Here is a 57,671-nt window from a genome sequence, read left to right as displayed (position 1 = left end):
GGGTACGGGCGCACAGCAAGGCAACTTTCGTTATTGCCTTCGAACGGTGCAATATCCACCGTGACATCCAGCGCGGTAAATTCACTGCCGGAAGCCAGTAAAGGGTGAATATCCAGCCGCTGAATTTCTGGGCAATCGACAATCAGGTTGGAAACCTGCACCAGTAACTGGCTTAAGCCCGCGATGTCGAGTGGACGCAGTGCGCTGCGTGCACGAATTTTTTTACTTTTGATTCCCTGAATGACCAGATAGCGAGCCAGATTCATGTTCAGCGGTGGCAGCGCCACGACAGCTTGATCTTCAGGACGCCACTCCACACCGCCTTCACCAAGCATGATCAACGGCCCAAAAACCGGATCGTGTTCCACGACTACACGCAGCTCCTGAGCGCCAGCACGATTAGCCATACTTTGCACCAACAGGCCGTGGATCCGTGCCTGCGGCCAGGCCATTTTTACCCGATCGAAAATAGCGTTCGCGGCTTGCTGGACTTCATTAGCCGTACGTAAATAGAGCATCACGCCCTGAACTTCCGATTTATGCGGAATATCCGGCGAGCGCAATTTCAGCGCCACCGGATAACCAATCTGTTCTGCAATATGCACAGCTTCGGTGCTGTCAGTGGCAATCCAGGTGGGAAGCGTGTTCATGCCATATGCTTGCAGGATTGGCTGAACCTCATGGGTATCGAGCGATGTCGCTCCTTCGGCAATGGCCTGCTGTAGCAGAATATGCGCTTCTGCGGTATTGGAGGTCAGATTGCTGGGTAACGCCGGTGTTTCGCGTAACTGCTTCTGGTTTCGACGGTACTCAACCATATGCATAAAAGCGGTGATAGTTCCTTCCGGTGTGCGATAGGTCGGAAGCCCGGCTTCACTGAATAAACGTCGCGCCTCTTGCGAGGAGTGTTCGCCGCACCAGTTAGTCAGCAGAGAGACATACTTGCTGCGAGGATGATGTTTTACTGCTTCAATTAATGCCTGTGCGCTTTCTGTGGCAGGCGCAGCGGCGCTGGGGGAATGGATAACCATCAGCGCATCAAAATCCTGGCTGTGGAGCAGAATATCCAGCGTTTTGACATAGTGCTCGCTGCTGGCGTCATCGCGTAGATCAAGCGGGTTAGAGATTGCTACATGTTTTGGCAGGGCATCGCGTAGTTTCTGGCAGGCCTCTTCACTTAACGTTGCCAGTTTACCATTGCGCGACCATAAGGCATCCAGCGCCAGTGCGGCAGGAGCAGCACCGTTGCTGATAATCATCAGCCGGTCGCCACGCAACGGACGCATGTGGCTAAGGGTTTCCACCGCCGAAAACAGTTCGTGGGTGTCCTGCACTCGCAACAAACCGGCACGCTGAATAGCTGCATCCCACGCCGGATCCATACCCGCTGTGGTGTTCAGCAATCTTTGCGCCGCCGGACTACGTCCGCTTTTAATCACCAGAATCGGCTTATTTCGCGAGGCACTACGGGCAGCCGACACAAAGCGTCGTGCGTCGCTTAATTGTTCGAGATAGAGCAAGATGGCGCTGGTTTTGCTGTCGCGTGCCAGGTAGTCGAGCAATTCATCAACGTCGATATCCAGGCTGTCACCGAGCGCAATAAAGTATGAAAACCCCATTTCACGCTGTTGCGCCCAGTCGAGGATGGTGTTGGAGACAGCAGCCGATTGTGAAATAAACGCCAGCTTGCCGCGCTTAATTGGCACTGGCGAAAAGCTGGCATTCAGCCCTTGCCAGGGAGCGAGTAATCCCAGACTGTTTGGTCCAAGCAGGCGCATGTTATGGCGCAGAGCGCAGGCGCGTAGGTCTTCGTGTTGTGATGTCGGTGAAGAAAGAATAATGCAGGTTTTACAGCCTTTCTCTCCAAGCTCTTCCAGAAGAGCAAGATTGCGGCTGGCATTAGTACATAGCACTGCGAGGTCAGGAGTAAAAGGCAAACTGGCGATGTCTGGCCATGCCAGCACGCCCTGTACCGCCTTCCAGGCTGGCGTCACCGGCAGCACCGGTCCGTTAAAGCCTCCAGCCAGCAGGTTACGCATCATCAGGTAACCTGCGCGATTGGGTTTCATCGACGCGCCAATTACCGCAATCGATTTTGGTCGCAGTAGTGCTTCCAGTCCTCGCTGACTCATACCGGTCTCCCGCAGAAGTGACCGAATGATTTTAAACGATTTCTAACTGTTCTGCTGTGATACTACCCAGATGTTGCGTTTTTCCTGCCAGATAGCGCGTTTTAAAGCGAGTGAAATGCTCGCCTAAGCCCGTTGCGGCTTTGGTGTCACCCGCCATATCTAAAAGTGCGATGGCTACCTCAGCGGTGCAATATTGGCCTTCACTCTGAGCTTCACGCAGGCGATAGGCAGACAAACGCGAAAGATCGACGGAAATGACGGGAAGATTATCCAGATACGGACTTTTACGAAACATCTTCCGCGCTTCCGGCCAGGTGCCATCGAGCATGATAAATAGTGGTGGCTTACCAGGAGGAGGCGTAAAGATCACTTCTCGTTGCTCATCCGCATATGAGGCAGGAAAAACCACCATTGGCTGATAATACGGGTTTTGCACCAGATCCAGCAGTTCTTGCGATGGTTCGGTACGTGACCATTGAAACGCGACGGTATCTGGCAAGATATCGGCAATCAAACGTCCAGTATTGCTGGGTTTCATTGGCTCGGTGTCAAACATCAGCAAACAAAAGCGGCTTTTTGCTTCCGTTGGGGTGATGGTTGAACAGAGGCATAATTTCTCTGGCAAAAGGCAGCGTTGGCAACGACGAACGCGATTACCACGGGCAAGAAAAGGACGTGTTGCGCGCGCAATACGCTCGGCGCGTAACTGGAGAACAGCGTTTTCGGTCATAAGAGAGCGTCGAAAAAATGCCATTGTCGCAGAGGAGAAAACGGGGCACAAGATGCGCCCCGATAAGATTAAAGAGATTCGTTCAGCCAGCTATCAAACGGTGCTTTCGGCACTGCGCCGTTAAGCATGTCGACAACCTGACCATTTTTGAAAATCATGATCGTCGGAATACTGCGAATACCAAAGCGACTGCTTAATTCACGTTCAGCTTCGGTATTCACTTTTACAAAACGCACTTTACCGCTACGCTCTTGTGCAACATCTTCAAAAATCGGTGCGAAGTTACGGCAAGGGCCGCACCACGGTGCCCAGAAGTCGATCACCACAGGCAGATCGTCTTTCAGCAATTTGTCGAGTGTTTCACCGGTCGCATTAATCACCTCTCCGTCAAACAGGTCGTGACCGCAGCGTCCGCATTTTGCCGCATCGTCAATCCGTTCGTCGGGAATGCGGTTGATGGCCTGACAATGGGTACAAACGGTATTCATAACTAACCTCGGGATGAGTAAGGAGACTTATCGGCAACGACGCCGGTATGTTTCTAATATGTTACATATTATCGAGGGCATTGTTCCAGACAACAATCTGTTTTATTCAATGGGTATGATAGTCGCAGGCTTTGGAACGAAATCATGGCGAACCGCGCGCACTTCGGGTAATCTGCGCGCTTCGCGCAGCGCTGGTGGAGAAAAGCATGAACGATGAAATGAAAAGCAAAAGCGGCAAGGTCAAAGTGATGTATGTCCGCAGTGATGATGATTCTGATAAACGAACCCACAACCCGCGAACCGGGAAAGGGGGCGGGCGTCCAGGAAAATCTCGTGCCGACGGTGGCCGTCGCCCCGCCCGCGATGACAAACAGAGTCAGCCCCGTGACCGCAAGTGGGAAGAGTCGCCGTGGCGAACTGTTTCCCGCGCGCCGGGTGATGAGGCACCGGAAAAGGCCGATCACGGTGGCATCAGTGGTAAAAGTTTTATTGATCCGGAAGTGTTGCGTCGTCAGCGTGCGGAAGAAACCCGCGTCTACGGCGAAAACGCATGTCAGGCACTGTTCCAGAGCCGTCCGGAAGCGATTGTTCGCGCCTGGTTTATCCAGAGTGTAACGCCGCGTTTTAAAGAAGCATTGCGCTGGATGGCGGCAAACCGCAAAGCGTACCACGTGGTAGATGAAGCCGAGCTGGCAAAAGCGTCAGGCACGGAACATCACGGCGGCGTTTGCTTCCTGATCAAAAAGCGCAACGGCACAACCGTGCAGCAGTGGGTAAGCCAGGCAGGTGCACAGGATTGCGTACTGGCGTTGGAAAATGAATCTAACCCACATAATCTGGGCGGGATGATGCGTAGCTGTGCGCACTTCGGCGTGAAAGGTGTTGTTGTGCAGGATGCGGCGTTGCTGGAATCGGGTGCGGCTATCCGTACCGCAGAAGGTGGCGCAGAGCATGTGCAACCGATTACTGGCGACAACATTGTCAATGTGCTGGATGATTTCCGTCAGGCGGGTTACACCGTGGTGACCACTTCCAGCGAACAGGGCCAACCACTGTTCAAAACCAGTTTGCCAGCGAAAATGGTGTTGGTTTTGGGGCAGGAATATGAAGGGTTACCAGATGCTGCGCGTGATCCAAACGATCTGCGAGTGAAGATTGACGGTACTGGCAATGTTGCTGGTCTGAATATCTCTGTCGCAACGGGTGTTCTGCTTGGTGAATGGTGGCGTCAGAATAAAGCCTGATAAATCAGCCGGATGGCAGTTCTGCCATCCGGCATTTTCCCGCAAATTTACTCGCTCTCTGCCGGTAATACAGGTATCCAGTTAATCGGCTTCTCGCCACGTTGTTCCAGCCACTGATTTGCCAGTACAAAATGGTTACAGCCAAAGAATCCACGATGGGCCGATAACGGCGACGGATGCGGTGCTTTCAGTACGTGATGGCGTTGCTTATCTATAATTGCCCCTTTCTTTTGCGCATGCGACCCCCACAGTAAAAACACCACGCCTTCGCGATGCTGATTAATCAGGCTGATGACTTTATCGGTGAACGTCTCCCAGCCGAGGCTGGCGTGGGAATGCGCCTGACCTGCACGTACAGTCAATACGGTATTGAGCAGCAGCACGCCCTGGCGCGCCCAGCTTTCCAGGTAACCATGCGTCGGGCGGGTAAAGCCTGGGATGGTATTTTCCAGCTCTTTATACATATTCAGCAGTGACGGCGGTGTCGCAATACCGGGACGAACAGAAAATGCCAGACCATGTGCCTGTCCAGGTCCGTGGTAAGGATCCTGGCCGAGAATCACAACTTTGACATCGCCCAACTCAGTAAAACGGAAGGCATTAAAGACATCTTTTTGTGGCGGATAGATAGTGATGCCAGACTGCCGCTCACTGGCGACGGTCTGAAGGGTATTAAGAAAATAGGGTTGCTGCTTCTCTTCAGCCAGCACGTCATGCCAGGTTAATTCGTTAGCCATCTCGCTCTCCTGCGGATCTTCAATCCACCTAGCTTAACTGCTTCTTTCTACAGAACAAAATCAAGCTCATTTTTTAGACATAATCGAGTGCAAAAAAATGTAAATTGGTAAAATTTCGCACCCGCATAAGTTGATGTAAAACAATAAAATCTATTTGCGACCACGCTTAGTGTGTGGTTTTTATTGATTTAAATCAAAGAATCAAGGGTGTTTGAGGAGTATATATACACTCAAGCAACAATGGTTTTACCAATTGGCCGCGACAGGCTGACAAATCAAATAATTTTGCCGGGGAGGCATCACATGATTACAGGTATCCAGATTACTAAAGCCGCTAATGACGATCTGCTGAACTCTTTCTGGCTGCTGGACAGCGAAAAAGGCGAAGCGCGTTGCATCGTTGCGAAAGCAGGATTTGCAGAAGACGAAGTGGTTGCAGTAAGCAAACTGGGTGATATTGAATACCGTGAAGTTCCAGTAGAAGTTAAACCAGAAGTTCGCGTGGAAGGTGGTCAGCACCTGAACGTAAACGTTCTGCGTCGCGAAACTCTGGAAGATGCTGTTAAGCATCCGGAAAAATATCCGCAGTTGACTATCCGTGTATCCGGTTATGCAGTTCGCTTCAACTCTCTGACTCCGGAACAGCAGCGCGACGTTATCGCTCGTACCTTTACTGAAAGCCTGTAAGGCTTAAGTAGCAAGATATTACAGAAGCGGAAGAGGGTGACCTCTTCCGCTTTTTGTCTATATAGATAACCATCAGTCAGGCTGGTGGTTATCTATAGACAAAAATAATGCCGGGATAAAACCCGGCATTATTTTTACTCTTCTGTCGTTTGCGGCGGCACGCCTGTTCCGCTTGGTTTGCGGCGCTTACCAATATTTTTGGTATCGCGGTGGCGTTTTTTCACCCGTGGCTTCTCTTTCTCTTTAGCCTTTTTCTTCTCGGCGCGTTTTGCCAGGACTTTCTTCGATGGTTTACCCGTCTGTTTCTCGCTTGGCGCACGCGTTTTCGGGCGTAACTCATCAATGACGCGAGCTTTAATCGGCTCTTCAATATAACGACTAACTTTGCCCAGCAGCAGATGGTCATGGGCTTCAACCAGTGAAATCGCGATCCCTTTACGACCGGCGCGAGCGGTACGCCCGATTCGGTGCAAATAGGTATCGCCACTGCGCGGCATATCGAAGTTAAAGACGTGGCTGACATCCGGAATGTCGATACCACGTGCGGCAACGTCGGTGGCAACCAGCACGTTTACGCGACCTTCAGTCAGACGCTTAATCGCTTCATTACGCTTGCCTTGTACCATCTCACCTTCGAGATAGCAGTTGTTGATGCCTGCTTCGCGCAACCAGTTTGCCAGTTCATGCACACGCTCACGCTTGCGCACAAATACGATTGAGCGAGTCGCTTCCGGCTGTTTTAACAGATGTACCAGCAACGCAGTTTTATGCTCAAGGTCATCGGCACGGTAATACCACTGATGAATCTTTTTGCGCTCACGGGTGGATGGATTAGCAGAAACTTCCACCGGATCCTCCAGCAGACGTTCGGCAAAATCCTGAATGGCATCGCCTTCCAGCGTAGCTGAGAAGAGCAGGGTTTGCTTACGCCAGCGAGTTTCGCCAGCAATATGTTCGATATCCTGGGCGAAGCCCATATCCAGCATACGGTCTGCTTCGTCAAGGATCAGTGTTTCAACCGCGCGGCAATCGAAGTTCTCTTCTTTTATGTATTGCAGCAGACGTCCGGTCGTGGCGACCACGATGTCCTGGTTTTCGCTGAACACTTCCGCGTGGTTCATATAGGCCACGCCGCCGGTGATGGTGGCAATATCCAGATGTGTATGTTTCGCCAGTTCACGGGCATGATCGGCCACCTGCATCGCCAGTTCGCGAGTTGGGGTGAGGATCAAAATACGCGGTGGACCGGATTTCTTACGCGGGAAATCGAGCAGGTGCTGCAACGCTGGCAGCAGATACGCCGCCGTTTTACCGGTGCCTGTCGGCGCAGAACCGAGAACATCACGGCCATCGAGCGCAGGCGGAATGGCGGCAGCCTGAATGGCGGTCGGGCGAGTGAAACCTTTATCCTGGAGGGCTTCCAGCAGGCTTTCGTCGAGTTCAAGTTCGGAAAAAGTCGTTACAGTCATGTTCTACCTCTGTGTGGGGCGCTGATTATAGACGTTACGGCTGCAATCTTCATCTGTTTGTATGGATATCGCTTCTCAGGTATTGTTCTTACCCGGTGCTATCGCCGTTTTTACAGCAAGGTTTTATTTTCATGTCACAGTCTACATCCGTGCTTCGTCGTAATGGATTTACTTTTAAACAGTTTTTTGTCGCGCACGATCGCTGTGCGATGAAAGTGGGAACGGATGGAATTTTACTGGGCGCATGGGCTCCTGTGGCAGGGGTAAAACGCTGCCTTGATATCGGCAGTGGTAGCGGGTTACTGGCGCTAATGCTGGCGCAACGAACTGATGACAGCGTGATGATTGATGCAGTTGAACTGGAAAGTGAGGCAGCGGCTCAGGCGCAGGAAAATATCGCGCAGTCCCCGTGGGCAGAGCGGATTAATATCCATACGGCGGATATTCAGCAGTGGATAACCCAGCAGGCCGCGCGTTTTGACTTAATTATCAGTAACCCGCCGTATTATCAGCAGGGGGTTGAGTGCGCGACGCCGCAACGGGAACAGGCGCGCTATACCACTACGTTGGATCACCAGACGTTGCTTACTTGTGCGGCAGAATGCATTACCGAAGAGGGATTTTTCTGCGTGGTGCTGCCGGAGCAGATTGGTAATGGTTTTACTGAACTGGCATTAAGCATGGGATGGCATTTACGTTTACGGACGGACGTGGCGGAAAACGAGGCTCGATTACCGCATCGGGTGCTACTGGCATTCTCCCCACTGGCGGGGGAATACTTTAGCGATCGGTTAGTGATTCGTGGGCCAGACCAGAACTATTCTGAAGCGTATACGGCGCTGACCCAGGCTTTTTATTTGTTTATGTAATGATGGCCAGGCGAGAGAATCGACGGACCGGAATGCGTGAGCAACTCCGGGTAGTCCAGCGTGTAATGCAAGCCCCGACTCTCCTTGCGCATCATCGCGCAGCGAACAATTAACTCGGCAACCTGCACCAGATTACGCAGTTCCAGTAAATTATTCGACACCCGAAAGTGGGCATAATATTCGTCTATTTCCTGCTGCAACATATTGATCCGTCGCAGGGCACGCTCCAGGCGCTTTGTTGTGCGCACAATACCGACGTAATCCCACATAAACAGACGCAGCTCATGCCAGTTATGTTGGAGCACCACCAGCTCGTCAGGATCCTCAACGCGGCTTTCATCCCATGACGGCAAGCGGTTGACGCCACGTGCATAAGGCATCCGTCTTTCAATGTCTTCCGCCGCCGACCAGCCGTAGACCAGACATTCCAGCAATGAGTTAGAGGCCATTCGGTTAGCGCCATGTAATCCTGTGTAGCTCACTTCGCCAATCGCATACAGCCCATCAACATCAGTACGCCCATAGCCATCCACCATTACACCGCCGCAAGTATAGTGCGCAGCAGGTACTATCGGCACAGGCTCTTTAGTGAGATCAATACCCAGACCCAGCAACTTTTCATAAATCATCGGGAAATGCTGACAAATAAAATCCGCAGGCTTATGACTAATATCCAGGAACATACAATCCGCGCCGAGGCGTTTCATTTCATAGTCAATAGCGCGGGCAACAATATCGCGCGGAGCCAGTTCACCACGCTCATCAAAATCGGGCATAAAGCGTGTGCCGTCCGGGCGCTTCAAATAAGCGCCTTCGCCACGTAAAGCTTCCGTTAACAGGAAGTTCCGCGCCTGTGGATGATACAGCGCCGTTGGGTGGAACTGATTAAATTCGAGATTAGCAACCCGGCAACCGGCGCGCCAGGCCATGGCAATACCATCACCAGAGGAAATATCCGGATTGGTGGTGTACTGATAAACCTTCGATGCGCCGCCAGTTGCCAGCACCACAGCTTTCGCATGACAGGTTTCTACCGCTTCTTTATTGCGATTCCACACCCATGCTCCGACCACTCGTCGCGTCCCCGGCAGACCAATTTTGTCGGAAATAATCAGATCGACTGCGTTGCTGCGTTCCAGTACACGAATATTCGGATGACTCTGCGCCTTGCTCACCAGCGTAGTTTCTACTTCTTTACCAGTGGCGTCGGCGGCATGAAGAATACGGCGGTGGCTATGACCGCCTTCACGGGTCAGATGGTAACTTTCTTCCCCATTTGGTTGCACCTGGGTATCAAACAATACCCCTTGATCGATCAACCATTGCACACAGGAACGCGCATTGCTGGCAACAAACTTAACCGCATGGCTATCGCAAATTCCGGCACCGGCAACCAACGTATCTTCCACATGTGAATCGATACTGTCAGTTTCATCAAACACGGCAGCAATTCCGCCCTGGGCGTAAAACGTCGAGCCTTCAGTAACAGAGCCTTTGCTAAGAACGATGACATGATGCTTATCTGCCAGACGTAGTGCCAGTGAAAGCCCGGCAGCGCCACTACCGATAATCAACACATCACAAGAATATTCAGGGAAAGTATTCATTTTTGTTGTTTAATTTACTAAACACAGTCCGGTCAGCATAGCATCATGTTGTACAATTAAACACCTGCTATTTTAATGTTTGTTACAATGGCTAAACATATTGTTTCTGGGAGGCGGAAAAAAGGGAAGTTGCTCGTCGACGGAGGATTAGGTGGTGAAATAAAAAGGCCGTTGGGTTACTCTTCAGGCAGTTAAATGGGCATTTCTGCACAGATAATGCGTTATTCAGATTCTGTAGACTTATAATGATAGATAATGATCCGTCTACAGCATGACAAACAAAAACAGATGCGTTACGGAACTTTACAAAAACGAGACACTCTAATCTTTTGCTTGCTCAAATTGCAGCTAATGGAGTGGCGTTTCGACAGCGCGTGGAAATTTGGTTTGGGGAGACTTTACCTCGGATGAGCGAGCAGTTAACGGACCAGGTCCTGGTTGAACGGGTCCAGAAGGGAGATCAGAAAGCTTTTAACTTACTGGTAGTGCGCTATCAGCATAAAGTGGCGAGTCTGGTTTCCCGCTATGTGCCGTCGGGTGATGTTCCCGATGTGGTACAAGAAGCTTTTATTAAAGCCTATCGTGCGCTGGATTCGTTCCGGGGAGATAGTGCTTTTTATACATGGCTGTATCGGATTGCTGTAAATACGGCAAAAAATTACCTGGTTGCTCAGGGGCGTCGTCCACCTTCCAGCGATGTGGATGCCATTGAAGCAGAAAACTTCGAAAGTGGCGGCGCGCTGAAAGAAATTTCGAACCCTGAGAACTTAATGTTGTCAGAAGAACTGAGACAGATAGTTTTCCGAACTATTGAGTCCCTCCCGGAAGATTTACGCATGGCAATAACCTTGCGGGAGCTGGATGGTCTGAGCTATGAAGAGATAGCCGCTATCATGGATTGTCCGGTGGGTACGGTGCGTTCACGTATCTTCCGAGCGAGGGAAGCTATTGATAATAAAGTTCAACCGCTTATCAGGCGTTGACGATAGCGGGATACTGGATAAGGGTATTAGGCATGCAGAAAGAACAACTTTCCGCTTTAATGGATGGCGAAACGCTGGATAGTGAGCTGCTTAACGAACTGGCTCACAACCCGGAGATGCAGAAAACCTGGGAAAATTATCACTTAATCCGTGACTCTATGCGGGGTGATACTCCCGAGGTACTCCATTTCGATATCTCTTCACGCGTGATGGCCGCCATTGAAGAAGAGCCCGTTCGCCAACCGACGATATTGATCCCAGAGGCTCAGCCTGCGCCGCATCAATGGCAGAAAATGCCATTCTGGCAGAAAGTTCGTCCGTGGGCGGCACAGCTCACCCAAATGGGTGTAGCGGCATGCGTATCGCTTGCAGTTATCGTTGGCGTCCAGCACTATAATGGACAATCTGAAACGTCCCAGCAGCCCGAAACACCGGTATTTAATACTCTGCCGATGATGGGTAAAGCCAGTCCGGTAAGCCTGGGAGTACCTTCTGAAGCGACCGCGAACAATGGTCAACAGCAGCAGGTACAGGAGCAGCGTCGTCGCATTAATGCCATGTTGCAGGATTACGAATTGCAACGTCGACTCCACTCCGAACAGCTTCAGTTTGAGCAGGCACAGACACAGCAAGCCGCTGTACAGGTGCCAGGAATTCAAACTTTAGGAACGCAATCGCAGTAATGAAGCAACTTTGGTTTGCCATGTCATTAGTGACAGGTAGCCTGTTATTCTCTGCTAACGCCTCGGCCACTCCCGCGTCCGGGGCGTTATTACAGCAGATGAACCTGGCTAGCCAGTCACTGAATTACGAGCTGTCATTCATCAGCATCAATAAACAAGGTGTTGAGTCTCTGCGTTATCGACATGCACGCCTCGATAACCGTCCTCTTGCACAGTTGTTGCAAATGGATGGCCCGCGCCGGGAAGTGGTACAGCGCGGCAATGAAATCAGCTACTTTGAACCGGGTCTTGAACCGTTCACTCTTAATGGCGATTACATTGTTGATTCTCTGCCATCGCTCATCTATACCGATTTCAAACGCCTTTCTCCTTACTACGACTTTATCTCTGTGGGGCGCACCCGTATTGCTGACCGCTTATGTGAGGTAATCCGCGTGGTAGCCCGTGATGGCACACGCTACAGCTACATCGTGTGGATGGACACCGAATCGAAATTACCGATGCGGGTTGATCTCCTTGATCGCGATGGTGAGACACTGGAGCAATTCCGCGTGATCGCTTTCAACGTTAATCAGGATATCAGCAACAGTATGCAGACACTGGCGAAGGCAAACTTGCCGCCTCTGCTTTCTGTACCTGTTGGTGAGAAAGCCAAATTTAACTGGACTCCAACCTGGTTGCCACAGGGCTTTAGCGAAGTTTCCAGCAGTCGACGTCCGTTACCGACGATGGATAACATGCCCATCGAATCGCGTCTCTATTCCGACGGGTTGTTCAGCTTCTCGGTAAACGTTAACCGCGCTACGCCATCCAGTACCGATCAGATGTTGCGAACCGGACGCCGAACAGTCAGCACCAGCATACGCGACAACGCGGAAATCACCATTGTTGGTGAACTGCCACCGCAAACGGCGAAACGAATTGCCGAGAATATTAAGTTTGGGGCAGCGGAATGATCAAAGAGTGGGCTACAGTCGTCTCCTGGCAAAACGGGCAGGCGCTGGTCAGTTGCGATGTTAAAGCTTCATGCAGCAGTTGCGCTTCCCGCGCAGGTTGCGGCAGTCGCGTGTTGAATAAACTAGGCCCGCAAACCACACATACCATCGTCGTATCCTGTGATGAACCGTTAGTGCCGGGGCAGAAAGTTGAATTGGGAATCGCTGAAAGCAGCCTGCTTAGCTCCGCATTATTGGTTTATATGTCGCCGCTGGTGGGATTATTCCTTGTCGCTTCGTTATTTCAGCTACTCTTTGCTTCAGATATTGCAGCATTATGCGGAGCAATCCTCGGCGGCGTTGGTGGATTCCTGATTGCGCGAGGATACTCACGTAAGTTTGCCGCCCGAACAGAATGGCAACCGATCATCTTAAGTGTGGCATTGCCGCCTGGCCTTGTGCGATATGAAGCATCTTCGGAAGACGCGAGCCAGTGATTTCACTGGCTTTATTGTATTTTGCATAACAAATGCGAGGACGTTTCCAGATACCACAATCCATACGGTATGAACATTTCCTCGCCTCAATGTTGTAGTGTAGAATGCGGCGTTTCTATTAATACAGACGTTAAGCTCAGAACAGCGACTTCTAAAAGCCTGGTTAACCGGGCATTAAGGCACAATAATCATACTTTATGAAGAATATACGTAACTTTTCGATCATAGCTCACATTGACCACGGTAAATCGACGCTGTCTGACCGTATTATCCAGATCTGCGGTGGCCTGTCTGACCGTGAAATGGAGGCACAGGTTCTCGATTCCATGGATCTTGAGCGTGAGCGTGGTATTACTATCAAAGCGCAGAGCGTGACGCTGGACTATAAAGCGTCCGATGGCGAAACCTATCAACTTAACTTTATCGACACCCCGGGTCACGTGGACTTCTCCTATGAAGTATCCCGTTCGCTGGCTGCTTGTGAAGGTGCATTGTTAGTGGTCGATGCAGGGCAGGGCGTAGAAGCGCAAACCCTGGCAAACTGCTACACCGCGATGGAAATGGACCTCGAGGTGGTGCCGGTACTTAACAAAATTGACTTACCAGCAGCCGATCCTGAACGCGTTGCGGAAGAAATCGAAGATATCGTCGGCATCGACGCTACCGACGCAGTGCGTTGCTCGGCAAAAACAGGTGTTGGTGTGCAGGATGTACTGGAACGTCTGGTGCGTGACATTCCGCCGCCGGAGGGAGATCCAGAAGGCCCATTGCAGGCACTGATTATCGACTCCTGGTTCGACAACTACCTGGGCGTTGTTTCACTTATCCGTATTAAAAACGGCACCCTGCGTAAGGGTGATAAAGTGAAAGTCATGAGTACCGGGCAGACTTATAACGCCGACCGCTTGGGTATTTTCACGCCGAAGCAAGTTGATCGTACTGAACTGAAATGTGGTGAAGTAGGTTGGTTGGTTTGTGCGATTAAAGATATTCACGGCGCACCAGTAGGCGATACCTTAACGCTGGCGCGTAATCCGGCAGAAAAAGCGCTGCCAGGCTTTAAGAAAGTTAAACCTCAGGTTTATGCCGGTCTGTTCCCGGTAAGTTCCGACGACTATGAAGCCTTCCGCGACGCGCTGGGCAAATTGAGTCTGAACGATGCCTCTCTGTTCTACGAGCCGGAAAGTTCTACAGCGCTGGGCTTTGGCTTCCGCTGCGGCTTCCTCGGCCTGCTGCATATGGAGATCATTCAGGAACGTCTGGAACGTGAATACGATCTTGACCTGATTACCACGGCACCGACAGTAGTGTATGAAGTAGAAACTACGGGGAAAGAAGTTATCTACGTCGACAGCCCGTCTAAGCTGCCAGCAGTGAATAACATCTACGAACTGCGTGAGCCGATCGCGGAATGTCACATGCTGCTGCCGCAGGCATATCTCGGTAACGTTATTACGCTGTGCGTAGAAAAACGTGGTGTACAGACCAATATGGTTTACCACGGTAATCAGGTGGCGCTGACGTACGAGATCCCGATGGCGGAAGTGGTGCTCGACTTCTTCGATCGCCTGAAATCTACCTCGCGTGGTTATGCGTCTCTGGATTACAACTTCAAACGCTTCCAGGCTTCCGACATGGTGCGTGTTGACGTTTTAATCAACGGTGAACGTGTCGATGCGCTGGCGTTGATCACCCACCGTGATAATTCGCAAAACCGTGGTCGCGAGCTGGTGGAGAAGATGAAAGATCTAATCCCACGCCAGCAGTTTGATATTGCCATTCAGGCAGCGATTGGTACGCACATTATCGCGCGTTCCACCGTGAAGCAGCTTCGTAAAAACGTACTGGCCAAATGTTATGGCGGCGATATCAGCCGTAAGAAAAAGCTGCTGCAGAAGCAGAAAGAAGGTAAGAAACGCATGAAGCAGATCGGTAACGTCGAGCTGCCGCAGGAAGCGTTCCTCGCCATTCTGCATGTCGGCAAAGACAACAAATAATCTTTAGGAGTTGGCATGGCGAATATGTTTGCCCTGATTCTGGTGATTGCCACACTGGTGACGGGCATTTTATGGTGCGTGGATAAATTCTTTTTCGCACCTAAACGGCGGGAACGTCAGGCAGCAGCGCAGGCGGCTGCTGGAGACTCACTGGATAAAGCTACGCTGAAAAAAGTTGCGCCAAAACCAGGTTGGCTGGAAACCGGTGCTTCTGTATTTCCGGTGCTGGCACTTGTGTTAATTGTGCGTTCATTTATTTATGAACCGTTCCAGATCCCGTCAGGTTCGATGATGCCGACTCTGTTAATCGGTGACTTCATTCTGGTGGAGAAATTTGCCTACGGTATTAAAGATCCTATCTACCAGAAAACGCTGATCGAAACCGGCCATCCGAAACGTGGTGATATTGTGGTCTTTAAATACCCGGAAGATCCAAAGCTTGATTACATCAAGCGTGCGGTTGGCTTACCGGGCGATAAAGTCACTTACGATCCGGTTGCGAAAGAGCTGACTATTCAACCTGGATGCAGTTCCGGTCAGGCGTGTGAAAACGCGCTACCGGTAACGTATTCCAACGTGGAGCCGAGCGATTTTGTTCAAACCTTCTCTCGTCGTAATGGTGGGGAAGCGACCAGCGGATTCTTTGAAGTGCCGAAAAACGAAACTAAAGAAAACGGTATTCGTCTTTCTGAACGTAAAGAGACACTGGGTGATGTTACACACCGCATCCTGACAGTACCTATCGCTCAGGACCAGGTAGGGATGTATTACCAGCAGCCAGGGCAACAACTGGCAACCTGGATTGTCCCGCCGGGCCAATACTTCATGATGGGTGACAACCGCGATAACAGCGCGGACAGTCGTTACTGGGGTTTTGTGCCAGAAGCTAACCTGGTGGGTCGGGCGACGGCTATCTGGATGAGTTTCGATAAACAGGAAGGCGAATGGCCAACTGGCGTTCGTTTAAGTCGCATCGGCGGCATTCACTAATTGTCGTTATCCGTTCACGTTGTCACTGTTATGGTGGCAACGTGAATTATTTATGAGATAAATCTCCCGTGGCTAACGACATCCCTTGTCGTTGTGTATAGAATATTCCCCCGAAGTTTCAGGTTGGCGCCTTCTGGTCGCCACGGCACACGAAACAGCGTTGGTCCCCATATACAGGTCAACTGAAACTGCTGAAAAGCTGTTAGCAGAACCCTGCATATCAGGTCTGTTTCGTGTGCTGAATTGTTGACGCATTTATTTATTGGTATCGCATGAACCCCATCGTAATTAATCGGCTTCAACGGAAGCTGGGCTACACTTTTAATCATCAGGAACTGCTGCAGCAGGCATTAACTCACCGCAGTGCCAGCAGTAAACATAACGAGCGTCTGGAATTTTTAGGCGACTCTATTCTAAGCTACGTTATCGCTAATGCGTTGTATCACCGTTTCCCGCGAGTGGATGAAGGGGATATGAGCCGGATGCGCGCCACGCTGGTACGCGGTAATACGTTGGCAGAACTGGCTCGTGAATTTGAGTTAGGCGAGTGCTTGCGTTTAGGGCCGGGTGAACTTAAAAGCGGTGGATTTCGTCGCGAGTCAATTCTTGCTGACACCGTTGAAGCATTAATTGGCGGCGTATTCCTCGACAGCGATATTCAGACTGTCGAGAAATTAATCCTTAACTGGTATCAAACTCGTCTGGACGAAATTAGTCCGGGCGATAAACAAAAAGATCCGAAAACGCGCTTGCAGGAATATTTGCAGGGGCGCCATCTGCCTCTGCCAACTTATCTGGTGGTCCAGGTACGTGGCGAAGCGCACGATCAGGAATTTACGATCCACTGCCAGGTTAGCGGCCTGAGCGAACCGGTGGTTGGCACAGGTTCAAGCCGTCGTAAGGCTGAACAGGCTGCCGCCGAACAGGCGTTGAAAAAACTGGAGCTGGAATGAGCATCGATAAAAGTTACTGCGGATTTATTGCCATCGTCGGACGTCCGAATGTTGGCAAATCCACATTGTTGAATAAACTGTTAGGGCAGAAAATCTCCATCACCTCCCGCAAGGCGCAGACTACACGTCACCGTATTGTGGGTATCCATACTGAAGGTGCGTATCAGGCGATCTACGTTGATACCCCGGGCCTGCATATGGAAGAGAAGCGTGCCATTAACCGCTTGATGAACAAAGCGGCAAGCAGCTCCATTGGCGACGTTGAGCTGGTTATTTTTGTCGTTGAAGGCACCCGTTGGACGCCGGACGATGAAATGGTGCTCAACAAGCTGCGTGACGGTAAAGCGCCGGTGATTCTCGCGGTGAACAAAGTAGACAACGTGCAGGAGAAAGCCGATCTACTGCCGCACTTACAGTTTCTGGCAAGCCAAATGAATTTCCTCGATATCGTGCCAATCTCAGCCGAAACTGGGCTAAACGTCGACACTATCGCGGCAATTGTACGCAAACACCTTCCAGAAGCGACGCATCACTTCCCGGAAGATTACATTACCGATCGTTCGCAGCGGTTTATGGCCTCTGAAATCATTCGTGAAAAGCTGATGCGTTTCCTCGGTGCAGAACTGCCGTACTCTGTAACCGTGGAGATCGAACGTTTTGTCACCAATGAGCGCGGTGGTTATGACATCAACGGTTTGATTCTCGTTGAGCGTGAAGGGCAGAAGAAGATGGTAATTGGCAACAAAGGGGCCAAGATCAAAACCATCGGTATTGAAGCGCGTAAAGACATGCAAGAAATGTTCGAAGCGCCTGTCCACCTTGAGCTATGGGTGAAAGTGAAATCTGGTTGGGCCGACGATGAACGCGCACTGCGTAGTCTCGGTTACGTTGACGATCTCTAAGAGTTACACCGATGGAAGGCTGGCAGCGCGCATTCGTACTGCATAGTCGTCCCTGGAGCGAAACCAGCCTGATGCTGGACGTCTTCACGGAGGAATCGGGACGCGTGCGTCTGGTTGCTAAAGGCGCACGTTCAAAACGTTCTACCCTGAAAGGCGCATTGCAGCCTTTCACCCCCCTCTTGCTTCGTTTTGGCGGGCGCGGTGAAGTCAAAACGCTGCGCAGTGCTGAAGCCGTCTCGCTGGCACTGCCGCTAAGCGGTATCACGCTTTACAGCGGGCTTTACATCAACGAACTCCTCTCCCGCGTACTGGAATACGAAACACGCTTTTCGGAACTTTTTTTCGATTATTTGCATTGTATCCAGGCACTGGCAGGGATCACAGGTACGCCAGAACCGGCGTTGCGTCGTTTTGAACTGGCGCTCCTTGGGCATCTGGGTTATGGCGTCAATTTTACCCATTGCGCAGGTAGCGGTGAGCCGGTGGATGACAACATGACGTATCGTTACCGCGAAGAAAAAGGATTTATCGCCAGTGTGGTTATCGACAATAAAACCTTTACCGGACGGCAGTTGAAAGCGTTACATGCGCGGGAATTTCCTGACGCAGACACATTGCGCGCCGCGAAACGCTTTACCCGTATGGCCCTTAAGCCTTATCTTGGCGGTAAACCTTTAAAAAGCAGGGAACTGTTCCGGCAGTTTATACCTAAGCGGACAGTGAAAACATTTAATGACTGATGAGGATTGTCATGGCTGAATTACTGTTGGGCGTCAACATTGACCATATCGCAACGCTGCGCAATGCACGCGGTACTGCTTATCCGGACCCGGTTCAGGCCGCATTTATTGCCGAACAGGCGGGGGCGGACGGCATTACCGTGCATTTACGTGAAGATCGCCGCCACATTACAGACCGTGACGTGCGCATCCTCCGTCAGACGCTAGATACCCGCATGAATCTGGAGATGGCGGTAACTGAAGAGATGCTGGCGATTGCCGTTGAGACGAAGCCGCATTTCTGCTGTCTGGTGCCGGAAAAGCGTCAGGAAGTGACAACCGAAGGCGGCCTGGACGTCGCGGGTCAGCGTGACAAAATGCGCGATGCCTGCAGACGTCTGGCAGATGCCGGGATTCAGGTTTCTCTGTTTATCGACGCTGACGAAGAGCAGATCAAAGCTGCAGCAGAGGTGGGGGCACCATTTATCGAAATCCACACCGGTTGTTACGCTGATGCCAAAACGGACGCTGAACAGGCGCAAGAGCTGGCGCGAATCGAGAAAGCCGCGACCTTTGCCGCAAGCCTCGGTTTGAAAGTTAATGCTGGTCACGGTCTGACCTATCACAACGTGAAAGCCATTGCCGCTATCCCAGAGATGCACGAACTGAATATAGGTCATGCCATTATTGGTCGCGCAGTAATGACCGGACTGAAAGATGCCGTGGCAGAAATGAAACGCCTGATGCTGGAAGCGCGTGGCTAATGGCAATATTAGGTTTAGGCACGGATATCGTGGAGATCGCTCGCATAGAAGCGGTAATCGCGCGATCCGGTGATCGCCTGGCACGACGTGTATTAAGCGATAATGAATGGGAGATCTGGAAAACGCATCATCAGCCGGTGCGTTTTCTGGCAAAACGTTTTGCTGTGAAAGAGGCGGCGGCAAAAGCGTTTGGTACTGGGATCCGTAATGGCCTGGCATTTAATCAATTTGAAGTGTTTAACGATGAGCTCGGCAAGCCAAGACTACGGTTGTGGGGCGAGGCGTTAAAACTGGCAGAAAAGTTGGGCGTCGCACATATGCATGTAACGCTGGCAGATGAACGCCACTACGCTTGTGCCACGGTAATCATTGAAAGTTAAAAGCCCTTCCTGAATATCAAAAAAGTACCGTTCTTTTTAAAAAGTAAAACCCCCGAACAGGTAAGGAGCAGGGGGTTACTTTACTATTTTAATATTGTGCAGCACACGATTCCAACAGAAATGATTATGGAGCAGTTTAGTTGGTCTGTATAAGCAACTTGCAATTTCTGGCATAAAAATGCGAGCCGGGACGAAGAATTTAATATTGATGAGAAGATTAACGTGACCACTTTTTCATAAGTACATTAGAATTGGCGTCGTTATTGGAGATTTTGCTGTGTTCTACACTATATTACTGAATTCCCCCATTGAAACGAGTGGTGTCATCAAAGCTTGCGGCACTCGATTCCAGTAACTCGCACGTTCAGTTTTGGGGAGATGTAAGGGCTAATCTGAATGGCTGTATTCCTTGTTTAAGGAAAAACAAATGACGGATTGTCGATATACCTTATTAAACAGGGCATTAAAGTCGTCATTGCTATTTTACAGTTGATCCCTCTGTTCTTGTAACACCAGAAAACGTAATTAAGGCGCGTCGGGTGAACCCGCCGGGCGCGCCTTTAATAATGATAATTAAGTGTCTGCGCAGATATTATGGGGTTTTATTTAATGAATGTGTTTATTAATGGCAACATAAAAATAAATATAATAATTTCGTTTTACAAGAGTAAATAATCAATATTCTGCTCCAGAAGCAAAATACTAAATTTTATCCGCGTGATGCATCAGCACAAACTTATCCCACAACTGTTCTTCCGTCTCGACATGCTCCGGATCTTTCACAATGGTATTGGGGATCGGACATACTTTCTGGCAGGTTGGCGTCTCGTAGTGACCTACGCATTCCGTACACTTATCGCTGTTAATCTCGTAGATGTGATCGCCCATTGAAATCGCCTCATTCGGGCATTCAGGTTCACACATATCACAATTGATGCATTTTTTAGTGATTAACAGCGCCATAAGGAAACTCTCAAAACAACACAAACCGGGCGGGCATTATACGCGCATTCTTTACTCAAACCAGTTTTTTCACCAGAGCCTCGCTGTGGCGAATGCGTTCTGGGGCTAACTCGAGATCTTGTTGTATCAGTGCAATAAACAGCAAATCCGTTAGCATTCCCTGAGCATGACATGCAGAGATCGAAGCACTGTTCGTCGCTTGTTCTTCGGCTATGGTATACAGGCAATGAGAAGCGCGCTGTTGCAGGGCATTGGGGGTGAAACCGGTGATGGCCAGCACTTTACCGCCCACTCGTAACATCTCATCTGCTGCCAGGTTTAACTCGCGCCGCACGCCCGTGTATGAGATGGCTAATAACAAATCGTCCGGCGATGAAGCCTGTACTGTAGCGAGTAACGCGTGCATATCACGCTCAGCGGCAGCATTAAAACCAATCTTCATCAGCTTCCAGGCAAAATTCTGCGCCACCAGGCCGGAAGCGCCAATGCCGGTCAGAATAATCCGCCGTGCAGAACGAAGCATCGCTACGCATTCATGTAGCTTCTCCTCACTATTGACGTTCAGTGTTGCGTACATGGCAGCAGTATTTTCTTTAATCAGTTTTTCGCCCACCAGCCGTAACGGATCATCACCACGAATTTGGTTATGAATGGGTACGGAGGGAGATTCCGGTTGGCTTGCCAGAGCTTCACTCAATGCCAGCTTTAAGGCCGGAAAACCTTTATAGCCGAGTTTTTGCGCGAACTTCACTACGCTGGACTGACTGACTCCGGCTTCGTTGGCCAGTTGTTGGGAGCTAAGGTGGCGGGCAGTGTCAGGTTGTAGCAGGAGATAGTCCGCCAGCTTTTTATCGCTCTGGGCAAGTCCCTGGTAACGCTGACGAATACGAAGTAAGCCGTTCATATCTTTCCTCGCGATGAATTAATGGCGACAACAGGCAATATGAGACACAAGCGAGCGAATATTATATTCCATCACAGTCAATTACCATGAATTAAAAATTCCAGTCAGCCATTATGCGATAGATTGATGCCGGAAAAGTGATGATCTATCTGTTAGGCTATGTAGTAGCAAAAATTAATCAGGATGTATCAGTCCAGAGGGGTATGGTTTGGCAACTCACGAGCGTCGTGTGGTGTTTTTTGACTTAGATGGAACATTGCATCAACAGGATATGTTTGGCTGTTTTCTGCGCTACTTACTGCGCCACCAGCCGCAGAATGCGCTACTTGTTCTGCCGCTGTTGCCGATCATTGTCATTGCATTATTAATCAAGGGCCGAGCGGCACGCTGGCCGATGAGCCTGCTGCTATGGGGTTGTACCTTTGGTCATAGCGAAGCGCGTATACAGGCGTTGCAGGCCGATTTTGTGCGTTGGTTTCGCGACAATGTTACAGCCTTTCCGCTAGTGCAGGAACGTCTGACCAGCTATCTGTTAAGTTCCGATGCCGACATTTGGTTGATTACCGGTTCCCCTCAGCCGTTGGTCGAAGCGGTTTATTTCGATACGCCCTGGTTACCACGCGTTAATCTTATCGCCAGTCAGATCCAGCGCGGCTATGGCGGCTGGGTGCTGACCATGCGCTGTCTCGGCCATGAAAAGGTCGCGCAACTGGAACGCAAAATCGGCACGCCGCTGCGACTTTACAGTGGCTATAGTGATAGTAACCAGGACAACCCGCTACTCTATTTCTGTCAGCATCGCTGGCGGGTAACGCCTCGCGGCGAACTCCAGCAACTGGAATAGAGTAACGCATAGCGTCCGTGTATAATGCGCCGCGCTTTTATAACCGGAGTTTTCTTTTTGTCTGAAGTCGAATTTAGTCACGAATACTGGATGCGTCATGCGCTGACGCTGGCGAAACGTGCCTGGGACGAGCGGGAAGTGCCGGTCGGCGCGGTATTGGTGCATAACAACCGGGTAATCGGTGAAGGCTGGAACCGACCTATTGGTCGCCATGATCCTACAGCTCATGCAGAAATCATGGCGCTGCGGCAGGGAGGGCTGGTGCTGCAAAACTATCGCCTGATCGACGCGACATTATATGTCACGCTGGAACCGTGCGTGATGTGCGCCGGAGCGATGATCCACAGCCGTATTGGTCGCGTGGTCTTTGGCGCGCGTGATGCGAAAACTGGCGCCGCCGGATCATTAATGGATGTACTTCACCACCCGGGCATGAATCATCGAGTGGAAATTACGGAAGGAATACTGGCGGATGAGTGCGCGGCGCTACTCAGCGATTTTTTCCGAATGCGCCGTCAGGAAATCAAAGCGCAGAAAAAAGCGCAATCCGCGACAGATTAATTTCGTTTCTCTTCACTTCCCTTCCTGGAAAACAGTAGAGAAGGGGAGTGCGTCAGATAATTAGATGACGACTGCGAAAGAAATGAGAGAAAGGGAAATTTTTCTTTACCCAATTCCGCTGGCGATACCGCCGGATAATCCTGAGCCAACTGCATCGCCGCTTCTGTTGCCTGCTTTTCTTTTTCTTGCAAGTAACCCACCAGACTAATCTGGTACTTACGAATATTTTCTACATAAGCATAGGCTTCATGCCCACGTGCATAGCCGTAAGTCAGCTTGCTGTAATAGGGTTTCTGGCTAAGCAAAGGCAGACGTTGTTTAACATCGGCCCAGCTATCAGGATTACCTTTAGTTTTTGCCGTCAGGGCACGGGCATCCAGCATGTGTGCATAGCCCATATTATAGGCGGCGAGCGCAAACCAGATCCGCTCATTTTCTGGCACGCTTTCTGGCACTTTACTCATCATATTATGCAGGTAACGCGCGCCGCCGCTGATGCTTTGTTCGGCATCAGTACGGTCGGTAATGCCCAGGCTTTGCGCGGTATTTTTGGTTAACATCATCATGCCGCGCACGCCAGTCGGAGAAGTCGCCTGCGCGTCCCAGTGCGATTCCTGATAAGCTATCGCTGCCAGCAAACGCCAGTCAATTTCCTCGGCGTATTTCTCAAATAGCGGTTTTAACTGTGGCAGAACAGCATCAACGGCGCGTAAAAACGTGCGCGTATCGACATAATCAAAATCATTGCCATGCCCGAGATATTTCTCTTCAATACGCGCCAGTGTGCCGTCCTCATTCATTTCATTGAAGAAATCGAGCAGGGCAGCAGAAAGCGTATTATCGTTATCTAATTGACTAAACCAGGTCACGGGTTGTTCATCGGTAATATCCAGCGCCACGGCGAGTTCCGGGTGAACGCGCTGGAACAAGCTGATAGCGACAGAATCGGCAATGGTGTAATCCAGCTTACCTTCGATAACATCTTCCATTAACTCCGCAGACCCTTTTCTGTCGTCCACTTTCCAGCCTAATTCCGGGAACTTAGTCTCTTTCAGTTTTTGCAGATCATTAATGACAACATGCCCAGGTGCGACGGCCAACTTTTCCGCCGTCAGATTACCCAGCGTACGTGGTCGATACTGACCCACTTTATAGACCAGTTGTTGTGAAACGGAATAATAGGTTGGGCCGGGTTGATAATTTTTAACCCTTTCGCTGTTATAGACCAGCCCTGCAGCCAGCAGATCGGCATCACCGTTATCGAGATCGTCAAATAACTGGCTGATGTTCTGCCGCACGGTGACTTTCAGTTTAACGCCAAGATAGTCAGCAAACTGTTTGGCCAGTTCATAATCCAGCCCGAAGGGTTTGCCGTTGATTTCGTTCCAGGTGAGAGGTGTGTGAATAGTACTCACGCGCAACTCTCCCCGCGCTTGTATGGCGGCGATACGGTTGTCGGCTTTACCAAACCAGGGAATGGATGGCCAGAGAGCGACCGCGAGAAGCAGTGCCAGAATACCGATGAACAGATAATTAATCTTTAATTTTTTCAATTAGTTAATTCTCTGCGTCGTGCTTTTCCCTGCCTGAAAAATCGTAATAATGTAGAAAGGTTTCATCATAAATGAGCGGCATTTTGCGTAAACCCGCGCCAGTTGGCAACTTATTACAGATATTGGCGGCACGCGTTGCTAATCCACGGCGGCGATTTTATTTCCACGCAAACGGTTTCGTCAGCACGCCAGATTCTTTATAATGACGCCCGTTTCCCCCCTTTGGGTACACCGAAAGCTTAGAAGACGAGAGACTTATGATGGAAATTCTGCGTGGTTCGCCTGCACTGTCGGCATTCCGAATCAATAAACTGCTGGCACGTTTTCAGGCTGCCAGGCTCCAGGTTCACAACATTTACGCCGAGTATGTCCATTTTGCTGACCTCAATGCACCGTTAAACGATGATGAGCACGCGCAACTTGAACGCCTGCTGAAATATGGCCCGGCACTCGCCAGCCATGCCCCGCAAGGCAAACTACTGCTGGTGACTCCGCGTCCTGGCACCATCTCTCCCTGGTCTTCGAAAGCGACCGATATTGCCCATAACTGCGGGCTGCAACAGGTAAACCGTCTTGAACGTGGCGTTGCTTACTATGTTGAAGCCGGTACGCTGATTCACGAACAATGGCAGCAGATTACCGCTGAACTACACGACCGCATGATGGAAACGGTCTTTTTTGCGTTAGATGATGCAAAGCAGTTGTTTGCTCATCATCAACCGGCTCCGGTTACCAGCGTTGATTTGCTGGGACAGGGTCGTCAGGCCCTGATCGACGCTAACCTGCGTCTTGGCCTGGCATTGGCAGAAGATGAGATTGACTATCTGCAAGACGCTTTCACAAAGCTTGGTCGTAACCCGAACGACATCGAGCTTTATATGTTCGCCCAGGCGAACTCTGAGCACTGCCGTCACAAGATTTTTAACGCCGACTGGATTATCGACGGTGAACAACAGCCAAAATCGCTGTTCAAGATGATTAAAAACACCTTCGAAACCACACCAGATCACGTTCTCTCTGCATATAAAGATAACGCTGCCGTGATGGAAGGTTCCGAAGTAGGCCGCTATTTTGCCGACCATGAAACGGGGCGTTACGATTATCATCAGGAACCGGCTCACATCCTGATGAAAGTGGAAACCCACAACCACCCAACGGCAATTTCTCCGTGGCCGGGTGCGGCGACCGGTTCCGGTGGTGAAATCCGTGATGAAGGCGCAACCGGACGCGGCGCGAAGCCGAAAGCCGGCCTGGTTGGATTCTCCGTTTCCAACCTGCGTATTCCAGGCTTTGAACAGCCGTGGGAAGAAGATTTTGGTAAACCGGAACGTATTGTTACCGCACTGGACATTATGACCGAAGGCCCGCTGGGCGGCGCGGCGTTTAACAACGAATTTGGCCGTCCGGCACTGAACGGTTACTTCCGTACTTATGAAGAAAAAGTGAACAGCCACAATGGCGAAGAGCTGCGTGGTTATCACAAGCCGATCATGCTGGCGGGCGGGATCGGCAACATCCGCGCCGATCATGTGCAGAAAGGCGAAATCAACGTTGGTGCTAAGCTCGTCGTCCTCGGTGGTCCGGCAATGAACATCGGTCTTGGCGGCGGAGCAGCGTCTTCTATGGCTTCCGGTCAGTCTGATGCCGACCTCGATTTCGCCTCTGTACAGCGCGACAACCCCGAAATGGAACGTCGTTGCCAGGAAGTGATCGACCGCTGCTGGCAGTTGGGCGATGCAAACCCAATCCTGTTTATCCATGACGTTGGTGCAGGTGGTCTTTCTAACGCTATGCCGGAACTGGTGAGTGACGGCGGGCGTGGCGGTAAATTCGAATTGCGCGATATTCTTAGCGACGAACCGGGGATGAGTCCGCTGGAAATCTGGTGTAACGAATCCCAGGAACGCTACGTGCTGGCTGTTGCCGCCGATCAGTTGCCGTTGTTTGACGAACTGTGTAAGCGTGAACGCGCGCCATATGCGGTGATTGGTGAAGCAACCGAAGAACTGCATCTTTCTCTGCACGATAGTCATTTTGATAATCAGCCGATCGATCTGCCGCTGGACGTGTTGCTTGGTAAAACGCCGAAGATGACCCGCGATGTACAAACGCTGAAAGCGAAAGGCGACGCGCTGGTTCGTGAAGGGATTACTATTGCTGACGCGGTGAAACGCGTGCTGCATCTGCCGACCGTGGCAGAGAAAACCTTCCTCGTTACCATTGGCGACCGTAGCGTAACCGGCATGGTGGCGCGCGATCAGATGGTCGGTCCGTGGCAAGTACCGGTAGCTAACTGTGCGGTTACTACCGCCAGCCTCGACAGCTACTACGGTGAAGCAATGGCAATTGGTGAACGTGCGCCGGTTGCGCTGCTGGATTTTGCCGCCTCTGCTCGTCTGGCGGTCGGTGAAGCGTTAACCAACATTGCTGCTACGCAGATTGGCGATATTAAACGCATCAAACTTTCCGCCAACTGGATGGCGGCGGCAGGTCACCCTGGTGAAGATGCGGGCCTGTATGAAGCAGTGAAGGCGGTGGGCGAAGAACTTTGTCCGGCGCTCGGCCTGACGATCCCGGTCGGTAAAGACTCTATGTCGATGAAAACCCGCTGGCAGGAAGGTAATGAAGAGCGCGAAATGACCTCCCCGCTGTCGCTGGTAATCTCTGCATTTGCCCGTGTGGAAGATGTGCGTCACACCATTACGCCGCAGCTTTCTACCGAAGATAACGCACTGCTGCTGATTGACCTCGGCAAAGGCAATAACGCGCTGGGCGCAACGGCGCTGGCGCAGGTATATCGTCAGCTTGGCGATATACCGGCAGATGTGCGCGATGTTGCTCAACTGAAAGGTTTCTACGACGCCATTCAGGCGCTGGTCGCCCAACGTAAGCTGCTCGCCTACCACGATCGTTCTGACGGTGGCCTGTTGGTGACGCTGGCGGAAATGGCGTTTGCCGGTCATTGCGGCATTGAAGCAGATATCGCAACTCTGGGTGAAGATCGCCTGGCCGCGTTGTTTAACGAAGAGCTGGGGGCGGTGATTCAGGTACGCGCTGCAGACCGTGAAGCCGTAGAAGGCGTACTGGCACAGCACGGACTTGCTGATTGTGTCCATTATGTCGGTCAGGCTGTTTCTGGTGACCGTTTTGTGATTACGGCCAACGGGCAGGCTGTATTCAGCGAAAGTCGCACCACGTTGCGTGTCTGGTGGGCAGAAACCACCTGGCAGATGCAGCGTCTGCGTGACAATCCGGAGTGTGCCGATCAGGAACACCAGGCGAAATCTAACGATGCCGATCCGGGTCTGAATGTGAAATTGTCGTTCGATATCAACGAAGATGTGGCGGCACCGTTTATTGCCACTGGCGCGCGCCCGAAAGTTGCGGTGCTGCGTGAGCAGGGTGTGAACTCGCATGTTGAAATGGCGGCGGCGTTCCACCGTGCGGGCTTCGATGCTATCGACGTGCATATGAGCGACCTGCTGGCTGGACGCACTGGCCTGGAGGATTTCCACGCCCTGGTCGCGTGCGGTGGTTTCTCCTACGGTGACGTGCTGGGCGCAGGTGAAGGTTGGGCGAAGTCTATCCTGTTCAACGACCGTGTGCGCGATGAGTTTGCAACCTTCTTCCATCGTCCGCAAACGCTGGCGCTGGGGGTATGTAACGGTTGCCAGATGATGTCTAATCTGCGTGAATTGATCCCTGGTAGTGACCTGTGGCCACGTTTTGTGCGTAACACCTCCGATCGCTTTGAAGCGCGTTTCAGTCTGGTTGAAGTGACCCAAAGCCCGTCGCTGCTGTTGCAGGGGATGGTGGGTTCACAGATGCCGATAGCTGTTTCTCACGGTGAAGGGCGCGTGGAAGTGCGTGACGCTGCGCATCTGGCGGCACTGGAAAGCAAAGGGCTGGTGGCGCTGCGCTATGTTGATAACTTTGGTAAAGTCACTGAAACTTACCCGGCTAACCCGAACGGTTCCCCGAACGGCATTACGGCGGTCACGACTGAAAGCGGTCGTGTCACCATCATGATGCCGCACCCGGAACGTGTTTTCCGCACTGTCAGCAACTCCTGGCACCCGGAAAACTGGGGTGAGGATAGCCCGTGGATGCGTATTTTCCGCAATGCGCGTAAGCAGTTGGGGTAAGACTGCGGGTATTTTACGCAACGCATTGGTTTTACAGGCCGGATAAGGCGTTTACGCCGCATCCGGCATTAAACACCAACCATTATCATATGCTCCCAACTCCGGGAGCTTTTTTGTGTCTGTAAATCACGACAATGGGTGGTTTACCGTGTCGCTTATTGGCGACATTTAACCTGTTGATTTTATTTAAGACTAATAATTTTATCTTTAACCGTCTCTTTTAGGCGACACAACGGCTGATTTATAGTCAAATCGTGAAGCACTCATAAACCTATCAAAACAACGTACAATCAGTACGTTATCAAACTATTTTGTTTATTGGCACAGTTAATGCATAATAGTAACCAGTGGCTCATTCACCCACTTATGTCAGCCCCTTCGGGACGTGCTACATAAAAACCGAATGACGCACAACAAGGTGCCTGCCGTCCAACTTCTGATATCAGCGTAGCTATATCAACCATCGGGCGAAACGTCGAGTTAGGCACCGCCTTATTCCACAACAAAGCCGGGTAATTCCCGGCTTTGTTGTATCTGAACAGCCCCTCGGTTAGCATCACGTTATTCGCGTCTGACGAGAGTAATGCCTTGAAACGCTGGCCCGTTTTTCCCCATTCATTACGACAACTGGTAACGCTGGCATTCCTGCTGATCCTGCTGCCCTTGTTAGTGTTGGCATGGCAAGCCTGGCAAAGCCTGAATGTACTTAGCGATCAGGCGGCGCTGGTCAACCGCACGACGCTTATCGATGCCCGGCGCAGTGAAGCGATGACCAACGCGGCGCTGGAGATGGAGCGTAGCTACCGTCAGTATTGCGTGTTGGACGATCCCACCCTGGCGAAGGTCTACCAAAGCCAGCGCAAGCGTTACAGCGAAATGCTCGACGCCCACGCAGGCGTGCTGCCGGACGATAAACTCTACCAGGCATTGCGTCAGGATTTGAACAATCTCGCCCAACTTCAGTGCAACAACAGCGGCCCCGATGCCGCCGCTGCTGCGCGTCTGGAAGCCTTCGCCAACGCGAATACTGAAATGGTACAGGCCACGCGCACCGTGGTGTTCTCTCGTGGGCAGCAACTGCAACGAGAAATTGCCGAACGTGGGCAATATTTCGGCTGGCAATCGCTGGTACTGTTTTTGGTAAGCCTGGTAATGGTGCTGCTTTTCACACGGATGATTATCGGTCCGGTAAAAAATATTGAACGGATGATCAACCGATTGGGGGAAGGGCGTTCTCTGGGGAATAGCGTTTCGTTCAGCGGCCCTCGTGAATTACGTTCGGTCGGGCAACGAATTATCTGGTTAAGCGAGCGCCTGTCATGGCTGGAATCTCAACGCCATCAGTTTTTAAGACATCTATCTCATGAATTAAAAACGCCGCTGGCGAGTATGCGCGAAGGTACTGAATTACTTGCTGATCAGGTTGTTGGGCCGCTCACGGCAGAGCAGAAAGAGGTGGTGAGCATTCTCGATAACAGCAGTCGCAATCTGCAAAAGCTGATCGAACAACTGCTTGATTACAACCGTAAACAGGCGGACGGCGCGGTGGCACTGGAGAACGTCGAGCTTGCACCACTGGTGGAGATGGTAGTTTCCGCTCACAGCTTGCCTGCACGGGCTAAAATGATGCATACCGACGTCGATCTGCAGGCAACAGTTTGCCAGGCAGAGCCAATGTTGTTGATGAGCGTGCTGGATAATCTTTACTCCAATGCGGTGCACTACGGGGCTGAATCCGGTAACATTTGCCTTCACAGCAGCTTACATGGCGCGCGGGTTTACATTGATGTCATCAATACAGGTATGCCCATTCCGCAAGAGGAACGCGCCATGATCTTCGAACCCTTTTTTCAGGGAAGTCACCAGCGAAAAGGGGCGGTGAAGGGCAGCGGTCTGGGATTAAGCATTGCCAGGGATTGTATTCGCCGCATGCAAGGGGAACTGTATCTGGTCGATGAGAGCGGGCAAGACGTTTGTTTCCGTATTGAATTGCCTGCGTCAAAAAACACGAAATAATGCTAAGAGCCTATCCCATTAGGCTATTTTATTTGCCAGTTTGGCCCCGGGCAGTGCTCGAAATCCTCACGTACTACGTGTACGCTCCGGTTTCTCCGCGCTGTCCATGTCCAAACTTCCTGCAACAATTACGCCCACTGGGAAAGGCTCTAAGTCTGGTGAATATGCGACACATTTTTCAACAAATTTTGCCCCGGCGGCTATGGCTGGCGGGGTTGCCTTGTCTGGCATTGCTGGGTTGTGTGCAGAGTTACAATAAACCAGCTCTTAATACGCCAGCAGAAGAAAAAATTCCGGTTTATCAACTGGCTGATTATCTTCCTACTGAATGTAGTGACATCTGGGCGCTGCAAGGGAAATCAACCGAAACTAACCCGCTTTACTGGCTACGGGCGATGGATTGTGCCAACCGCTTAATGCCAGCGCAATCGCGTCAGGAAGCCCGCAAGTATGGCGACGGTAGCTGGCAAAATACCTTTAAACAGGGAATTTTGCTGGCCGACGCTAAAATTACGCCTTTTGAGCGCCGCCAGTTAGTTGCGCGCATTGACGCGTTAAGTACCGAGATCCCGGCGCAGGTTCGCCCGCTGTATCAGCTCTGGCGCGATGGTCAGGCGTTACAATTGCAACTGGCGGAAGAGCGTCAACGCTACAGTAAACTCCAGCAGTCCAGCGATAGCGAGCTGGATGCTTTGCGCCAGCAACATCACGTTCTACAGCAGCAACTGGAACTTACCACCCGTAAACTGGAAAATCTGACCGATATTGAACGTCAGCTCTCGACCCGTAAACCTGCCGGAAATTTCGCGCCGGACGCGACGCACGAGAGTGAAAAGCCCGCGCCATCTACCAATGAGGTCACCCCTGATGAGCCATAAACCTGCGCATTTATTATTGGTCGATGATGATCCCGGATTGTTGAAATTACTTGGTCTGCGCCTGACCAGCGAAGGCTACAGCGTGGTCACGGCGGAAAGTGGCGCTGAAGGGTTGCGGGTACTGAATCGCGAAAAAATAGATTTAGTCATCAGCGACCTGCGGATGGATGAAATGGACGGTATGCAACTGTTTGCCGAAATCCAGAAAGTGCAGCCGGGGATGCCGGTTATCATCCTCACCGCGCATGGTTCCATTCCCGATGCCGTTTCCGCGACACAGCAAGGCGTGTTTAGTTTCCTCACCAAACCCGTCGATAAAGACGCGTTGTATCAGGCAATTGACGATGCGCTGGAGCAATCCGCGCCAGCCACCGACGGACGCTGGAGCGAGGCTATTGTCACCCGCAGTCCGCTGATGCTGCGTTTGCTGGAACAGGCGAGGCTGGTAGCGCAGTCTGACGTTAGTGTGCTGATTAACGGCCAGAGCGGCACGGGGAAAGAGATTTTCGCCCAGGCGATCCACAACGCCAGCCCACGCAACAACAAACCGTTTATTGCCATTAACTGTGGCGCATTGCCTGAACAGTTGCTGGAGTCAGAACTGTTTGGTCATGCACGCGGCGCGTTTACTGGTGCCGTCAGCAATCGCGAAGGTTTATTCCAGGCGGCGGAAGGCGGTACGCTGTTTCTCGATGAGATTGGCGATATGCCCGCGCCGTTACAGGTAAAATTGCTGCGCGTGTTGCAGGAGCGCAAAGTCCGTCCGCTGGGCAGCAACCGCGATATTGATATCGACGTGCGGATTATTTCCGCCACTCATCGCGACCTGCCAAAAGCGATGGCGCGAGGTGAGTTCCGCGAAGATCTCTATTACCGCCTCAACGTTGTTAGTCTGAAGATCCCCGCACTGGCGGAACGCACGGAAGATATTCCGTTGTTAGCAAACCATTTATTGCGTCAGGCGGCAGAGCGACATAAACCGTTTGTCCGTGCGTTCTCCACCGATGCGATGAAGCGCCTGATGACCGCCACCTGGCCGGGCAATGTGCGCCAGTTGGTGAATGTGATTGAACAGTGCGTGGCGCTGACGTCATCTCCGGTGATTAGTGATGCGCTGGTGGAGCAGGCGCTGGAAGGAGAAAACACGGCGCTACCCACCTTTGTTGAGGCGCGTAATCAGTTTGAACTCAACTACTTGCGCAAGCTGCTGCAAATCACCAAAGGCAATGTCACCCACGCGGCGAGAATGGCGGGGCGCAACCGGACAGAATTTTATAAACTGCTTTCCCGACACGAACTGGATGCAAACGATTTCAAGGAATGAATTGGCGTAATGTGTTACGTTTAGCAGATCAAAAGACAGGCGACCTTTTCAAGGAATAGCATGAAAAAGATTGATGCGATTATTAAACCCTTCAAGCTGGACGATGTCCGCGAAGCACTGGCTGAAGTCGGCATTACCGGTATGACGGTAACCGAAGTTAAAGGTTTTGGCCGCCAGAAAGGCCATACCGAGCTGTATCGCGGCGCGGAGTATATGGTGGATTTTCTGCCGAAGGTGAAAATTGAGATCGTCGTACCCGACGACATTGTGGATACCTGTGTAGACACCATTATTCGCACAGCGCAAACCGGTAAAATTGGTGACGGTAAAATCTTCGTCTTTGACGTGGCACGGGTCATTCGTATCCGTACCGGTGAAGAGGACGACGCGGCAATTTAAACCGCGTCGGGGTTGCCGGATGTCTCCATCCGGCAATATCAAATCACAGCACCTTATGTGGGCCAAAGCATTCGTAATGAATGTTTTCCTGCTTCACGCCCAGATCCACTAACTGTTTTGCGGCAAACTGCATGAAGCCAACCGGGCCGCAGAGATAGAACTGCATTGCCGGATTGCTGAACGCACCTTCGAGTTTGCTCAGATCCATCAGACCTTCGCTATTAAACTGACCTTTCGCGCGATCGGCTTCACTCGGCTGACGATACCAGGTATGCGCGGTAAAGCGCGGCAGCGATTGCCCCAGTTCCTTAACTTCATCGGCAAAGGCGTGAACATCGCCATTTTCTGCAGCATGGAACCAGTTCACCTGGGCGCTATGGCCTGTTTTTGCCAACGTGTCGAGCATCGCCAGCATTGGCGTCTGACCGACACCCGCAGAGATTAAGGTCACTGGCGTGTCATTCGCTACATCCATAAAGAAATCACCAGCCGGAGCCACCAGCTTAACGACATCGCCAACGTTAGCGTGATTGTGCAGCCAGTTGGATACCTGTCCGCCATCTTCGCGTTTCACTGCAATACGATAGCCTTTGCCATCCGGTTTACGGGTCAAAGAGTACTGACGAATTTCCTGATGCGGGAAACCTTCCGGCTTCAGCCAAATGCCGAGATATTGTCCCGGACGGTATTCTGCCACTGCGCCACCGTCGACCGGTTCCAGTTCGAAACTGGTGATCAATGCGCTGCGTGGTGTTTTAGCCACAATGCGGAAATCGCGCGTACCTTCCCAGCCACCGGCTTTGCTGGCGTTTTCGTTATAAATTTCTGCTTCGCGATTGATAAACACATTTGCCAGTACGCCATACGCTTTGCCCCATGCGTCCAGCACTTCCTGACCCGGGCTGAACATTTCGTCGAGGGTGGCCAGCAGGTGTTCGCCTACGATGTTGTACTGCTCCGGTTTGATCTGGAAGCTGGTGTGTTTCTGCGCGATTTTCTCCACTGCTGGCAGCAGCGCAGGCAGGTTTTCAATATTACTGGCGTAGGCGGCAATGGCGTTAAACAGGGCTTCACGTTGATCGCCATTACGCTGGTTACTCATATTGAAAATGTCTTTGAGTTCAGGGTTATGAGTAAACATACGGTCGTAGAAATGGGCGGTTAATTTCGGCCCTGTTTCCACCAGCAAAGGGATAGTGGCTTTTACTGTAGCGATGGTTTGAGCGTCAAGCATAGAGTCTTCCTTTTTTTTGTATCTTAATTGATGTATCTCAAATGCATCTTATAAAAAATAACCCTGTCCTGTAAATGGTTCCTTGGTGTTTTTCATTAGGAATGTGATGAAGTGAAAAATTTGCATCACAAACCTGAAAAGAAATCCGTTTCCGGGAGTAAGTCCTTTATTCACCAAAGCCTTGACGTGCTTGAAGGTAATCGTTTGCGTAAATTCCTTTGTCAAGACCTGTTATCGCAGAATGATTCGGTTATACTGTTCGCCGTTGTCCATCAGGACCGCCAAAATTAGGCGAAAAAATTTTATTGTTAGCTGAGTCAGGAGATGCGGATGTTAAAGCGTGAAATGAACATTGCCGATTATGATGCCGAACTGTGGCAGGCTATGGAGCAGGAAAAAGTACGTCAGGAAGAGCACATCGAACTGATCGCCTCCGAAAACTACACCAGCCCGCGCGTAATGCAAGCACAGGGCTCTCAGCTAACCAACAAATATGCTGAAGGTTATCCGGGTAAACGTTACTACGGCGGTTGCGAGTATGTTGATATCGTCGAACAACTGGCGATTGATCGCGCGAAAGAGCTGTTCGGCGCTGACTACGCTAACGTTCAGCCGCACTCCGGTTCCCAGGCTAACTTTGCGGTCTACACCGCGCTGCTGGAACCAGGCGATACCGTTCTGGGTATGAACCTGGCACACGGCGGTCACCTGACTCACGGTTCTCCGGTTAACTTCTCCGGTAAACTGTACAACATCGTTCCTTACGGTATCGATGCAACAGGCCATATCGACTACGCAGATCTGGAAAAACAAGCGAAAGAACACAAACCGAAAATGATCATCGGCGGCTTCTCAGCATATTCCGGCGTGGTTGACTGGGCGAAAATGCGTGAAATCGCTGACAGCATCGGTGCTTACTTGTTCGTTGATATGGCGCACGTTGCGGGCCTGGTTGCTGCTGGCGTCTATCCGAACCCGGTTCCTCATGCTCACGTTGTCACTACTACCACTCACAAAACCCTGGCGGGTCCGCGCGGCGGCCTGATCCTGGCGAAAGGTGGTAGCGAAGATCTGTACAAAAAACTGAACTCTGCTGTCTTCCCGGGTGGGCAGGGCGGTCCGCTGATGCACGTAATCGCCGGTAAAGCAGTAGCGCTGAAAGAAGCGATGGAGCCGGAGTTCAAAACTTACCAGCAGCAGGTCGCGAAAAACGCCAAAGCGATGGTAGAAGTGTTCCTCGAGCGCGGCTACAAAGTGGTTTCCGGCGGTACTGATAACCACCTGTTCCTGGTTGATCTGGTTGATAAAAACCTGACCGGTAAAGAAGCTGACGCCGCTCTGGGCCGTGCTAACATCACCGTGAACAAAAACAGTGTACCGAACGATCCGAAGAGCCCGTTTGTGACCTCCGGTATTCGTGTGGGTACTCCGGCGATTACCCGTCGCGGCTTTAAAGAAGCAGAAGCGAAAGAACTGGCTGGCTGGATGTGTGACGTGCTGGACAGCATCAATGATGAAGCGGTTATCGAGCGCATCAAAGGTAAAGTTCTCGACATCTGCGCTCGCTACCCGGTTTACGCATAAGCGAAACGGTGGTTTGCTGACAATGTGCTCGTTGTTCATGCCGGATGCGGCATGAACGCCTTATCCGGCCTACAAAACTTTGCAAATTCAATACATTGCAATATCCGTGTAGGCCTGATAAGCGTAGCGCATCAGGCAATCTTACGTTTGTGATCATCGCGAGGCTTCCTTCGGGAAGCCTTGTTACGTTATCGCGGCATTAAATTTGCCGTAACTGCGCTTCAACATACAAATAGCCAATCCCCAGCACCTGTTGCGCGCGGCTTAATTGCCCGAAGCCAATTTGCGTCGCTTTCACGCCAGGCCCTTCATCGCGGTCGAACGGATTAAACCCTGTCTGGCGAATAATGGTATTAAGCCAGTTCTCGCCAAAGGCGCAACTACGACCATACAGCCAAATCTGATTAATATTGAGGATGTTGAGGAAGTTATACAGACTTAAACCAATGGCGTTAGCACTGCGGTCAACCCAACTGGTGACCCACGGTTCTCCACTTTGCCAGGCAGCGATTAATTGCGCGGTAGTCAGTTTTTCGGGATCAAGTTGAGTATTGTCCGGCTGTGATTTTAGCCATACCCGCGCCTGCTTTTTTAATGCGCTTAACGAGGCGACGGTTTCCAGGCAGCCGTAACGTCCACAATCACAGGCGACGCCATCGGGGTTAACGATGGTGTGACCAATCTGTCCGCTGCCATACAAACTGCCGCGATAAATTTGCTCGTTAATCACGAACGACGAGCCAATGCCGTAATCAACGTTGATCACGCAGAAATCACGCCCCTGCGAATTTTTTTGCCATTTCTCCGCCAGCGCCAGCATCACGCAGTCATTATCGACCATTACCCGAATGCCGAGCTTTTCTTCCAGCAGATATTTCACCTCAACCGGCGCTGTCCACGGCGCTTGCGGCATGGTTTGCGATACGCCGGTGACCGGATCAACCTGGCCGTGAATTGCCAGCGCCAGATTGATAGTGCGCTCTGGCCACAGTTTGCGATGGCGATGCCAGCATTTTTCGATCTCCGCCAATAGCGCCTGCGGTGTCGGAGCGTCAATCTGAAAGCGTTCAAATTCACCTTTCGGACTTAAACAGGCATTAGCGACCTGACACTCAATGCTGGTGGGCGTAACGTTCAGACACAGCGTCCAGGCACCCTCCGGTGCAATGAGCCATGTGCCGCTGCTATGCCCGCGCGTCTGGCTTTCATCGTCGATATTCACCACCCGCTTTTCGTTTTCCAGCTCCTGCAAAATATTACTGACTGCCGGAATTGAAATTTGCGCCAGTCGGGCCAGCGTCGATTTATTGGCACGTTTTTGCCGGTACAGCAGCTCCAGAATCACGCATTTGTTATGGTGGCGGATCTGTTGATTGTTAATGCAGGCTCTCATCTTCACTAAACCTTGTTTAGTTAATTGCGTGATTATTCCGCGAAAACATTGCCAGATTGTTCAATACACTGCCACAAATCTTTTAATTCAGTATGTCTTGTTAATATTGAGGGCACCATGACTCCAGTAAAAGTGTGGCAAGAGCGCGTTGAGATCCCGACCTATGAAACCGGGCCGCAGGATATACATCCCATGTTTCTGGAAAATCGCGTTTATCAGGGATCGTCCGGCGCGGTTTATCCCTATGGCGTGACGGATACGCTGAGCGAGCAGAAAACCCTGAAATCGTGGCAGGCTGTATGGCTGGAAAACGACTACATCAAAGTGATGATCCTGCCGGAACTGGGCGGTCGTGTGCATCGCGCGTGGGATAAAGTAAAACAGCGCGATTTTGTCTATCACAATGAGGTGATAAAACCGGCGCTGGTAGGGCTGTTGGGGCCGTGGATCTCTGGCGGGATTGAGTTTAACTGGCCGCAACACCATCGCCCGACCACCTTTATGCCCGTTGATTTCGCCATCGAAGCACATGAAGATGGCGCACAGACTGTATGGGGTGGCGAAACGGAGCCGATGCACGGTTTACAGGTGATGACCGGTTTCACGCTGCGCCCTGACCGTGCCGCACTGGAAATCGCCAGCCGCGTCTATAACGGCAATGCTACGCCGCGTCATTTTTTGTGGTGGGCCAATCCGGCGGTGAAAGGTGGTGAAGGGCATCAGAGTGTTTTCCCACCGGATGTGACTGCGGTATTCGATCATGGCAAACGGGCCGTTTCAGCTTTCCCCATTGCCACCGGAACCTATTACAAAGTGGACTACTCCGCCGGAGTGGACATTTCTCGTTATAAAAATGTACCCGTTCCAACATCATATATGGCCGAAAAATCACAGTACGATTTTGTTGGCGCGTGGTGTCACGATGAAGATGGCGGTTTGCTTCACGTTGCCAACCACCATATTGCACCAGGTAAAAAACAGTGGAGCTGGGGACACAGTGAATTTGGTCAGGCGTGGGATAAGAGCCTGACCGACAATAACGGCCCGTATATCGAACTGATGACTGGCATTTTTGCTGACAACCAGCCCGATTTTACCTGGCTTGATGCTTACGAAGAGAAGCGTTTCGAGCAGTATTTCCTGCCTTATCATTCTCTGGGCATGGTGCAAAACGCCTCCCGCGACGCGGTGATTAAATTAGAGCGTAGCGAGCGGGGGATTGAGTGGGGGCTGTATGCCATCTCCCCGTTGAGTGGATATCGTCTGGCGATCCGCGAAATCGGCAAATGCAACGTGTTACTTGACGATGCCGTAGCCCTGACACCAGCGACCGCCATCCAGGGCGTGTTACGCGGTATTGATCCGGGCAGATTGACTATCGAACTTTCCGATGCTGACGGCAATATTGTACTGAGTTATCAGGAACATCAGCCGCAAGAACTACCGTTGCCGGACGTTGCTAAAGCGCCACTGGCAGCACAAGACATTACCAGTACAGATGAAGCCTGGTTTGTCGGTCAGCATCTGGAGCAATACCATCACGCCAGCCGTTCGCCGTTCGATTACTACCTGCGCGGCGTGGCGTTGGATCCGCTCGATTATCGCTGCAACCTGGCGCTGGCGATGCTGGAATATAACCGCGCAGATTTCCCGCAAGCGGTGGCATATGCCAGTCAGGCGCTAAAACGCGCACATGCGCTGAATAAAAACCCGCAGTGCGGACAGGCAAGTTTGATTCGCGCCAGTGCTTACGAACGTCAGGGGCAATATCAACAAGCCGAAGAGGATTTCTGGCGTGCAGTCTGGAGCGGCAACAGTAAAGCGGGCGGCTATTACGGTCTGGCACGACTGGCGGCGCGTAATGGCAACTTCGAGGCAGGGCTGGATTTTTGCCAACAAAGCCTGCGCGCCTGCCCAACTAATCAGGAAGTGCTTTGCCTGCATAATCTGCTGCTGGTATTAAGCGGCCGTCAGGATAATGCGCGTTTACAGCGCGAGAAACTGCTGCGCGATTATCCGCTGAACGCCACCCTGTGGTGGTTGAACTGGTTCGATGGTCGTTCTGAATCTGCCTTCACGCAGTGGCGAGGTCTGTGTCAGGGGCGCGACGTGAACGCCCTGATGACTGCCGGGCAGTTGATTAACTGGGGAATGCCCGCCCTGGCGGCAGAGATGCTGAACGCACTGGACTGCCAACGCACGTTGCCGCTTTATCTGCAAGCGAGCTTATTGCCGAAAGCTGATCGTGGCGAACTGGTGACAAAAGCCATTGATGTCTTTCCGCAGTTTGTCCGTTTCCCGAATACGCTGGAGGAAGTGGCGGCACTGGAGAGCATTGAAGAGTGTTGGTTCGCCCGTCATTTACTGGCCTGCTTCTACTACAACAAGCGTTGCTACGACAAAGCCATTGCCTTATGGCAGCGTTGCGTAGAGATGTCGCCGGAGTTTGCCGACGGCTGGCGCGGGTTGGCGATCCATGCGTGGAATAAGCAGCACGATGATGAACTGGCCGCGCGTTATCTTGATAATGCTTATCAGCTTGCGCCACAGGATGCTCGTCTGCTTTTCGAACGCGATTTGCTGGATAAGTTAACCGGATCTTCGCCGGAGAAACGACTGGCGCGTCTGGAAAATAATCTGGAAATTGCCCTGAAACGCGACGACATGACCGCAGAACTGCTCAATTTGTGGCATCTCACCGGTCAGGCAGACAAAGCGGCGGACATTCTCGCCACGCGCAAATTCCATCCGTGGGAAGGCGGGGAAGGGAAAGTTACCTGCCAGTTTATCCTCAACCAGTTGTTACGCGCCTGGCAACACCTTGATGCCAGACAGCCGCAGCAGGCAAGCGAACTGCTTCATGCCGCGTTGCATTATCCGGAGAATTTAAGCGAAGGTCGTTTACCTGGGCAGACTGATAACGACATCTGGTTCTGGCAGGCAGTATGCGCGAAAACGCAGGGCGATGAAGCTGAGGCGACGCGCTGCTTACGAATGGCGGCGACCGGCGATCGCACCATTAACATCCACAGTTATTACAACGATCAGCCGGTCGATTATCTCTTCTGGCAAGGGATGGCACTGCGATTGCTGGGCGAACAACAAACGGCACAGCAACTGTTCAGTGAAATGAAACAGTGGGCGCAACAGATGGCGAAAACCAGTATCGAAGCGGATTTCTTTGCTGTTTCACAACCGGACTTGTTGTCGCTGTATGGCGATTTACAACAGCAGCATAAAGAAAAATGCCTGATGGTGTCGATGCTGGCGGCTGCGGGATTAGGGGAGATTGCGCAATATGAATCTGTGCGCGCTGAACTGACGGCGATTAATCCGGCCTGGCCGAAAGCGGCATTATTCACCACCGTGATGCCTTTTATTTTTAACTACGTTCACTAAACCCTATTAACTGTAATATTTGAGCGGCATGCGCTGCCGCTCATCACTAAATAATTAAAATAAGCCGTTGTAAATAAAAACCCTACAGGAGGCACTATGCCTGAAAAAATGAGAGCAACCCGTAATATAATTTTAATAGCTACGCTTTTGGGTAGCGCACTATTCGCCAGGGCTGCGGAAAAAGAAATGACCATTGGCGCAATATATCTTGATACTCAGGGATATTACGCCGGTGTACGTCAGGGTGTTCAGGATGCGGCAAAAGATTCCTCAGTACAGGTACAGTTAATAGAAACCAACGCACAGGGGGATATTTCAAAAGAAAGTACTTTTGTTGATACCCTCGTGGCGCGTAATGTTGATGCCATTATTTTGTCGGCAGTGTCTGAAAATGGCAGTAGCCGCACCGTTCGACGCGCCAGTGAGGCGGGTATTCCAGTGATTTGCTACAACACCTGTATTAATCAGAAAGGGGTCGATAAATATGTCTCGGCGTATCTGGTGGGCGATCCTCTGGAATTCGGTAAAAAACTGGGTAATGCCGCCGCCGATTATTTTATTGCCAACAAAATTGAACAACCAAAAATTGCCGTCATAAATTGCGAAGCTTTTGAAGTTTGTGTGCAGCGGCGTAAAGGGTTTGAAGAAGTATTAAAAGCCCGTGTTCCCGGAGCGCAAATTGTCGCGAATCAGGAAGGTACTGTTTTAGATAAAGCGATTTCTGTCGGTGAAAAACTGATTATCTCCACGCCGGATCTCAACGCCATTATGGGGGAATCGGGCGGCGCGACACTCGGCGCAGTTAAAGCAGTACGTAATCAAAATCAGGCCGGGAAAATCGCCGTCTTTGGTTCAGATATGACGACTGAAATTGCCCAGGAACTGGAAAACAACCAGGTGCTGAAAGCGGTAGTGGATATTTCCGGTAAGAAAATGGGTAACGCTGTTTTTGCGCAAACATTGAAGGTTATCGATAAAAAAGCCGACGGTGAAAAAGTGATTCAGGTGCCTATCGATCTCTATACCAAAACGGAAGACGGTAAGCAGTGGCTGGCAACGCATGTTGATGGTCTGCCCTAATAGCTGATTCGCAGAGGTCCCTATGTTCACGGCAACAGAGGCAGTCCCGGTAGCAAAAGTGGTGGCAGGAAATAAGCGTTATCCCGGCGTCGTTGCGCTGGATAACGTTAATTTCACGCTCAATAAAGGCGAAGTTCGCGCGCTGTTAGGTAAAAACGGCGCGGGCAAATCGACCCTCATTCGAATGCTCACCGGCAGCGAACGCCCGGACAGCGGCGATATCTGGATTGGCGAGACGCGGCTGGAAGGTGACGAAGCTACGCTGACTCGCCGTGCCGCTGAACTGGGGGTACGCGCGGTTTATCAGGAGTTAAGTCTGGTGGAGGGGCTGACGGTGGCGGAAAACCTCTGCCTTGGTCAATGGCCACGCCGCAACAGCATGATTGATTACCCGCAAATGGCGCAGGATGCCCAACGTTGCTTACAGGCGCTGGGTGTCGACGTTAGCCCTGAACAACTTGTATCGACGCTAAGTCCGGCGCAAAAGCAACTGGTGGAAATTGCGCGAGTGATGAAGGGCGAGCCGCGCGTGGTCATTCTTGATGAACCTACCAGTTCGCTTGCCAGTGCGGAAGTTGAACTGGTGATCAGCGCCGTGAAAAAGATGTCGGCACTGGGCGTGGCGGTGATTTATGTCAGCCACCGGATGGAAGAAATCCGCCGTATCGCTTCCTGCGCCACCGTCATGCGCGATGGTCAGGTGGCGGGCGATGTGATGCTCGAAAACACCTCCACCCGTCATATTGTGTCGCTGATGCTTGGACGCGATCACGTTGATATTGCGCCGGTTGCCGCCCAGGAAATTGCTGACCAGATCGTGCTGGATGTTCGTGCGTTACGCCACAGACCAAAACTTGCGGAGATCAATTTTTCACTTCGTCGTGGTGAAGTGCTCGGTATTGCTGGCCTGCTGGGAGCCGGGCGCAGTGAATTGCTGAAAGCGATTGTTGGACTGGAAGCGTTTGAGCAGGGCGAAATTGTTATCAACGGCGAGAAAATCACGCGCCCGGATTACGGCGACATGTTGAAACGCGGCATCGGCTATACCCCGGAAAATCGCAAAGAAGCGGCGATCATTCCCTGGCTGGGCGTTGACGAAAATACAGTGCTGACCAACCGGCAAAAAATCAGCGCTAACGGCGTGCTGCAATGGTCCACCATCCGCCGCCTGACCGAAGAGGTGATGCAACGGATGACAGTCAAGGCTGCCAGTAGCGAAACGCCGATTGGTACGCTTTCCGGCGGTAATCAGCAAAAAGTGGTGATCGGTCGTTGGGTCTATGCCGCCAGCCAGATTCTGTTGCTCGACGAGCCAACGCGCGGCGTCGATATCGAAGCCAAGCAGCAGATTTACCGTATTGTCCGCGAGCTGGCCGCAGAAGGAAAAAGCGTGGTGTTTATCTCCAGTGAAGTGGAGGAGTTGCCGCTGGTGTGCGACCGCATCCTGTTGTTACAGCACGGCACGTTCTCGCAGGAGTTTCACTCGCCGGTCAATGTGGATGAGCTGATGTCCGCCATTCTGTCTGTGCACTGATGAATTTTACCGAGGAACCTGAAGATGTCTGCTTCGTCATTACCATTGCCGCAGGGCAAGAGCGTCTCGCTCAAACAATTTGTCAGTCGCCACATTAATGAGATCGGTTTGCTGGTGGTGATAGCCATTCTATATCTGGTCTTCTCCCTGAACGCGCCAGGCTTTATCTCATTAAATAACCAAATGAACGTGCTACGCGATGCCGCCACCATCGGTATTGCCGCCTGGGCGATGACGCTGATTATTATCTCCGGTGAAATTGATGTCAGCGTTGGGCCAATGGTCGCTTTTGTCTCGGTGTGCCTGGCATTTTTACTGCAATTTGAGGTTCCTCTGGCGGTGGCGTGTTTGTTGGTGTTGCTGTTAGGCGCGCTGATGGGAACGCTCGCCGGGGTGTTACGTGGCGTGTTTAACGTGCCAAGTTTTGTGGCCACGCTGGGGTTGTGGAGCGCCCTGCGCGGTATGGGGCTGTTTATGACTAACGCCCTGCCTGTGCCGATTGACGAAAACGAGGTACTGGACTGGCTGGGTGGGCAATTTCTCGGCGTGCCGGTATCCGCGCTGATCATGATGGTGTTGTTTGCGCTGTTTGTGTTCATCAGCCGTAAAACTGCCTTCGGGCGTTCGGTTTTTGCTGTGGGCGGTAATGCCACGGCGGCGCAGTTGTGCGGGATTAACGTCCGGCGAGTACGCATTCTTATTTTTACCCTTTCAGGATTATTAGCGGCGGTGACCGGCATTTTACTGGCGGCGCGCCTCGGTTCTGGTAACGCAGGCGCGGCAAACGGTCTGGAGTTTGACGTGATCGCAGCCGTGGTAGTTGGTGGTACGGCGCTTTCCGGCGGTCGCGGCTCCCTGTTCGGTACGCTGCTTGGCGTTCTGGTCATTACGCTAATCGGTAACGGCCTGGTGCTGCTCGGAATTAACTCCTTTTTCCAGCAGGTGGTCCGCGGCGTCATCATCGTGGTGGCGGTACTGGCGAATATCTTGCTGACCCAGCGAAGCAGTAAAGCGAAACGCTAAATATTAACGCCCCTGGCGCGGGTGCGGCAGGGATGAAAATTAATCGTATTGTTAATGAGGGACTTATGAAAACGATGCTGGCAGCTTACTTACCAGGAAATTCGACCGTTGATCTACGGGAAGTTGCGGTGCCGACGCCGGGGATTAACCAGGTACTGATCAAAATGAAATCCTCCGGGATTTGCGGAAGCGATGTCCACTATATCTATCATCAACACCGCGCCACGGCGGCGGCGCCCGATAAACCGTTGTATCAGGGATTTATCAACGGTCATGAACCGTGCGGGCAGATTGTGGCTATGGGGCAAGGCTGTCGACATTTTAAAGAGGGCGATCGTGTGCTGGTGTATCACATTTCCGGCTGTGGTTTTTGCCAGAACTGTCGTCGTGGTTTTCCTATCTCCTGTACCGGTAAAGGAAAAGCGGCTTACGGCTGGCAGCGTGATGGCGGTCATGCCGAATATCTGCTGGCGGAAGAAAAAGATCTGATCCTCCTGCCAGACGCACTGAGCTACGAAGATGGAGCGTTTATCAGTTGCGGCGTTGGCACGGCGTATGAAGGGATTTTGCGCGGCGAAGTCTCCGGCAGCGATAACGTGCTGGTGGTCGGTCTGGGGCCGGTCGGGATGATGGCGATGATGCTGGCGAAAGGTCGCGGTGCGAAACGGATCATCGGCGTTGATATGTTGCCGGAACGTCTGGCGATGGCGAAACAGTTAGGTGTGATGGATCACGGTTATTTAGCAACCACTGAAGGTCTGCCGCAGATAATTGCCGAACTCACCCACGGCGGCGCGGATGTTGCGCTCGATTGTTCCGGTAATGCTGCGGGGCGCTTGCTGGCATTGCAATCCACCGCCGACTGGGGACGCGTGGTTTACATCGGGGAAACTGGAAAAGTGGAGTTCGAGGTCAGCGCCGATCTGATGCACCATCAACGGCGGATTATTGGCTCCTGGGTGACCAGCCTGTTCCATATGGAAAAATGCGCTCACGATCTGACGGACTGGAAACTGTGGCCGCGTAACGCCATTACCCACCGCTTCTCACTGGAACAGGCGGGTGAGGCGTATGCGCTGATGGCAAGTGGCAAATGTGGGAAAGTCGTGATTAATTTCCCGGATTAAGGAGTTAGCGGATGACCATCTATACCTTATTTCATGGGGCGCTAAAGCTGGATATCTCTGACCAGGGCGGAGTCATAGAAGGCTTCTGGCACGACACGACGGCGTTGCTACGTCCGGGTAAAAAAAACGGTGTGGCAACCGATGCCTCCTGTTTTCCGCTGGTGCCGTTTGCTAACCGGGTGAGCGGCAACCGCTTTGTCTGGCAAGGGCGTGAGTATCCGCTACATCCTAACGTTGAATGGGACGCGCATTATCTGCACGGCGATGGCTGGCTGGGCCAGTGGCAATGTGTAACGCGCAGCGATGATAGTTTATGTCTGGAGTATGAACATCGCGGTGGCGTTTATCATTATCGGGTAAGTCAGACGTTTCATTTAACGGCAGATGCGCTGACGGTCACGCTCTCTGTCACCAATGAAGGTGCAGAGACGCTGCCGTTTGGTACGGGCTGGCATCCTTATTTTCCGTTGTCGTCGCAAACGCGGATTCAGGCGCAGGCGAGCGGTTACTGGCTGGAGCGGGAACAGTGGCTGGCGGGGGCGTTTTGCGCGCAGTTACCGCTGGAGCTGGATTTCAATCAGCTCGCGCCGTTGCCGCGTCAGTGGGTGAACAATGGTTTTTCCGGATGGAATGGTCAGGCACGCATTGAGCAGCCACAGCAGGGTTACGCCATCACTATGGAAACGACGCCGCCCGCACCGTGTTATTTCATCTTTGTTTCGGACCCGACGTTTGATAAAGGGTATGCGTTTGATTTCTTCTGCCTGGAGCCGATGAGTCATGCGCCGGATGACCATCATCGTCCCGAAGGCGGAGATCTCATTGCGCTTGCGCCGGGGGAGTCAACAACCTTAGAGATGTCGTTGCGGGTTGAGTTGCTGTAATTTATAAAATGCCGGATGCACAGGCCTACAATGGGTGCCGGAGCGGTAGGCCGGATAAGGCGTTCACGCCGCATCCGGCATGTTTTTAACGCCGATCGAGAGAGATCGCCCCCGGTCCGGTAATCGCCAGCAGCAGGAATGCGCCTGCAATACTGACATTTTTCCAGAAATTAATCATATTTGGCCCGACCTCATCCCCCGTCATATCCCAGTAATGATGGCCAATCACCGCTGTACCCAGCGTGTAGAAAATAAACAGCACCGCCAGCGGACGAGTGAAAAAACCAAGCACGATTAATATCGCGGCAGGCACTTCCATAACTACCGCAATAATTGCCGCCAGCATCGGCATTGGCGCGCCCAGCGAGGCCATATATTGGACCGTACCGTCAAAGCCCATCATTTTGGGAAAACCAAAAATAATGAAAATTAAGATGATGGCAATACGGGCAATTAATAACAAAACGGGGCGGGCTGCGCCAAAATCAAAATAACGTAGTGTGTTCATAACCAATCCCTTTGCAAAAAGATGTGATTTAAACGTAATACACACTCTGGCACCTCGCCACGCCCCAGGCGTTGAGATATTCGCTAATTATCCTGGTTTGCTATAACGGCATAGCGCAGGTCGCTGACAATGTGCTTGCTGCTTCATGCCGGGAAGCTCGCTCGAATATTCTTATTTTCCAACTTGCAACAACATTCGATTAACTCCAGACTAACGCCTCCTGACGGGAGGGACTCATGGTTTTGCAATCCACGCGCTGGCTGGCGCTCGGTTATTTCACGTACTTTTTTAGCTACGGCATTTTTCTACCTTTCTGGAGCGTCTGGCTTGAGGGGATTGGCTTAACGCCAGAAACCATCGGTCTGTTGTTAGGGGCCGGTCTGGTTGCCCGTTTTCTCGGTAGTTTGATAATCGCGCCCCGCGTCAGCGATCCTTCTCGTCTGATTTCCGCGCTGCGGGTGCTGGCGTTGCTGACGCTGCTGTTTGCCGTTGCCTTCTGGGCTGGCGCGCATGTCGCGTGGCTAATGGTGGTAATGGTCGGTTTTAACCTCTTTTTCTCACCGCTGGTGCCGTTGACTGACGCGCTGGCGAATACCTGGCAAAAGCAGTTTCCGCTTGATTACGGCAAAGTGCGGCTGTGGGGCTCGGTGGCATTTGTCATTGGTTCGGCGCTGACGGGCAAACTGGTCACGGTGTTTGATTATCGGGTGATCCTCGCAATGTTGACGCTGGGCGTGGCATCCATGCTACTTGGTTTTCTCATTCGCCCGACCATTCAACCACAAGGGGTAAGCCGCCAGCAGGAGAGCACGGGATGGCCGGCCTGGCTGGCGCTGGTTCGCCAGAACTGGCGCTTTCTGGCTTGTGTTTGTCTATTGCAGGGAGCGCACGCGGCGTATTACGGTTTTAGCGCCATTTACTGGCAGGCAGCGGGTTACTCGGCTTCGGCGGTGGGCTATTTGTGGTCACTTGGGGTGGTGGCGGAAGTGATCATCTTTGCGCTGAGTAACAAACTTTTCCGTCGCTGTAGCGCTCGCGATATGTTGTTGATCTCAGCGATTTGCGGAGTGGCGCGTTGGAGCATTATGGGGGCAACCACTGAGTTACCGTGGTTGATATTGGTGCAGATCCTGCATTGCGGCACTTTTACCGTGTGCCACCTGGCCGCCATGCGCTATATCGCCGCTCGTCAGGGTAGTGAGGTGATCCGTTTGCAGGCGGTTTACTCTGCCGTCGCGATGGGCGGCAGTATCGCTATCATGACCGTCTTCGCCGGATTCTTGTATCAATATCTGGGGCACGGCGTGTTCTGGGTGATGGCATTGGTGGCGCTTCCGGCAATGTTTCTGCGCCCAAAAGTGGTTCCCTCATGCTGATTATTCCAGCATTTTACGGATCTGCTCCTGTTGGTGTGCGGTCAGGGTCTGATTCGTATGAATCAGCGGCGGCGAAAAGAGCGGTAACGGGATGGTATAAGGTGCAATAATCAGCACAGCGTTTCTCGGTGCGCCATTTCGTAAAAAGGCCTTCACCGATATATGTTTAATATTGAGCGGCAGTAGCGTAATTTCGCGCAATTGTTGCTCAATACTTGCTTCTCTTTCACTGTCATTGTCCGTCAGTAAAACAATCTGTTTTTCGTTAACTTCATTTGCTTGCATCAGCCATGCGCCGAAAATCACCGCCACCAGACCACTTTCCTCATCGGAAAAACGGACATTGTATTCACTTTCAAACCCGGCCAGCGCCGCGCGGGTTGTACGAACCAGGCGTGGGTAAAGTCGGCTGAACTCTTCTGGCAAGGTGTTATCAATACCGATGGCAAACAAACTGCGGCGTAATGCCTGAGCGAGATGAGTATAAAGCTGATCGCATAACCCCTGTTCATCATAGAAACGGACATTTCCCAGCTCACGAAAATGTTGTACCAGACGGACAATAGCCTGACGCAATTGCCGATCGCGCTGATGGGTATCCTGCAGCGGATTGGGAACCCGCAACATGGAAAAGAGCAATGCCATAAACAACGGTTCATCTGGTGGTACAGGCTGGCGCGCCCGGCGTTGCCAGTGGCGGCCAATTTCTTGTGCTATCTGAAATTCAAGGCAGGATTCAGCCCATCGACGTTGCTGTGGGTTAAATTGTGGCGTGATCCCGGCATGATGTTGTAGCAGGCAATATTGCAGATACAGGCACAGAAAATGAATATCACGAGCTTCAAAGCATTTTTGCAATCGTCGCGAACACAGATTAACTAAAGCTTGTAGGTTGGTATCGTCGTAAAAGTTGCGAGCAATCCCCCGACGCTTCAATTCTTCCTTTATGGCAGGGGCGAAACGACCGGTGATAAATGACGGGCATAAACGGAAACCGCGTCGTAGCCAGTGAAATAAACATAAACGTTGATTAAGTACTGTACCTTCAATCCGGTAGCTACCGTCATAACCAGTAGTGAGCGTGAGTTGATGATAGCGCAGGATCTCCCGTCCTGTTTCGCTGATATCAAAACTGGCAATATCATCATCCACACCATTAAGCTCGCTAAACGTTGCCGTGGTGGCGGTCAACCCCGGCTGAAATAGCGTTAACAAGATCTGGCAGCGGCGCTGGGGAGCAGAAAGGGCAGATGGTGGAGCAAGTGTAGACATCATCTGTTGATCTCCCATAAGCATAATTGATAAGGATAGCTAAAGTTTGCTTAGGGAAATGGTGAATGGAACGCTATTTATCAGAAATGCGGGCAGGCGTCACAGAATTTTTATCGATATAAACAGCAATGGCCAGTTGAATGCCATGTCTTAAGGTGATTTCATGCTGTTTTATCGGGTTTTAATCTTAAGGTTAATTCTACGGGCTTAACGTATTGAGGATAAAATCTACCGCTTGTTCGCGATAAACATCACCATGACGATCGGAAAAAGCGTCAATGTGTTCGCCATCGGGGATCAGAATCAGCCGTTTTGGCTCTTTCGCCAGAGCATATAACTTTTCACTGTGCTGCCAGGGGATAACGTGATCGGCTTTGCCGTGAATCAGTAAAAGCGGAATGGGGCTGACGCTGGCAATGTAATTTTCACCGCTGTAACTTTCATCAAGTAAGTAACCACTGCCGGGGATCATCTGGTTGGCGATGGTTGAGTAAGAGGCAAATGTGGAGTCGAGGATCACCGCGCGGATGCCCTCACGATTGCCCTGACCAATAACATCAAGAATATTCGCACCGCCAATACTCTGACCAAACAGTACCAGTCGCTGCGGGTTTACATCACTGCGATGGCGCACCACGTTGATGGCGCTCAGTGTATCGTCCAGTAATCCGGCTTGCGAAGGCGTTCCTTTAGACTTACCAAACCCACGATAATCAAACATAAACACGTTGAAATTGCGTTCGGGTAACCAACTGACCAGTGGCCAATGTGCAGACATATTTCCGGCATTGCCATGAGCATGGATCACCGTAGCGATGGCATTTTCAGCGGGGCCAGTCGATGACGGAATAAACCAGCCTTGCAGGCGTGTGCCATCTTCAGCGGTAAACTCTACGGATTCTGCTGACCAGGGGTCAGGGCCATAAATTTTGTTATCAGGATAATAGAAAAAATTGATAGCGACGCGCGGCACTAAATAAACGCAGACGGCAACAACAAAGAGAATAAACAGAATCTTGAAAACGCGCTTGTTTACTGGCAGGACCATAACCTTTCCTTGCGACTTTTTTGTAATCCATTAATCGGGGAAAGATGGTGGGAGAGCGGTGAGGGAAAGTAAAGCGGCGAGAAAGTATTTTGGAATAGCGCCTGAAAGGCGAGGGCGGGTGAGAGAAATCACCCGCCAGAGAAATTAACGCTTCAGTGCGTCGCTTAACTCGTCACGCATGTTTGACAGCATGGCTTTTACTACGCGTGGGTTACCCGCAACGATGTTACCGGTCAGTATGTAGTTATGACCACCAGTGAAGTCGCTGACGATACCACCAGCTTCACGAACCAGCAGTTCGCCTGCGGCGAAGTCCCACGGACGCAGACCGATTTCAAAGAAACCGTCAACGCGACCAGCAGCGACATAAGCCAGATCCAGTGCCGCAGAACCAGTACGACGGAAGTCAGCACATTCGTTGAATAGTTTGCCGACGATGTTAATGTAGGTGGTGGCGTACTGTTTTGCTTTGAACGGGAAGCCGGTCGCCAGAATAGTACCGTCGAGATCGCGAGCGGTGCTGCCACGCAGACGGTAGCCGTTCAGTTGTGCGCCCTGACCGCGAGTCGCGGTGAACAGTTCGTTACGCATAGGATCGTAAACCACAGCAACTTCGGTGCGGCCTTTGATGCGAACAGCGATAGATACCGCGAAATGCGGCAGACGTTTGATAAAGTTGGTGGTGCCATCCAGTGGATCGATAACCCATTGAACATCCTGATCAGTACCTTCAAGTTCACCGCTTTCTTCGGTGATGATGGTGTGCTGCGGGTAAGATTTACGAATCGTGTCGATAATCACCGCTTCGGCAGCTTTATCTACGTTGGTCACGAAATCGTTGCTGCCTTTCTGGCTCGCTTCTACAGCGTCCGGGGTTTCATAGTTTTTGGCAATTAAATTACCCGCCTTGCGCGCTGCGCGCACGGCGATGTTCAGCATCGGATGCATCGGTCTCTCTCACTGGATGTTAAAGAACGGGAAAACGGCGCAGAGTATAGCAGCGAGATCGGCATCTGTCTTCGTTTTATGATAAGATGCGCGAATAATCTTTAGACGAAGAAAGACAATGCTGCAAAATATTCGAATTGTGCTGGTGGAGACGTCACACACCGGCAATATGGGTTCTGTTGCCCGAGCCATGAAAACAATGGGATTAACCAATCTGTGGCTGGTTAATCCTCTGGTGAAACCTGACTCCCAGGCGATCGCGTTGGCAGCGGGAGCCAGTGATGTGATTGGTAATGCGCAGATTGTCGATACACTCGACGAAGCGTTGGCTGGTTGTAGCCTGGTCGTTGGCACCAGCGCGCGTTCCCGTACGCTGCCGTGGCCGATGCTCGACCCGCGCGAATGCGGTTTGAAAAGCGTCGCTGAAGCGGCAAACACGCCGGTGGCGCTGGTCTTTGGTCGCGAGCGCGTCGGCTTGACCAATGAAGAGCTGCAGAAATGCCATTATCATGTCGCGATTGCTGCGAACCCGGAATACAGCTCGCTGAACCTGGCGATGGCAGTACAGGTTATCGCCTATGAAGTGCGTATGGCCTGGCTGGCGACCCAGGAAAACGGCGAGCAGGTTGAGCATGCAGAGACGCCGTATCCGCTGGTGGATGATCTGGAACGTTTTTACGGTCATCTGGAGCAAACGTTGCTGGCAACCGGTTTTATTCGTGAAAACCATCCGGGGCAGGTGATGAATAAATTGCGTCGTCTGTTTACGCGTGCGCGTCCGGAAAGTCAGGAGTTAAATATCCTGCGTGGGATTCTGGCTTCTATTGAGCAGCAGAATAAAGGCAACAAGGCCGAATAACAGTCATTGCCTGATGCGACGCTTAACGCGTCTTATCAGGCTTACAAGTGCACGGAACCGTAGGTCGGATAAGGCGTTTACGCCGCATCCGACAACAGGTACAAATGCCACGATAAGAAAATGGCACTGAAGGCTAAATACCTGACTAAATCAGTCAAGTAAATAGTTGACCAATTTACTCGGGAATGTCAGACTTGACCCTGCTATGCAATACCCCCACTTTTACAATAAAAAACCCCGGGCAGGGGCGAGTTTGAGGTGAAGTAAGACATGAGACTGACATCTAAAGGGCGCTATGCCGTGACCGCAATGCTGGACGTTGCGCTCAACTCCGAAGCAGGCCCGGTTCCGTTGGCTGATATTTCTGAACGTCAGGGAATTTCCCTTTCTTATCTGGAACAACTGTTTTCCCGTCTGCGTAAAAATGGTCTGGTTTCCAGCGTACGTGGACCTGGCGGTGGTTATCTGTTGGGCAAAGATGCCAGCAGCATCGCCGTTGGTGAAGTGATTAGCGCCGTTGACGAATCTGTAGATGCCACCCGTTGTCAGGGTAAAGGCGGCTGCCAGGGCGGCGATAAATGCCTGACCCACGCGCTGTGGCGTGATTTGAGCGACCGTCTCACCGGTTTTCTCAACAACATTACTTTAGGCGAACTGGTCAATAACCAGGAAGTGCTGGATGTGTCTGGTCGTCAACATACTCACGACGCGCCACGTACCCGCACACAAGACGCGATCGACGTTAAGTTACGCGCTTAATAAAAAGAATTCAGAGTCAGGCCGGAGTGTTTATCACTTCGTAAACACGGTCGTACATCCAGCCGGTAGCCTGATTCCTTGCATTGAGTGATGTACGGAGTTTATAGAGCAATGAAATTACCGATTTATCTCGATTACTCCGCAACCACGCCGGTGGACCCGCGTGTTGCCGAGAAAATGATGCAGTTTATGACGATGGACGGAACCTTTGGTAACCCGGCCTCCCGTTCTCACCGTTTCGGCTGGCAGGCTGAAGAAGCAGTAGATATCGCCCGTAATCAGATTGCCGATCTGGTCGGTGCTGACCCGCGTGAAATCGTCTTTACCTCTGGCGCAACCGAATCTGACAACCTGGCAATTAAAGGTGCAGCCAATTTTTATCAGAAAAAAGGCAAGCACATCATCACCAGCAAAACCGAACACAAAGCGGTACTGGACACCTGCCGTCAGCTTGAGCGTGAAGGTTTTGAAGTCACCTACCTGGCGCCGCAGCGTAACGGGATTATCGATCTGAAAGAACTCGAAGCGGCGATGCGTGATGACACCATCTTCGTTTCTATCATGCACGTGAATAACGAAATCGGCGTGGTACAGGATATCGCGGCTATCGGTGAAATGTGCCGTGCCCGTGGCATTATCTATCACGTTGATGCAACCCAGAGCGTGGGTAAACTGCCTATCGACCTGAGCCAGTTGAAAGTTGACCTGATGTCTTTCTCCGGTCACAAAATCTACGGTCCGAAAGGTATTGGCGCGCTGTATGTGCGTCGTAAACCACGCGTGCGCATTGAAGCGCAAATGCACGGCGGCGGTCACGAGCGCGGTATGCGTTCCGGTACACTGCCGGTTCACCAGATCGTGGGTATGGGCGAAGCCTATCGCATCGCAAAAGAAGAGATGGCGACCGAGATGGAACGTCTGCGCGGCCTGCGTAACCGTCTGTGGAACGGCATCAAAGATATCGAAGAAGTTTACCTGAACGGTGACCTGGAACACGGTGCGCCGAACATTCTCAACGTCAGCTTTAACTACGTTGAAGGTGAGTCGCTGATTATGGCGCTGAAAGACCTCGCGGTTTCTTCAGGTTCCGCCTGTACGTCGGCAAGTCTCGAACCGTCCTACGTGCTGCGTGCGCTGGGGCTGAACGACGAGCTGGCACATAGCTCTATCCGTTTCTCTTTAGGTCGTTTTACTACTGAAGAAGAGATCGACTACACCATCGAGTTAGTTCGTAAATCCATCGGTCGTCTGCGTGACCTTTCTCCGCTGTGGGAAATGTACAAGCAGGGCGTGGATCTGAACAGCATCGAATGGGCTCATCATTAATCGGTATCGGAATCAGGAGAATTTATAATGGCTTACAGCGAAAAAGTTATCGACCATTACGAGAATCCGCGTAACGTGGGTTCCTTCGACAACAACGACGAAAACGTGGGCAGCGGCATGGTGGGTGCACCAGCCTGTGGCGACGTGATGAAGTTGCAGATTAAAGTCAACGATGAAGGTATCATTGAAGACGCGCGTTTTAAAACTTACGGCTGCGGTTCCGCTATCGCTTCCAGTTCTCTGGTGACCGAATGGGTGAAAGGGAAATCTCTCGACGAAGCACAGGCGATCAAAAACACCGATATTGCTGAAGAACTTGAACTGCCACCGGTGAAAATTCACTGTTCTATTCTGGCAGAAGACGCGATCAAAGCCGCCATTGCGGACTATAAAAGCAAACGTGAAGCAAAATAAGAGTTGAGGTTTGGTTATGTCGATTACACTGAGCGACAGTGCAGCAGCGCGAGTAAATACCTTTCTGGCTAACCGCGGTAAAGGGTTTGGCCTGCGTCTGGGTGTGAGAACCTCTGGGTGTTCAGGTATGGCGTATGTACTGGAATTTGTTGACGAACCGACGCCGGAAGACATCGTGTTTGAAGACAAAGGCGTGAAAGTCGTGGTCGATGGCAAAAGCCTGCAATTTCTGGACGGTACGCAACTGGACTTCGTAAAAGAAGGCCTGAACGAAGGGTTTAAATTCACCAACCCGAACGTAAAAGATGAATGTGGTTGCGGCGAAAGCTTCCACGTCTGATGCGCATACCGATAACCCCACCGTGGTCGCCTGCGCGTGGGGTTTGTTTTACCTGATTCGCCGTCATTGCGGCGGATCGCAGCCCTGAGAATGTTATGGATTACTTCACCCTCTTTGGCTTGCCTGCCCGTTATCAACTCGATACCCAGGCATTGAGCCTGCGTTTTCAGGATCTACAACGTCAGTATCATCCTGATAAATTCGCCAGCGGAAGCCAGGCGGAACAACTCGCCGCCGTCCAGCAATCCGCAACCATTAACCAGGCATGGCAAACGCTGCGTCATCCATTGATGCGGGCAGAATACCTGCTTTCGCTGCACGGTTTTGATCTTGCCAGCGAGCAGCATACAGTGCGCGACACCGCGTTCCTGATGGAACAACTGGAGCTGCGCGAGGAGCTGGACGAGATCGAACAGGCGAAAGACGAAGCGCGGCTGGAAAGCTTTATCAAACGCGTCAAAAAGATGTTTGATACCCGCCATCAGTTGATGGTTGAACAGTTAGACAACGAGGCGTGGGACGCGGCGGCGGATACCGTGCGTAAGCTGCGTTTTCTCGATAAACTGCGAAGCAGTGCCGAACAACTCGAAGAAAAACTGCTCGATTTTTAATTTCTGGAAGCTAAACATGGCCTTATTACAAATTAGTGAACCTGGTTTGAGTGCTGCGCCGCATCAGCGTCGTCTGGCGGCCGGTATTGACCTGGGCACAACCAACTCGCTGGTGGCGACAGTACGCAGCGGTCAGGCCGAAACGTTAGCCGACCATGAAGGCCGTCACCTGCTGCCGTCTGTTGTTCACTATCAACAGCAAGGGCATTCGGTGGGGTATGACGCGCGTACTAATGCAGCGCTTGACACAGCCAACACCATTAGTTCTGTTAAACGCCTGATGGGGCGCTCGCTGGCTGATATCCAGCAACGCTATCCGCATCTGCCTTATCAATTCCAGGCCAGCGAGAATGGTCTGCCGATGATTGAAACGGCGGCGGGACTGCTGAACCCGGTGCGCGTTTCTGCGGACATCCTCAAAGCACTGGCAGCACGGGCAACTGAAGCCCTGGCAGGCGAGCTGGATGGTGTGGTTATCACCGTTCCGGCGTACTTTGACGATGCCCAGCGTCAGGGCACCAAAGACGCAGCGCGTCTGGCTGGCCTGCATGTCCTGCGCTTGCTCAACGAACCGACCGCTGCGGCTATCGCCTACGGGCTGGATTCCGGTCAGGAAGGTGTGATTGCCGTTTATGACCTCGGCGGCGGGACTTTTGATATTTCCATTCTACGTTTAAGTCGCGGCGTGTTTGAAGTGCTGGCGACCGGCGGTGATTCTGCGCTCGGTGGTGATGACTTCGACCATCTGCTGGCGGATTACATTCGCGAGCAGGCGGGCATTCCTGACCGTAGCGATAACCGCGTTCAGCGTGAACTGCTGGATGCCGCCATTGCGGCCAAAATCGCTCTGAGCGATGCCGATTCCGTGACTGTTAATGTTGCGGGCTGGCAGGGCGAAATCAGCCGTCAACAATTCAACGAACTGATCGCACCACTGGTTAAACGAACCTTACTGGCCTGTCGTCGCGCGCTGAAAGACGCGGGCGTTGAGGCTGATGAAGTTCTGGAAGTGGTGATGGTTGGCGGTTCTACCCGTGTGCCGTTGGTGCGTGAACGGGTGGGCGAATTTTTCGGTCGTCCGCCACTGACCTCCATCGACCCGGATAAAGTTGTCGCCATTGGCGCGGCGATTCAGGCTGATATTCTGGTGGGTAACAAGCCGGACAGTGAAATGCTGCTGCTCGACGTGATCCCCCTGTCGCTGGGCCTTGAGACTATGGGCGGCCTGGTGGAGAAAGTGATCCCACGTAATACCACCATTCCGGTGGCCCGCGCCCAGGATTTCACCACCTTTAAAGATGGTCAGACGGCAATGTCTATCCATGTTATGCAGGGTGAGCGTGAACTGGTGCAGGATTGCCGCTCGTTGGCACGTTTTGCGCTGCGTGGGATCCCGGCGTTACCGGCTGGCGGTGCGCATATTCGCGTAACGTTCCAGGTCGATGCCGACGGTCTTTTAAGTGTGACGGCGATGGAGAAATCCACCGGCGTTGAGGCGTCTATTCAGGTCAAACCTTCTTATGGTCTGACCGACAGCGAAATCGCCTCAATGATTAAAGACTCAATGAGCTATGCCGAGCAGGACGTAAAAGCCCGTAT

52 protein-coding genes (2 of these 52 running past the window's edge) are annotated in these 57,671 nt (G+C 51.8%); 37 read left to right on the top strand and 15 right to left on the bottom strand.

The features are described 5' to 3' along the window. The 3 genes from patZ to trxC all read right to left on the bottom strand — a co-directional run. Positions 1-2,132, bottom strand: the 5' portion of a protein-coding gene (patZ, locus tag BEA93_RS12275; RefSeq protein ID WP_105224802.1) for a peptidyl-lysine N-acetyltransferase PatZ. It extends 529 nt beyond the left edge of the window; only the first 2,132 of its 2,661 coding nucleotides appear in the window; the start codon lies at positions 2,130-2,132; the stop codon falls past the left edge of the window. 31 nt (positions 2,133-2,163) lie between these two features. Beyond that, entirely contained in the window at positions 2,164-2,862 is a 699-nt protein-coding gene (gene tapT, locus BEA93_RS12270) for a tRNA-uridine aminocarboxypropyltransferase (protein ID WP_001516900.1), read from the bottom strand. Between the two features lie 68 nt (positions 2,863-2,930). Beyond that, positions 2,931-3,350, bottom strand: coding sequence for a thioredoxin TrxC (gene trxC / locus BEA93_RS12265; RefSeq protein WP_001098736.1), 420 nt, complete (start codon positions 3,348-3,350; stop codon positions 2,931-2,933). A gap of 206 nt (positions 3,351-3,556) precedes the next feature. On the opposite strand from trxC, the gene BEA93_RS12255 reads away from it, so the two are divergent. After that, positions 3,557-4,594, top strand: coding sequence for a tRNA/rRNA methyltransferase (locus BEA93_RS12255; protein ID WP_000997429.1), 1,038 nt, complete (start codon positions 3,557-3,559; stop codon positions 4,592-4,594). Positions 4,595-4,641: 47 nt separating this feature from the next. On the opposite strand, the gene ung is transcribed toward BEA93_RS12255, so the two are convergent. Further along, the gene (ung, locus tag BEA93_RS12250) at positions 4,642-5,331 is read right to left on the bottom strand and encodes a uracil-DNA glycosylase (RefSeq protein ID WP_016249090.1); all 690 of its coding nucleotides are present in this window, start codon (positions 5,329-5,331) and stop codon (positions 4,642-4,644) included. 303 nt (positions 5,332-5,634) lie between these two features. Between ung and grcA the strand changes: the two genes are divergently transcribed. Further along, positions 5,635-6,018: an autonomous glycyl radical cofactor GrcA gene (gene grcA / locus BEA93_RS12245; RefSeq protein WP_000627804.1), complete on the top strand. Its 384-nt coding sequence runs from the start codon at positions 5,635-5,637 to the stop codon at positions 6,016-6,018. A 134-nt stretch (positions 6,019-6,152) separates the two neighbouring features. Here grcA and srmB read toward each other — a convergent pair whose 3' ends face one another. Continuing rightward, positions 6,153-7,487 (bottom strand): ATP-dependent RNA helicase SrmB, encoded by a 1,335-nt coding sequence (srmB, locus tag BEA93_RS12240; RefSeq protein WP_000219188.1) that lies wholly within the window; start codon positions 7,485-7,487, stop codon positions 6,153-6,155. Positions 7,488-7,618: 131 nt separating this feature from the next. Between srmB and trmN the strand changes: the two genes are divergently transcribed. Continuing rightward, positions 7,619-8,356, top strand: a complete 738-nt coding sequence (gene trmN / locus BEA93_RS12235; RefSeq protein WP_010378883.1) for a tRNA(1)(Val) (adenine(37)-N(6))-methyltransferase TrmN — start codon at positions 7,619-7,621, stop codon at positions 8,354-8,356. Here the strand turns inward: trmN and nadB are convergent. Continuing rightward, the gene (gene nadB, locus BEA93_RS12230) at positions 8,341-9,963 is read right to left on the bottom strand and encodes an L-aspartate oxidase (protein ID WP_105224803.1); all 1,623 of its coding nucleotides are present in this window, start codon (positions 9,961-9,963) and stop codon (positions 8,341-8,343) included. The two genes, trmN and nadB, sit on opposite strands and share 16 nt — an antisense overlap. A gap of 255 nt (positions 9,964-10,218) precedes the next feature. Between nadB and rseD the strand changes: the two genes are divergently transcribed. The 12 genes from rseD to acpS all read left to right on the top strand — a co-directional run bounded on the left by rseD (position 10,219) and on the right by acpS (position 19,766). Next, the gene (gene rseD, locus BEA93_RS25040; protein ID WP_010378892.1) at positions 10,219-10,374 is read left to right on the top strand and encodes a rpoE leader peptide RseD; all 156 of its coding nucleotides are present in this window, start codon (positions 10,219-10,221) and stop codon (positions 10,372-10,374) included. After that, on the top strand, positions 10,371-10,946 hold the full coding sequence (rpoE, locus tag BEA93_RS12225) for an RNA polymerase sigma factor RpoE (RefSeq protein ID WP_001295364.1): 576 nt from the start codon (positions 10,371-10,373) through the stop codon (positions 10,944-10,946). The genes rseD and rpoE overlap by 4 nt, the downstream gene beginning before the upstream one ends. Before the next feature lie 32 nt (positions 10,947-10,978). Beyond that, positions 10,979-11,629, top strand: a complete 651-nt coding sequence (gene rseA, locus BEA93_RS12220; RefSeq protein ID WP_001168447.1) for an anti-sigma-E factor RseA — start codon at positions 10,979-10,981, stop codon at positions 11,627-11,629. Then, entirely contained in the window at positions 11,629-12,585 is a 957-nt protein-coding gene (gene rseB, locus BEA93_RS12215) for a sigma-E factor regulatory protein RseB (RefSeq protein WP_016249086.1), read from the top strand. Before rseA ends, rseB begins: the two co-directional genes overlap by 1 nt. After that, positions 12,582-13,061, top strand: a complete 480-nt coding sequence (gene rseC, locus BEA93_RS12210; RefSeq protein ID WP_016249085.1) for a SoxR-reducing system protein RseC — start codon at positions 12,582-12,584, stop codon at positions 13,059-13,061. Before rseB ends, rseC begins: the two co-directional genes overlap by 4 nt. A 197-nt stretch (positions 13,062-13,258) precedes the next feature. Further along, positions 13,259-15,058, top strand: coding sequence for a translation elongation factor 4 (gene lepA, locus BEA93_RS12205; RefSeq protein ID WP_000790174.1), 1,800 nt, complete (start codon positions 13,259-13,261; stop codon positions 15,056-15,058). Between the two features lie 15 nt (positions 15,059-15,073). Next, on the top strand, positions 15,074-16,048 hold the full coding sequence (gene lepB, locus BEA93_RS12200; protein WP_000002549.1) for a signal peptidase I: 975 nt from the start codon (positions 15,074-15,076) through the stop codon (positions 16,046-16,048). Between the two features lie 272 nt (positions 16,049-16,320). After that, positions 16,321-17,001: a ribonuclease III gene (rnc, locus tag BEA93_RS12190; RefSeq protein ID WP_001068343.1), complete on the top strand. Its 681-nt coding sequence runs from the start codon at positions 16,321-16,323 to the stop codon at positions 16,999-17,001. Then, entirely contained in the window at positions 16,998-17,903 is a 906-nt protein-coding gene (gene era / locus BEA93_RS12185; RefSeq protein ID WP_000020738.1) for a GTPase Era, read from the top strand. Before rnc ends, era begins: the two co-directional genes overlap by 4 nt. Positions 17,904-17,914: 11 nt before the next feature. Next, entirely contained in the window at positions 17,915-18,643 is a 729-nt protein-coding gene (gene recO / locus BEA93_RS12180) for a DNA repair protein RecO (protein ID WP_000399390.1), read from the top strand. Positions 18,644-18,654: 11 nt separating this feature from the next. Further along, a complete protein-coding gene (gene pdxJ / locus BEA93_RS12175; RefSeq protein ID WP_001516896.1) occupies positions 18,655-19,386 on the top strand; it encodes a pyridoxine 5'-phosphate synthase in 732 nt (243 codons plus the stop codon). Beyond that, positions 19,386-19,766, top strand: a complete 381-nt coding sequence (acpS, locus tag BEA93_RS12170) for a holo-ACP synthase (RefSeq protein WP_000986026.1) — start codon at positions 19,386-19,388, stop codon at positions 19,764-19,766. Before pdxJ ends, acpS begins: the two co-directional genes overlap by 1 nt. A 702-nt stretch (positions 19,767-20,468) precedes the next feature. On the opposite strand, the gene yfhL is transcribed toward acpS, so the two are convergent. Continuing rightward, the gene (yfhL, locus tag BEA93_RS12160) at positions 20,469-20,729 is read right to left on the bottom strand and encodes a 4Fe-4S dicluster ferredoxin YfhL (RefSeq protein ID WP_001196284.1); all 261 of its coding nucleotides are present in this window, start codon (positions 20,727-20,729) and stop codon (positions 20,469-20,471) included. A gap of 55 nt (positions 20,730-20,784) precedes the next feature. Next, positions 20,785-21,633, bottom strand: coding sequence for a MurR/RpiR family transcriptional regulator (locus BEA93_RS12155; protein ID WP_001013776.1), 849 nt, complete (start codon positions 21,631-21,633; stop codon positions 20,785-20,787). Between the two features lie 208 nt (positions 21,634-21,841). On the opposite strand from BEA93_RS12155, the gene yfhb reads away from it, so the two are divergent. Both yfhb and tadA read left to right on the top strand, forming a co-directional pair. After that, entirely contained in the window at positions 21,842-22,477 is a 636-nt protein-coding gene (yfhb, locus tag BEA93_RS12150) for a phosphatidylglycerophosphatase C (protein ID WP_105224804.1), read from the top strand. Between the two features lie 57 nt (positions 22,478-22,534). Next, the gene (gene tadA / locus BEA93_RS12145; RefSeq protein WP_001516895.1) at positions 22,535-23,038 is read left to right on the top strand and encodes a tRNA adenosine(34) deaminase TadA; all 504 of its coding nucleotides are present in this window, start codon (positions 22,535-22,537) and stop codon (positions 23,036-23,038) included. Here tadA and mltF read toward each other — a convergent pair. After that, positions 23,035-24,591 carry a membrane-bound lytic murein transglycosylase MltF gene (gene mltF, locus BEA93_RS12140; RefSeq protein WP_000734181.1) on the bottom strand — a complete coding sequence of 519 codons (1,557 nt, stop codon included), beginning with the start codon at positions 24,589-24,591 and terminating at the stop codon, positions 23,035-23,037. The genes tadA and mltF overlap by 4 nt on opposite strands. A 257-nt stretch (positions 24,592-24,848) precedes the next feature. Here mltF and purL point away from each other — a divergent pair, with 257 nt between their 5' ends. From purL to glnB, 5 genes are all read left to right on the top strand, one after another. Further along, positions 24,849-28,736, top strand: coding sequence for a phosphoribosylformylglycinamidine synthase (purL, locus tag BEA93_RS12130; protein WP_105224805.1), 3,888 nt, complete (start codon positions 24,849-24,851; stop codon positions 28,734-28,736). 588 nt (positions 28,737-29,324) lie between these two features. Then, complete coding sequence (gene qseE, locus BEA93_RS12125) at positions 29,325-30,752, top strand: two component system sensor histidine kinase QseE/GlrK (protein WP_016262266.1); 1,428 nt, start codon at positions 29,325-29,327, stop codon at positions 30,750-30,752. A 164-nt stretch (positions 30,753-30,916) separates the two neighbouring features. Next, entirely contained in the window at positions 30,917-31,630 is a 714-nt protein-coding gene (gene qseG / locus BEA93_RS12120) for a two-component system QseEF-associated lipoprotein QseG (RefSeq protein WP_001215851.1), read from the top strand. Further along, positions 31,620-32,954: a two-component system response regulator GlrR gene (gene glrR, locus BEA93_RS12115; RefSeq protein WP_001516890.1), complete on the top strand. Its 1,335-nt coding sequence runs from the start codon at positions 31,620-31,622 to the stop codon at positions 32,952-32,954. The genes qseG and glrR overlap by 11 nt, the downstream gene beginning before the upstream one ends. 60 nt (positions 32,955-33,014) lie before the next feature. After that, on the top strand, positions 33,015-33,353 hold the full coding sequence (gene glnB / locus BEA93_RS12110; protein WP_000717694.1) for a nitrogen regulatory protein P-II: 339 nt from the start codon (positions 33,015-33,017) through the stop codon (positions 33,351-33,353). Positions 33,354-33,396: 43 nt separating this feature from the next. Here the strand turns inward: glnB and hmpA are convergent, their stop codons facing one another. Then, a complete protein-coding gene (gene hmpA / locus BEA93_RS12105; RefSeq protein WP_105224806.1) occupies positions 33,397-34,587 on the bottom strand; it encodes an NO-inducible flavohemoprotein in 1,191 nt (396 codons plus the stop codon). Positions 34,588-34,917: 330 nt separating this feature from the next. Here hmpA and glyA point away from each other — a divergent pair, with 330 nt between their 5' ends. After that, positions 34,918-36,171: a serine hydroxymethyltransferase gene (gene glyA, locus BEA93_RS12095; protein WP_000919150.1), complete on the top strand. Its 1,254-nt coding sequence runs from the start codon at positions 34,918-34,920 to the stop codon at positions 36,169-36,171. 199 nt (positions 36,172-36,370) lie between these two features. Here glyA and BEA93_RS12090 read toward each other — a convergent pair whose 3' ends face one another. Next, entirely contained in the window at positions 36,371-37,564 is a 1,194-nt protein-coding gene (locus tag BEA93_RS12090; RefSeq protein WP_001516887.1) for an ROK family protein, read from the bottom strand. 117 nt (positions 37,565-37,681) lie between these two features. Between BEA93_RS12090 and BEA93_RS12085 the strand changes: the two genes are divergently transcribed. The 6 genes from BEA93_RS12085 (at position 37,682) to BEA93_RS12060 (ending at position 46,611) form a co-directional block, all read left to right on the top strand. Continuing rightward, entirely contained in the window at positions 37,682-40,963 is a 3,282-nt protein-coding gene (locus BEA93_RS12085; RefSeq protein WP_105224807.1) for a DUF5107 domain-containing protein, read from the top strand. A 96-nt stretch (positions 40,964-41,059) separates the two neighbouring features. Next, positions 41,060-42,043, top strand: coding sequence for a substrate-binding domain-containing protein (locus BEA93_RS12080; RefSeq protein WP_016242530.1), 984 nt, complete (start codon positions 41,060-41,062; stop codon positions 42,041-42,043). Positions 42,044-42,065: 22 nt separating this feature from the next. Beyond that, on the top strand, positions 42,066-43,577 hold the full coding sequence (locus BEA93_RS12075) for a sugar ABC transporter ATP-binding protein (protein WP_105224808.1): 1,512 nt from the start codon (positions 42,066-42,068) through the stop codon (positions 43,575-43,577). Between the two features lie 24 nt (positions 43,578-43,601). After that, positions 43,602-44,600, top strand: coding sequence for an ABC transporter permease (locus BEA93_RS12070; protein ID WP_001276671.1), 999 nt, complete (start codon positions 43,602-43,604; stop codon positions 44,598-44,600). Positions 44,601-44,632: 32 nt separating this feature from the next. Next, a complete protein-coding gene (locus BEA93_RS12065; RefSeq protein ID WP_000700840.1) occupies positions 44,633-45,727 on the top strand; it encodes a zinc-dependent alcohol dehydrogenase family protein in 1,095 nt (364 codons plus the stop codon). An 11-nt stretch (positions 45,728-45,738) separates the two neighbouring features. Beyond that, positions 45,739-46,611, top strand: a complete 873-nt coding sequence (locus BEA93_RS12060) for an aldose 1-epimerase (RefSeq protein WP_001516882.1) — start codon at positions 45,739-45,741, stop codon at positions 46,609-46,611. 85 nt (positions 46,612-46,696) lie between these two features. Here the strand turns inward: BEA93_RS12060 and BEA93_RS12055 are convergent, their stop codons facing one another. Further along, a complete protein-coding gene (locus tag BEA93_RS12055) occupies positions 46,697-47,119 on the bottom strand; it encodes a DoxX family protein (RefSeq protein WP_105224809.1) in 423 nt (140 codons plus the stop codon). A 236-nt stretch (positions 47,120-47,355) separates the two neighbouring features. On the opposite strand from BEA93_RS12055, the gene BEA93_RS12050 reads away from it, so the two are divergent. Beyond that, positions 47,356-48,495 carry a 3-phenylpropionate MFS transporter gene (locus BEA93_RS12050; RefSeq protein ID WP_000244163.1) on the top strand — a complete coding sequence of 380 codons (1,140 nt, stop codon included), beginning with the start codon at positions 47,356-47,358 and terminating at the stop codon, positions 48,493-48,495. Here BEA93_RS12050 and csiE read toward each other — a convergent pair whose 3' ends face one another. The 3 genes from csiE to suhB all read right to left on the bottom strand — a co-directional run bounded on the left by csiE (position 48,496) and on the right by suhB (position 51,763). Next, positions 48,496-49,770, bottom strand: a complete 1,275-nt coding sequence (gene csiE / locus BEA93_RS12045) for a stationary phase inducible protein CsiE (RefSeq protein WP_105224810.1) — start codon at positions 49,768-49,770, stop codon at positions 48,496-48,498. Between the two features lie 196 nt (positions 49,771-49,966). Next, positions 49,967-50,815, bottom strand: a complete 849-nt coding sequence (locus tag BEA93_RS12040) for an alpha/beta hydrolase (protein ID WP_001516879.1) — start codon at positions 50,813-50,815, stop codon at positions 49,967-49,969. Between the two features lie 144 nt (positions 50,816-50,959). Next, positions 50,960-51,763 (bottom strand): inositol-1-monophosphatase, encoded by an 804-nt coding sequence (gene suhB / locus BEA93_RS12035; RefSeq protein WP_000553448.1) that lies wholly within the window; start codon positions 51,761-51,763, stop codon positions 50,960-50,962. A gap of 118 nt (positions 51,764-51,881) precedes the next feature. Here suhB and trmJ point away from each other — a divergent pair, with 118 nt between their 5' ends. The 7 genes from trmJ to hscA all read left to right on the top strand — a co-directional run. Next, on the top strand, positions 51,882-52,622 hold the full coding sequence (gene trmJ / locus BEA93_RS12030; RefSeq protein ID WP_000940037.1) for a tRNA (cytosine(32)/uridine(32)-2'-O)-methyltransferase TrmJ: 741 nt from the start codon (positions 51,882-51,884) through the stop codon (positions 52,620-52,622). A 270-nt stretch (positions 52,623-52,892) separates the two neighbouring features. Next, positions 52,893-53,381 carry a Fe-S cluster assembly transcriptional regulator IscR gene (gene iscR, locus BEA93_RS12025; protein ID WP_001241357.1) on the top strand — a complete coding sequence of 163 codons (489 nt, stop codon included), beginning with the start codon at positions 52,893-52,895 and terminating at the stop codon, positions 53,379-53,381. A 111-nt stretch (positions 53,382-53,492) separates the two neighbouring features. Then, the gene (gene iscS, locus BEA93_RS12020; protein ID WP_105224811.1) at positions 53,493-54,707 is read left to right on the top strand and encodes a cysteine desulfurase; all 1,215 of its coding nucleotides are present in this window, start codon (positions 53,493-53,495) and stop codon (positions 54,705-54,707) included. 27 nt (positions 54,708-54,734) lie between these two features. Continuing rightward, entirely contained in the window at positions 54,735-55,121 is a 387-nt protein-coding gene (gene iscU, locus BEA93_RS12015) for a Fe-S cluster assembly scaffold IscU (RefSeq protein WP_000331707.1), read from the top strand. Between the two features lie 16 nt (positions 55,122-55,137). After that, positions 55,138-55,461, top strand: coding sequence for an iron-sulfur cluster assembly protein IscA (gene iscA / locus BEA93_RS12010; RefSeq protein WP_000028953.1), 324 nt, complete (start codon positions 55,138-55,140; stop codon positions 55,459-55,461). 95 nt (positions 55,462-55,556) lie between these two features. After that, complete coding sequence (gene hscB, locus BEA93_RS12005) at positions 55,557-56,072, top strand: co-chaperone HscB (protein ID WP_000384411.1); 516 nt, start codon at positions 55,557-55,559, stop codon at positions 56,070-56,072. A 16-nt stretch (positions 56,073-56,088) separates the two neighbouring features. Then, positions 56,089-57,671, top strand: the 5' portion of a protein-coding gene (gene hscA, locus BEA93_RS12000; protein ID WP_001516878.1) for a Fe-S protein assembly chaperone HscA. It continues 268 nt past the right edge of the window; 1,583 of the gene's 1,851 nt are visible here — the first part of the coding sequence; the start codon lies at positions 56,089-56,091; its stop codon lies off the right edge, out of view.

The sequence above is a fragment of the Escherichia sp. MOD1-EC5950 genome (assembly GCF_002965345.1).
Lineage (GTDB): Bacteria > Pseudomonadota > Gammaproteobacteria > Enterobacterales > Enterobacteriaceae > Escherichia > Escherichia marmotae.
This window is presented reverse-complemented; position numbering and strand designations above follow the sequence as displayed.

What these genes read in the sequence shown, in the direction of transcription:
- tapT (WP_001516900.1), bottom strand. Translation starts at nt 2,862, where the DNA reads ATGACCGAAAACGCTGTTCTCCAGTTACGCGCCGAGCGTATTGCGCGC.
- trxC (WP_001098736.1), bottom strand. Translation starts at nt 3,350, where the DNA reads ATGAATACCGTTTGTACCCATTGTCAGGCCATCAACCGCATTCCCGAC.
- BEA93_RS12255 (WP_000997429.1), top strand. Translation starts at nt 3,557, where the DNA reads ATGAACGATGAAATGAAAAGCAAAAGCGGCAAGGTCAAAGTGATGTAT.
- ung (WP_016249090.1), bottom strand. Translation starts at nt 5,331, where the DNA reads ATGGCTAACGAATTAACCTGGCATGACGTGCTGGCTGAAGAGAAGCAG.
- grcA (WP_000627804.1), top strand. Translation starts at nt 5,635, where the DNA reads ATGATTACAGGTATCCAGATTACTAAAGCCGCTAATGACGATCTGCTG.
- srmB (WP_000219188.1), bottom strand. Translation starts at nt 7,487, where the DNA reads ATGACTGTAACGACTTTTTCCGAACTTGAACTCGACGAAAGCCTGCTG.
- trmN (WP_010378883.1), top strand. Translation starts at nt 7,619, where the DNA reads ATGTCACAGTCTACATCCGTGCTTCGTCGTAATGGATTTACTTTTAAA.
- nadB (WP_105224803.1), bottom strand. Translation starts at nt 9,963, where the DNA reads ATGAATACTTTCCCTGAATATTCTTGTGATGTGTTGATTATCGGTAGT.
- rseD (WP_010378892.1), top strand. Translation starts at nt 10,219, where the DNA reads ATGATCCGTCTACAGCATGACAAACAAAAACAGATGCGTTACGGAACT.
- rpoE (WP_001295364.1), top strand. Translation starts at nt 10,371, where the DNA reads ATGAGCGAGCAGTTAACGGACCAGGTCCTGGTTGAACGGGTCCAGAAG.
- rseA (WP_001168447.1), top strand. Translation starts at nt 10,979, where the DNA reads ATGCAGAAAGAACAACTTTCCGCTTTAATGGATGGCGAAACGCTGGAT.
- rseB (WP_016249086.1), top strand. Translation starts at nt 11,629, where the DNA reads ATGAAGCAACTTTGGTTTGCCATGTCATTAGTGACAGGTAGCCTGTTA.
- rseC (WP_016249085.1), top strand. Translation starts at nt 12,582, where the DNA reads ATGATCAAAGAGTGGGCTACAGTCGTCTCCTGGCAAAACGGGCAGGCG.
- lepA (WP_000790174.1), top strand. Translation starts at nt 13,259, where the DNA reads ATGAAGAATATACGTAACTTTTCGATCATAGCTCACATTGACCACGGT.
- lepB (WP_000002549.1), top strand. Translation starts at nt 15,074, where the DNA reads ATGGCGAATATGTTTGCCCTGATTCTGGTGATTGCCACACTGGTGACG.
- rnc (WP_001068343.1), top strand. Translation starts at nt 16,321, where the DNA reads ATGAACCCCATCGTAATTAATCGGCTTCAACGGAAGCTGGGCTACACT.
- era (WP_000020738.1), top strand. Translation starts at nt 16,998, where the DNA reads ATGAGCATCGATAAAAGTTACTGCGGATTTATTGCCATCGTCGGACGT.
- recO (WP_000399390.1), top strand. Translation starts at nt 17,915, where the DNA reads ATGGAAGGCTGGCAGCGCGCATTCGTACTGCATAGTCGTCCCTGGAGC.
- pdxJ (WP_001516896.1), top strand. Translation starts at nt 18,655, where the DNA reads ATGGCTGAATTACTGTTGGGCGTCAACATTGACCATATCGCAACGCTG.
- acpS (WP_000986026.1), top strand. Translation starts at nt 19,386, where the DNA reads ATGGCAATATTAGGTTTAGGCACGGATATCGTGGAGATCGCTCGCATA.
- yfhL (WP_001196284.1), bottom strand. Translation starts at nt 20,729, where the DNA reads ATGGCGCTGTTAATCACTAAAAAATGCATCAATTGTGATATGTGTGAA.
- BEA93_RS12155 (WP_001013776.1), bottom strand. Translation starts at nt 21,633, where the DNA reads ATGAACGGCTTACTTCGTATTCGTCAGCGTTACCAGGGACTTGCCCAG.
- purL (WP_105224805.1), top strand. Translation starts at nt 24,849, where the DNA reads ATGATGGAAATTCTGCGTGGTTCGCCTGCACTGTCGGCATTCCGAATC.
- qseG (WP_001215851.1), top strand. Translation starts at nt 30,917, where the DNA reads ATGCGACACATTTTTCAACAAATTTTGCCCCGGCGGCTATGGCTGGCG.
- glrR (WP_001516890.1), top strand. Translation starts at nt 31,620, where the DNA reads ATGAGCCATAAACCTGCGCATTTATTATTGGTCGATGATGATCCCGGA.
- glnB (WP_000717694.1), top strand. Translation starts at nt 33,015, where the DNA reads ATGAAAAAGATTGATGCGATTATTAAACCCTTCAAGCTGGACGATGTC.
- hmpA (WP_105224806.1), bottom strand. Translation starts at nt 34,587, where the DNA reads ATGCTTGACGCTCAAACCATCGCTACAGTAAAAGCCACTATCCCTTTG.
- glyA (WP_000919150.1), top strand. Translation starts at nt 34,918, where the DNA reads ATGTTAAAGCGTGAAATGAACATTGCCGATTATGATGCCGAACTGTGG.
- BEA93_RS12090 (WP_001516887.1), bottom strand. Translation starts at nt 37,564, where the DNA reads ATGAGAGCCTGCATTAACAATCAACAGATCCGCCACCATAACAAATGC.
- BEA93_RS12085 (WP_105224807.1), top strand. Translation starts at nt 37,682, where the DNA reads ATGACTCCAGTAAAAGTGTGGCAAGAGCGCGTTGAGATCCCGACCTAT.
- BEA93_RS12080 (WP_016242530.1), top strand. Translation starts at nt 41,060, where the DNA reads ATGCCTGAAAAAATGAGAGCAACCCGTAATATAATTTTAATAGCTACG.
- BEA93_RS12075 (WP_105224808.1), top strand. Translation starts at nt 42,066, where the DNA reads ATGTTCACGGCAACAGAGGCAGTCCCGGTAGCAAAAGTGGTGGCAGGA.
- BEA93_RS12070 (WP_001276671.1), top strand. Translation starts at nt 43,602, where the DNA reads ATGTCTGCTTCGTCATTACCATTGCCGCAGGGCAAGAGCGTCTCGCTC.
- BEA93_RS12065 (WP_000700840.1), top strand. Translation starts at nt 44,633, where the DNA reads ATGAAAATTAATCGTATTGTTAATGAGGGACTTATGAAAACGATGCTG.
- BEA93_RS12060 (WP_001516882.1), top strand. Translation starts at nt 45,739, where the DNA reads ATGACCATCTATACCTTATTTCATGGGGCGCTAAAGCTGGATATCTCT.
- BEA93_RS12055 (WP_105224809.1), bottom strand. Translation starts at nt 47,119, where the DNA reads ATGAACACACTACGTTATTTTGATTTTGGCGCAGCCCGCCCCGTTTTG.
- BEA93_RS12050 (WP_000244163.1), top strand. Translation starts at nt 47,356, where the DNA reads ATGGTTTTGCAATCCACGCGCTGGCTGGCGCTCGGTTATTTCACGTAC.
- csiE (WP_105224810.1), bottom strand. Translation starts at nt 49,770, where the DNA reads ATGATGTCTACACTTGCTCCACCATCTGCCCTTTCTGCTCCCCAGCGC.
- BEA93_RS12040 (WP_001516879.1), bottom strand. Translation starts at nt 50,815, where the DNA reads ATGGTCCTGCCAGTAAACAAGCGCGTTTTCAAGATTCTGTTTATTCTC.
- suhB (WP_000553448.1), bottom strand. Translation starts at nt 51,763, where the DNA reads ATGCATCCGATGCTGAACATCGCCGTGCGCGCAGCGCGCAAGGCGGGT.
- trmJ (WP_000940037.1), top strand. Translation starts at nt 51,882, where the DNA reads ATGCTGCAAAATATTCGAATTGTGCTGGTGGAGACGTCACACACCGGC.
- iscR (WP_001241357.1), top strand. Translation starts at nt 52,893, where the DNA reads ATGAGACTGACATCTAAAGGGCGCTATGCCGTGACCGCAATGCTGGAC.
- iscS (WP_105224811.1), top strand. Translation starts at nt 53,493, where the DNA reads ATGAAATTACCGATTTATCTCGATTACTCCGCAACCACGCCGGTGGAC.
- iscU (WP_000331707.1), top strand. Translation starts at nt 54,735, where the DNA reads ATGGCTTACAGCGAAAAAGTTATCGACCATTACGAGAATCCGCGTAAC.
- iscA (WP_000028953.1), top strand. Translation starts at nt 55,138, where the DNA reads ATGTCGATTACACTGAGCGACAGTGCAGCAGCGCGAGTAAATACCTTT.
- hscB (WP_000384411.1), top strand. Translation starts at nt 55,557, where the DNA reads ATGGATTACTTCACCCTCTTTGGCTTGCCTGCCCGTTATCAACTCGAT.